At 64.6% G+C, this 55,409-nt stretch carries 54 protein-coding genes (1 of these 54 running past the window's edge); 40 read left to right on the top strand and 14 right to left on the bottom strand.

The window, feature by feature from the left end:
* A protein-coding gene (locus ACO2Q9_RS14660; protein ID WP_423312546.1) for a MarR family winged helix-turn-helix transcriptional regulator crosses the window boundary here: on the top strand, positions 1-157 show its final stretch. 368 nt of this gene lie to the left of the window's left edge; 157 of the gene's 525 nt are visible here — the last part of the coding sequence; its start codon lies beyond the left edge, outside the window; its stop codon occupies positions 155-157.
* Here the strand turns inward: ACO2Q9_RS14660 and cueR are convergent.
* Entirely contained in the window at positions 154-579 is a 426-nt protein-coding gene (gene cueR / locus ACO2Q9_RS14655; protein WP_423312545.1) for a Cu(I)-responsive transcriptional regulator, read from the bottom strand. The two genes, ACO2Q9_RS14660 and cueR, sit on opposite strands and share 4 nt — an antisense overlap.
* Positions 576-773 carry a heavy-metal-associated domain-containing protein gene (locus ACO2Q9_RS14650; protein WP_423312544.1) on the bottom strand — a complete coding sequence of 66 codons (198 nt, stop codon included), beginning with the start codon at positions 771-773 and terminating at the stop codon, positions 576-578. Before ACO2Q9_RS14650 ends, cueR begins: the two co-directional genes overlap by 4 nt.
* Before the next feature lie 145 nt (positions 774-918).
* Here ACO2Q9_RS14650 and ACO2Q9_RS14645 point away from each other — a divergent pair, with 145 nt between their 5' ends.
* Positions 919-3,159 (top strand): heavy metal translocating P-type ATPase, encoded by a 2,241-nt coding sequence (locus tag ACO2Q9_RS14645; RefSeq protein ID WP_423312543.1) that lies wholly within the window; start codon positions 919-921, stop codon positions 3,157-3,159.
* On the opposite strand, the gene ACO2Q9_RS14640 is transcribed toward ACO2Q9_RS14645, so the two are convergent.
* A complete protein-coding gene (locus tag ACO2Q9_RS14640; RefSeq protein WP_423312542.1) occupies positions 3,160-4,263 on the bottom strand; it encodes an alkene reductase in 1,104 nt (367 codons plus the stop codon). It abuts the gene before it with no gap.
* 116 nt (positions 4,264-4,379) lie between these two features.
* Here ACO2Q9_RS14640 and ACO2Q9_RS14635 point away from each other — a divergent pair, with 116 nt between their 5' ends.
* Complete coding sequence (locus ACO2Q9_RS14635) at positions 4,380-5,576, top strand: YbfB/YjiJ family MFS transporter (RefSeq protein ID WP_423312541.1); 1,197 nt, start codon at positions 4,380-4,382, stop codon at positions 5,574-5,576.
* Positions 5,577-5,592: 16 nt separating this feature from the next.
* Here ACO2Q9_RS14635 and gstA read toward each other — a convergent pair whose 3' ends face one another.
* Complete coding sequence (gene gstA / locus ACO2Q9_RS14630; protein WP_423312540.1) at positions 5,593-6,201, bottom strand: glutathione transferase GstA; 609 nt, start codon at positions 6,199-6,201, stop codon at positions 5,593-5,595.
* Positions 6,202-6,333: 132 nt separating this feature from the next.
* On the opposite strand from gstA, the gene ACO2Q9_RS14625 reads away from it, so the two are divergent.
* The 4 genes from ACO2Q9_RS14625 to ACO2Q9_RS14610 all read left to right on the top strand — a co-directional run bounded on the left by ACO2Q9_RS14625 (position 6,334) and on the right by ACO2Q9_RS14610 (position 9,236).
* Positions 6,334-7,662 carry a hypothetical protein gene (locus ACO2Q9_RS14625; protein ID WP_423312539.1) on the top strand — a complete coding sequence of 443 codons (1,329 nt, stop codon included), beginning with the start codon at positions 6,334-6,336 and terminating at the stop codon, positions 7,660-7,662.
* A gap of 111 nt (positions 7,663-7,773) precedes the next feature.
* Positions 7,774-7,959, top strand: coding sequence for a DUF1328 family protein (locus tag ACO2Q9_RS14620; protein WP_423312538.1), 186 nt, complete (start codon positions 7,774-7,776; stop codon positions 7,957-7,959).
* A 61-nt stretch (positions 7,960-8,020) separates the two neighbouring features.
* Complete coding sequence (locus ACO2Q9_RS14615; RefSeq protein WP_423312537.1) at positions 8,021-8,287, top strand: hypothetical protein; 267 nt, start codon at positions 8,021-8,023, stop codon at positions 8,285-8,287.
* 34 nt (positions 8,288-8,321) lie between these two features.
* Positions 8,322-9,236, top strand: coding sequence for a transglutaminase-like domain-containing protein (locus tag ACO2Q9_RS14610; RefSeq protein WP_423312536.1), 915 nt, complete (start codon positions 8,322-8,324; stop codon positions 9,234-9,236).
* Between the two features lie 12 nt (positions 9,237-9,248).
* On the opposite strand, the gene ACO2Q9_RS14605 is transcribed toward ACO2Q9_RS14610, so the two are convergent.
* Complete coding sequence (locus ACO2Q9_RS14605; RefSeq protein WP_423312535.1) at positions 9,249-9,827, bottom strand: NADPH-dependent FMN reductase; 579 nt, start codon at positions 9,825-9,827, stop codon at positions 9,249-9,251.
* A gap of 76 nt (positions 9,828-9,903) precedes the next feature.
* Between ACO2Q9_RS14605 and mnmG the strand changes: the two genes are divergently transcribed.
* The 11 genes from mnmG (at position 9,904) to ACO2Q9_RS14550 (ending at position 20,055) form a co-directional block, all read left to right on the top strand.
* Positions 9,904-11,892 (top strand): tRNA uridine-5-carboxymethylaminomethyl(34) synthesis enzyme MnmG, encoded by a 1,989-nt coding sequence (gene mnmG / locus ACO2Q9_RS14600; protein ID WP_423312534.1) that lies wholly within the window; start codon positions 9,904-9,906, stop codon positions 11,890-11,892.
* A 38-nt stretch (positions 11,893-11,930) separates the two neighbouring features.
* Complete coding sequence (locus ACO2Q9_RS14595; protein ID WP_423312533.1) at positions 11,931-12,500, top strand: hypothetical protein; 570 nt, start codon at positions 11,931-11,933, stop codon at positions 12,498-12,500.
* Positions 12,497-13,159: a 16S rRNA (guanine(527)-N(7))-methyltransferase RsmG gene (gene rsmG / locus ACO2Q9_RS14590; protein WP_423312532.1), complete on the top strand. Its 663-nt coding sequence runs from the start codon at positions 12,497-12,499 to the stop codon at positions 13,157-13,159. Before ACO2Q9_RS14595 ends, rsmG begins: the two co-directional genes overlap by 4 nt.
* Before the next feature lie 87 nt (positions 13,160-13,246).
* Positions 13,247-13,861 (top strand): LysE family translocator, encoded by a 615-nt coding sequence (locus ACO2Q9_RS14585; protein WP_423312531.1) that lies wholly within the window; start codon positions 13,247-13,249, stop codon positions 13,859-13,861.
* Between the two features lie 3 nt (positions 13,862-13,864).
* The gene (locus ACO2Q9_RS14580) at positions 13,865-14,635 is read left to right on the top strand and encodes a ParA family protein (protein WP_423312530.1); all 771 of its coding nucleotides are present in this window, start codon (positions 13,865-13,867) and stop codon (positions 14,633-14,635) included.
* A gap of 37 nt (positions 14,636-14,672) precedes the next feature.
* On the top strand, positions 14,673-15,212 hold the full coding sequence (locus ACO2Q9_RS14575; RefSeq protein ID WP_423312529.1) for an RBBP9/YdeN family alpha/beta hydrolase: 540 nt from the start codon (positions 14,673-14,675) through the stop codon (positions 15,210-15,212).
* A 28-nt stretch (positions 15,213-15,240) separates the two neighbouring features.
* Entirely contained in the window at positions 15,241-16,176 is a 936-nt protein-coding gene (locus ACO2Q9_RS14570) for a ParB/RepB/Spo0J family partition protein (RefSeq protein ID WP_423312528.1), read from the top strand.
* Between the two features lie 183 nt (positions 16,177-16,359).
* A complete protein-coding gene (locus tag ACO2Q9_RS14565) occupies positions 16,360-17,007 on the top strand; it encodes a penicillin-binding protein activator LpoB (protein ID WP_423312527.1) in 648 nt (215 codons plus the stop codon).
* 34 nt (positions 17,008-17,041) lie between these two features.
* On the top strand, positions 17,042-17,527 hold the full coding sequence (locus ACO2Q9_RS14560; protein WP_423312526.1) for a hypothetical protein: 486 nt from the start codon (positions 17,042-17,044) through the stop codon (positions 17,525-17,527).
* A 78-nt stretch (positions 17,528-17,605) separates the two neighbouring features.
* Positions 17,606-18,472, top strand: coding sequence for a hypothetical protein (locus ACO2Q9_RS14555; protein ID WP_423312525.1), 867 nt, complete (start codon positions 17,606-17,608; stop codon positions 18,470-18,472).
* A 77-nt stretch (positions 18,473-18,549) separates the two neighbouring features.
* The gene (locus tag ACO2Q9_RS14550; RefSeq protein WP_423312524.1) at positions 18,550-20,055 is read left to right on the top strand and encodes a hypothetical protein; all 1,506 of its coding nucleotides are present in this window, start codon (positions 18,550-18,552) and stop codon (positions 20,053-20,055) included.
* A 9-nt stretch (positions 20,056-20,064) separates the two neighbouring features.
* Here the strand turns inward: ACO2Q9_RS14550 and ACO2Q9_RS14545 are convergent, their stop codons facing one another.
* Positions 20,065-20,643 (bottom strand): glycine zipper 2TM domain-containing protein, encoded by a 579-nt coding sequence (locus tag ACO2Q9_RS14545; RefSeq protein WP_423312523.1) that lies wholly within the window; start codon positions 20,641-20,643, stop codon positions 20,065-20,067.
* Between the two features lie 59 nt (positions 20,644-20,702).
* On the bottom strand, positions 20,703-22,127 hold the full coding sequence (locus ACO2Q9_RS14540) for an FAD-binding oxidoreductase (protein WP_423312522.1): 1,425 nt from the start codon (positions 22,125-22,127) through the stop codon (positions 20,703-20,705).
* Between the two features lie 125 nt (positions 22,128-22,252).
* On the opposite strand from ACO2Q9_RS14540, the gene ACO2Q9_RS14535 reads away from it, so the two are divergent.
* The 3 genes from ACO2Q9_RS14535 (at position 22,253) to ACO2Q9_RS14525 (ending at position 27,362) form a co-directional block, all read left to right on the top strand.
* Complete coding sequence (locus ACO2Q9_RS14535) at positions 22,253-22,525, top strand: DUF2164 domain-containing protein (protein ID WP_423312521.1); 273 nt, start codon at positions 22,253-22,255, stop codon at positions 22,523-22,525.
* A gap of 118 nt (positions 22,526-22,643) precedes the next feature.
* Entirely contained in the window at positions 22,644-23,762 is a 1,119-nt protein-coding gene (locus tag ACO2Q9_RS14530) for a hypothetical protein (RefSeq protein ID WP_423312520.1), read from the top strand.
* Positions 23,763-23,789: 27 nt separating this feature from the next.
* The gene (locus ACO2Q9_RS14525) at positions 23,790-27,362 is read left to right on the top strand and encodes a calcium-binding protein (RefSeq protein ID WP_423312519.1); all 3,573 of its coding nucleotides are present in this window, start codon (positions 23,790-23,792) and stop codon (positions 27,360-27,362) included.
* 54 nt (positions 27,363-27,416) lie between these two features.
* Here the strand turns inward: ACO2Q9_RS14525 and ACO2Q9_RS14520 are convergent, their stop codons facing one another.
* Complete coding sequence (locus ACO2Q9_RS14520) at positions 27,417-29,159, bottom strand: N-acyl-D-amino-acid deacylase family protein (protein WP_423312518.1); 1,743 nt, start codon at positions 29,157-29,159, stop codon at positions 27,417-27,419.
* A 64-nt stretch (positions 29,160-29,223) separates the two neighbouring features.
* A complete protein-coding gene (locus ACO2Q9_RS14515) occupies positions 29,224-29,556 on the bottom strand; it encodes an EF-hand domain-containing protein (RefSeq protein WP_423312517.1) in 333 nt (110 codons plus the stop codon).
* A gap of 215 nt (positions 29,557-29,771) precedes the next feature.
* On the opposite strand from ACO2Q9_RS14515, the gene ACO2Q9_RS14510 reads away from it, so the two are divergent.
* Positions 29,772-30,347 carry a cob(I)yrinic acid a,c-diamide adenosyltransferase gene (locus tag ACO2Q9_RS14510; protein WP_423312516.1) on the top strand — a complete coding sequence of 192 codons (576 nt, stop codon included), beginning with the start codon at positions 29,772-29,774 and terminating at the stop codon, positions 30,345-30,347.
* Positions 30,348-30,369: 22 nt separating this feature from the next.
* On the opposite strand, the gene ACO2Q9_RS14505 is transcribed toward ACO2Q9_RS14510, so the two are convergent.
* Complete coding sequence (locus ACO2Q9_RS14505) at positions 30,370-30,804, bottom strand: hotdog fold thioesterase (protein WP_423312515.1); 435 nt, start codon at positions 30,802-30,804, stop codon at positions 30,370-30,372.
* A 107-nt stretch (positions 30,805-30,911) separates the two neighbouring features.
* On the opposite strand from ACO2Q9_RS14505, the gene ACO2Q9_RS14500 reads away from it, so the two are divergent.
* Complete coding sequence (locus ACO2Q9_RS14500) at positions 30,912-32,231, top strand: hypothetical protein (protein WP_423312514.1); 1,320 nt, start codon at positions 30,912-30,914, stop codon at positions 32,229-32,231.
* On the opposite strand, the gene ACO2Q9_RS14495 is transcribed toward ACO2Q9_RS14500, so the two are convergent.
* Positions 32,212-33,123, bottom strand: coding sequence for an alpha/beta fold hydrolase (locus ACO2Q9_RS14495; RefSeq protein ID WP_423312513.1), 912 nt, complete (start codon positions 33,121-33,123; stop codon positions 32,212-32,214). The genes ACO2Q9_RS14500 and ACO2Q9_RS14495 overlap by 20 nt on opposite strands.
* A gap of 220 nt (positions 33,124-33,343) precedes the next feature.
* Positions 33,344-33,949, bottom strand: a complete 606-nt coding sequence (locus tag ACO2Q9_RS14490; protein ID WP_423312512.1) for a TetR/AcrR family transcriptional regulator — start codon at positions 33,947-33,949, stop codon at positions 33,344-33,346.
* A gap of 77 nt (positions 33,950-34,026) precedes the next feature.
* On the opposite strand from ACO2Q9_RS14490, the gene ACO2Q9_RS14485 reads away from it, so the two are divergent.
* Positions 34,027-36,072 (top strand): acetoacetate--CoA ligase, encoded by a 2,046-nt coding sequence (locus ACO2Q9_RS14485; protein ID WP_423312511.1) that lies wholly within the window; start codon positions 34,027-34,029, stop codon positions 36,070-36,072.
* 110 nt (positions 36,073-36,182) lie between these two features.
* Here the strand turns inward: ACO2Q9_RS14485 and ACO2Q9_RS14480 are convergent, their stop codons facing one another.
* Together ACO2Q9_RS14480 and ACO2Q9_RS14475 are read right to left on the bottom strand one after the other, a co-directional pair.
* Positions 36,183-37,088, bottom strand: a complete 906-nt coding sequence (locus ACO2Q9_RS14480; RefSeq protein WP_423312510.1) for a nucleotidyltransferase domain-containing protein — start codon at positions 37,086-37,088, stop codon at positions 36,183-36,185.
* A complete protein-coding gene (locus tag ACO2Q9_RS14475; RefSeq protein ID WP_423312509.1) occupies positions 37,085-37,975 on the bottom strand; it encodes a hypothetical protein in 891 nt (296 codons plus the stop codon). Before ACO2Q9_RS14475 ends, ACO2Q9_RS14480 begins: the two co-directional genes overlap by 4 nt.
* A 366-nt stretch (positions 37,976-38,341) precedes the next feature.
* Here ACO2Q9_RS14475 and rutA point away from each other — a divergent pair, with 366 nt between their 5' ends.
* The 16 genes from rutA (at position 38,342) to ACO2Q9_RS14395 (ending at position 55,235) form a co-directional block, all read left to right on the top strand.
* Positions 38,342-39,448, top strand: coding sequence for a pyrimidine utilization protein A (rutA, locus tag ACO2Q9_RS14470; RefSeq protein WP_423312508.1), 1,107 nt, complete (start codon positions 38,342-38,344; stop codon positions 39,446-39,448).
* Between the two features lie 21 nt (positions 39,449-39,469).
* On the top strand, positions 39,470-40,267 hold the full coding sequence (gene rutB, locus ACO2Q9_RS14465; RefSeq protein ID WP_423312507.1) for a pyrimidine utilization protein B: 798 nt from the start codon (positions 39,470-39,472) through the stop codon (positions 40,265-40,267).
* The gene (rutC, locus tag ACO2Q9_RS14460; RefSeq protein WP_423312506.1) at positions 40,260-40,652 is read left to right on the top strand and encodes a pyrimidine utilization protein C; all 393 of its coding nucleotides are present in this window, start codon (positions 40,260-40,262) and stop codon (positions 40,650-40,652) included. The genes rutB and rutC overlap by 8 nt, the downstream gene beginning before the upstream one ends.
* 7 nt (positions 40,653-40,659) lie before the next feature.
* Positions 40,660-41,481 (top strand): pyrimidine utilization protein D, encoded by an 822-nt coding sequence (gene rutD / locus ACO2Q9_RS14455; protein ID WP_423312505.1) that lies wholly within the window; start codon positions 40,660-40,662, stop codon positions 41,479-41,481.
* A complete protein-coding gene (locus ACO2Q9_RS14450) occupies positions 41,478-42,011 on the top strand; it encodes a flavin reductase (RefSeq protein ID WP_423312504.1) in 534 nt (177 codons plus the stop codon). Before rutD ends, ACO2Q9_RS14450 begins: the two co-directional genes overlap by 4 nt.
* A gap of 105 nt (positions 42,012-42,116) precedes the next feature.
* A complete protein-coding gene (locus tag ACO2Q9_RS14445) occupies positions 42,117-43,313 on the top strand; it encodes an ABC transporter substrate-binding protein (protein WP_423312503.1) in 1,197 nt (398 codons plus the stop codon).
* A 1-nt stretch (position 43,314) separates the two neighbouring features.
* A complete protein-coding gene (locus ACO2Q9_RS14440; RefSeq protein ID WP_423312502.1) occupies positions 43,315-45,018 on the top strand; it encodes an amidohydrolase in 1,704 nt (567 codons plus the stop codon).
* Positions 45,015-45,971 carry an alpha/beta hydrolase gene (locus tag ACO2Q9_RS14435; protein ID WP_423312501.1) on the top strand — a complete coding sequence of 319 codons (957 nt, stop codon included), beginning with the start codon at positions 45,015-45,017 and terminating at the stop codon, positions 45,969-45,971. The genes ACO2Q9_RS14440 and ACO2Q9_RS14435 overlap by 4 nt, the downstream gene beginning before the upstream one ends.
* Positions 45,968-47,023 (top strand): TRAP transporter substrate-binding protein, encoded by a 1,056-nt coding sequence (locus ACO2Q9_RS14430; protein ID WP_423312500.1) that lies wholly within the window; start codon positions 45,968-45,970, stop codon positions 47,021-47,023. Before ACO2Q9_RS14435 ends, ACO2Q9_RS14430 begins: the two co-directional genes overlap by 4 nt.
* A gap of 21 nt (positions 47,024-47,044) precedes the next feature.
* The gene (locus tag ACO2Q9_RS14425; protein ID WP_423312499.1) at positions 47,045-47,566 is read left to right on the top strand and encodes a TRAP transporter small permease; all 522 of its coding nucleotides are present in this window, start codon (positions 47,045-47,047) and stop codon (positions 47,564-47,566) included.
* A gap of 15 nt (positions 47,567-47,581) precedes the next feature.
* Positions 47,582-48,877: a TRAP transporter large permease gene (locus ACO2Q9_RS14420; protein WP_423312498.1), complete on the top strand. Its 1,296-nt coding sequence runs from the start codon at positions 47,582-47,584 to the stop codon at positions 48,875-48,877.
* A 107-nt stretch (positions 48,878-48,984) separates the two neighbouring features.
* The gene (locus ACO2Q9_RS14415) at positions 48,985-50,169 is read left to right on the top strand and encodes an ABC transporter substrate-binding protein (RefSeq protein ID WP_423312497.1); all 1,185 of its coding nucleotides are present in this window, start codon (positions 48,985-48,987) and stop codon (positions 50,167-50,169) included.
* A gap of 9 nt (positions 50,170-50,178) precedes the next feature.
* Complete coding sequence (locus ACO2Q9_RS14410; RefSeq protein ID WP_423312496.1) at positions 50,179-51,207, top strand: branched-chain amino acid ABC transporter permease; 1,029 nt, start codon at positions 50,179-50,181, stop codon at positions 51,205-51,207.
* Complete coding sequence (locus ACO2Q9_RS14405) at positions 51,197-52,993, top strand: ABC transporter permease subunit (protein ID WP_423312495.1); 1,797 nt, start codon at positions 51,197-51,199, stop codon at positions 52,991-52,993. The genes ACO2Q9_RS14410 and ACO2Q9_RS14405 overlap by 11 nt, the downstream gene beginning before the upstream one ends.
* Complete coding sequence (locus ACO2Q9_RS14400; protein ID WP_423312494.1) at positions 52,990-53,709, top strand: ABC transporter ATP-binding protein; 720 nt, start codon at positions 52,990-52,992, stop codon at positions 53,707-53,709. Before ACO2Q9_RS14405 ends, ACO2Q9_RS14400 begins: the two co-directional genes overlap by 4 nt.
* Complete coding sequence (locus ACO2Q9_RS14395; protein ID WP_423312493.1) at positions 53,706-55,235, top strand: amidase; 1,530 nt, start codon at positions 53,706-53,708, stop codon at positions 55,233-55,235. The genes ACO2Q9_RS14400 and ACO2Q9_RS14395 overlap by 4 nt, the downstream gene beginning before the upstream one ends.
* The last annotated feature ends 174 nt before the right edge of the window (positions 55,236-55,409 follow it).

The following is a 55,409-nucleotide window of genomic DNA, read 5'->3' as shown; positions in this document are numbered from 1 at the left end:
GGAGATCAACCTCGACCTGCTGGCCGACCTGTCGCAGCAGGAGGTTGCGGCGCTCGACGGCATGCTGACGCGCCTGCAGCGGCGCGCCGATCTGCGTTCGGCCGCCACGCAGGGTGAATTGCCGAAGGCGGACAGAAGGCGGGGGCGGTCGGCTTAGCTGCCGGCCTGCGCGCCCGCCAGATCGTCCAGGATCGGGCAGTCCGGCCGTTCGTCGCCATGGCAGCAGTGGATCAGGTGCTTCAGGGTGCGCTGCATCGACTGCATGGCCTCGATACGCTGCGCGAGTTCAGCGCTGTGCTTCTCCGCGATGCGGCGCACGCTCGCGCTGGTGCGTCGGCGGTTGCGCCACAGGCTCACGAGTTCGCCGATCTCGGCCATCGAGAAACCGAGGTCGCGCGAGCGGCGGACGAACTGCAACGTGTGGATGTCGGCGCTGCTGTACTGGCGGTAGCCGCTGTCGGTGCGCGCCACTTCGCCCAGCAACCCGAGCGATTCGTAGTGGCGGACCATCTTGGCCGACACGCCGGACTGGCGCGCCGCCTCGCCGATGTTGAACGGGCCTGCGTTCGCGGTGTTCATGTGGCGACCGTGTAGCCTTCTCCGGCGATCGCCTTCGCGAGCGCATCGCGCGGCTGGCTGGTCTGCACCTCGACGCGGCCGGCGGGCCGGTCGATCTTCACTTCCGCCTGCGGGTCGACCTGCTTCACCGCGCGGGTGACGGCGCGTTCGCAGTGGCCGCAGGTCATGCCCTGCACCTGGAAGATTTCATTCATGTGGTTGCTCCTTGGTTGATGACGAGCTTATCCTGAACCTTGACATGGCGGGAAGGTCAATCGCAATGCCACGACCCCATTTGCGGTGGGGTTGCGCCAGATCAAGGTTTGACCTTGCCATCGTGGGAAGGATTACGCTTCAACCATGAACACTTCGTCCACCCCCGCTCTCCAGTCGTTCGACCTGTCCGTCGGCGGCATGACCTGCGCGTCCTGCGTGGGCCGCGTCGAGCGTGCGCTGAAGAAGGTGCCGGGCGTGCAGGACGCGACGGTGAACCTGGCGACCGAGTCGGCCCGCATTGCCTATGCCGATGACGTCGCCACCGCCGACATGCCGGCGCTGCTCAAGCGCGCGGTGCGCGACGCGGGCTACGAGCCGCGCACGCAGCAACAGGCCGAGAGCGAAGACGCATCGCCATGGTCCGGCTTCACGCCGGTAGCCATCGGCGCGGTGCTGTCGCTGCCGCTGATGCTGCCCATGATCGCGGAGTGGCTCGGCGTGCACTGGATGCTGCCGGCGTGGGTGCAGTTCGTGCTGGCGACGCCGGTGCAGTTCATCCTGGGTGCGCGCTTCTACCGCGCGGGCTGGCATGCGTTGCGCGCGGGCACCGGCAACATGGACCTGCTGGTGGCCGTGGGCACCAGCGCGGGTTGGGGCCTGTCGATGTGGCTGTGGCTCACATCGGGCGGCGGCATGGCGCACCTGTACTTCGAGGCCTCGGCGGTGGTGATCACGCTGGTGCTGCTGGGCAAGTGGCTGGAGGCGCGCGCCAAGCGTCAGGCGACGACGGCCATCCGCGCGCTGCATGCGCTGCGGCCTGACACGGCGCACCTCATCGGCGTCGATGGTGAAGTCGATGTGCCGCTCGACGAAGTGATGCCGGGTGACCGGCTCGTCGTGCGTCCGGGCGAGCGCATTCCCGCCGACGGCCGTCTGCTCGAAGGCCGCACGCAGGTCGACGAATCCATGCTCACCGGCGAGCCGCTGCCGGTGACCAAGGAAGCGGAAGCGATGCTCACCGGCGGCTCGGTCAACGGTGACGGTCGCATCGTGATGCAGGTGAGCGCGGTCGGCGCGGAATCGGTGCTCGCGCGCATCGTGCGCCTCGTCGAGGACGCGCAGGCCGCCAAGGCGCCGATCCAGCGGCTGGTGGACCGGGTGTCCGCCGTGTTCGTGCCGGTGGTGATGGTGATTGCGGTCATCACGCTGGCCGGCTGGCTGATGGCCGGGGCGAATGTGGAGACGGCGCTCATCCATGCCGTCGCGGTGCTGGTGATCGCCTGCCCTTGCGCGCTCGGTCTGGCGACGCCGGCGGCCATCATGGCAGGCACGGGCGTGGCGGCGAAGCAGGGCATCCTGATCAAGGACGCGCAGGCGCTGGAGCTTGCGCATCGCGTGGATACGGTGGCCTTCGACAAGACCGGCACGCTGACGGTGGGGCAACCGCGCCTGACGGCATTCGTCGTTGCGCCCGATGCGGATGAAGCGGCGCTGCTCGTGGTCGCCGCAAGCCTGCAGAGCGGCAGCGAACACCCGCTCGCGCGTGCGGTGGTGCAGGCGGCGAAGGAGCGCAGGGTGGCCGTGCCGTCGCCCGACGACGTGCGCGCCGTGCCGGGGCGCGGCACCGAAGGCGAGGTGAACGCGGTGAGCTACCTCATCGGCAGCCTGCGCTGGATGGAGGAGCTGAACGTGGGACTCGACGTAGGACCCAACGTGCAGTGGGGCGCGCTTGCGCGGAAGGCGCAGGCGCTGCAGGACGAAGGTGCGACGGTGTCCGCGCTGGTCGAGCGCACGTCGCAGGGACTGGCCTTGCGCGCGCTGATGGCCTTCGGCGACGAGCCCAAGCCCGGCGCGCACGACGCACTGGCCGCGTTGCGCGCGCGCGGCATCCGCACGGTGATGATCTCGGGCGACAACCGGGGCGCGGCATTCGCCATGGGCCGCCGGCTCGGCCTCGACCCCGACGCGGGCGAAGTCATGGCGGAAGTTCTGCCGGGCGACAAGGCGCTGAAGCTTGCCGCGCTCAAGGACGGCGGTCACATCGTCGCAATGGTCGGCGACGGCGTCAACGACGCGCCTGCGCTTGCCGCCGCCGATGTGGGCATGGCGATGGGCAACGGCACCGACGTGGCGATGCAGGCAGCCGGTGTGACGCTGATGCGCGGCGACCCGCAACTCGTGGCCGCCGCGCTCGACATCTCGCACCGCACGGTGATGAAGATCCGCCAGAACCTGTTCTGGGCCTTCGCATACAACGTGGCGGGCATCCCGCTCGCGGCGCTGGGCTACCTGAGTCCGGTGGTGGCGGGCGCGGCGATGGCGCTCTCTTCGGTGAGTGTCATGGCGAATGCGTTGCTGCTGCGCCGGTGGAAGCCGAAGGGCTGATCACCCGTTCAGGGTCGGATAGTCGGTGTAGCCCTTCGCGCCGCCGCCATAGAACGTCGTCTTGTCGGCCGCGTTGAGCTCCGCGTTCTCGCGCAGGCGGTGCACCAGATCGGGGTTGGAGATGAAGGGGCGACCGAAGGCGACGAGGTCGGCGCCGTTCGCCACGGCCTTCTCGGCCATGGCACGGTCATAGCCGTTGTTCACCATCCACGCGCCCTTGCCGCCGGCGGTCTGGTAGGCCGACTTGAACGCGCCGAAGTCGAACGGCCGATCGGCGATCTCGCGCGGGCCGCCGGTCGCGCCTTCGATCACGTGGATGTAGGCCAGGCGTAGCGGCGCGAGTTCGCGCGCCACATGCTCGAACAGCGGTTGCGGGTTCGAGTCGACGATGTCGTTGGCCGGCGTGATGGGCGAGAGGCGCAGACCGACGCGATCGCCGCCGATCTCTTCCGTCACGGCGCGCATCACTTCCAGCAGCAGGCGCGCGCGGTTCTCGATGGAGCCGCCGTAGTCGTCCTTGCGGTGGTTGGCGCCGTCCTTGAGGAACTGGTCGATCAGGTAGCCGTTGGCACCGTGCACCTCGACGCCGTCGAAGCCGGCCAGCACCGCGTTGCGCGCGGCATGCTGGAAGTCACGCACGATGCCGGGCAGTTCCTCGGCACGCAGCGCGCGCGGGTGCGAGGTCTCGGCGAAGGAGCCGACGCCGTCCTTGAGCAGGTAGGTCTTGGTCTTGGCCGTGATGGCCGAAGGCGCGACCGGCGGCTGGTTGTCGGGCTGCAGGTCCGTGTGCGAGACGCGGCCCACGTGCCAGATCTGGCAGAAGATCTTGCCGCCGGCTTCATGCACGGCGGCGGTGACGCGCTTCCAGGCGTCGATCTGTTCGGTGGAGTAGAGGCCCGGCACGTCGGCATAGCCCTGGCCCTGCGGGCTGATGACGGTGCCTTCGCTCACGATCAGGCCGGCGCTGGCGCGCTGGCGGTAGTAGGTGACCGCGAGGTCGGTGGGAATGGCGTTGGGCGAGCGGTTGCGGGTAAGCGGCGCCATCACGATGCGGTTGTGGAGCTTCAGCGCGCCGATCTGCACAGGTTCGAAAATGGAAGACATAAAACTCCGGTGGGCAGGTTGGAGGTTGTTGGAATTGCTGCAGGGCACAAAGACTAAACCGAAAAGCGAAGCCGTGCAGCCAGCGGGTTTGCGCGGGATGGTGTAGAAGCAGTCGCATGACAATTCCCGCACGCACCTTCTGGCTTGCGCTGGCGCTCTCGCTCGGTGCGGCGGTGTCGCTGGGCATCACGCGTTTTGCCTACGGCCTGCTGCTGCCGCCGATGCGCAGCGACCTGCAGTGGTCGTACACGCTGGCGGGGGCGATGAACACGCTCAATGCCTTGGGTTATCTGGTGGGTGCCCTGGTCACGCCGAAACTCATGTCACGCGCCGGGGCTGCGCGGCTGATGCTTGCGGGATCGGCATTGGCGAGCGTGTTCATGGCGGCGAGCGGCTTCTTCGTCGAGGCGGTGCCGTTGCTCGCGCAGCGTTTCCTCGCGGGCGTGGCGAGCGCCTGGATCTTCATCGCGGGCGGCCTGCTGGCGGCGCGGCTGGCGGCGCAGCATCCGCACCGCGGCGGCTTCCTGCTGGGCATGTACTACGGCGGCACGGGCTTCGGCATCGTGCTCTCGGCGCTGCTGGTGCCGGCGACGCTTTCCGCAGCGTCGGGCGTGCCGCATGGCTGGACTTGGGCGTGGTGGGCGCTGGCGGCTGCCTGCGTGGCGGCGACGCTGGCGCTCGCCTGGCCTGCGCGTGCGCTGGCATCGCTGGCACCGCCGGTGGCTGCCGCTGCATCCGCAGGCCCGCCGCCGCGCGTGGTGCCGCGCTTCGCGTTCGGCCTTGCCGGCTACGCGCTGTTCGGCGTGGGCTACATCGGCTACATGACTTTCGTGATCGCGCTGCTGCGTGAGCAGGGCGTGGCACCGGGCTCGATTACCCTGTTCTATGCGCTGCTCGGCGCGGCCGTGGTTGCTTCGTCGCGTATCTGGGCGGGTCTGCTGGACCGCTACAAGGGCGGGCAGGCGCTGGCCATCCTCAACGCCTTGCTCGGGTGCGCGACCGTGTTGCCGGCGCTCACGCAAAGCTGGCCGCTGGTGCTGCTGTCGGGCGTCGTGTTCGGCGGTGTGTTCCTGTCGGTGGTGGCGTCGACCACGGCCCTGGTGCGGCATAACCTGCCGGCCGCGCAATGGGCGTCGGGCATCAGCGCGTTCACCATCGTGTTCGCGGCTGGGCAGATCGTGGGGCCCACGGTGGTGGGCTGGATCGCGGACGGACCGGGCGGCCTCGCGCGCGGGCTGGTGTTCTCGGCCTGCGCGCTGTGGGTGGGTGCGGCGCTGGCGTGGCGCCAGCGGCCGCTTGCCGCCTCGCCCTGAAGACCGCTGGAAGTACTTACTTCGACAGGCCTTCGGCCTTCATGGCTTCCTGCACGGCAGGACGGACAGCAACGCGTTCACGCCAGGCCAGCAGGTTCGCGAAGCCGGACAGGTCCACGTTCATCGGCTTGGCCCAGTTGGTCACGGCGAAAAGGTAGGCGTCGGCCACCGAGAAGTGTTCGCCGGTCACGTAGTCCTTGCCGGCGAGTTCGCCATCCACCCACTTGAGGCGGCCGATGAGGCGTTCGCGTGCAATGGCCTTCGCGTCTTCGGGCATCTTGGGGTTGAACAGCGGCGTGAAATTGCGATGCAGCTCCATGCCGATGAAGGTCAGCCATTCCTGCAGGCGGTAGCGCTGCAGCGTGCCGTTGGCCGGCGCGAGGTTCTTCGTGGGCACCTGATCGGCGATGTACTGCACGATGGCCGGGCCTTCGCGCAGGCGTGTGCCGTCGTCGAGCTCGAGCATGGGCACGTAGCCCAGCGGGTTGATGCTGTGGTAGTCGGTGCCGTCGGCCAGCTGCTTGGTTTTCGTCGAGGCGAGCACGGCTTCGAACGCGAGACCGGATTCGCGCAGCACGATCTGCGGGGAAAGCGAACAGGCGCCGGGGGAGTAGTAGAGCTTCATGTCGTCCTTGAGGGTGGTTTTTGAGGCGGTCGGAAGATGCAGATGCTAGCGGCAGACGACGGTTTCCGCTGCCGTCCGCGTTTTGCGCCGGCTTTGTTACCTCGTTCCTTGCCGACGCGGCCACAATGCGGCATGGCATCCAGCTCGGTATCTTCCATCGGCAAGGGCACGGCACGGCGCGTCTTCAAATGGCTCGCCGTCCTCGCACTCCTGCTGCTCGTGCTGCTGGCTGCTGCAACTTATGCGTTGCACCGCTGGGTGGGCTCCGCCGATTTCCGCGCCCGTGTGGAGCGCGAAGCCAGCACGGCGCTGGGCGTGCCGCTCGCGCTCGGTCGCCTGCAGGTGGCGTTGTTTCCCGTGCCGGCCGTGGCGGTGGACGGCGTGAATGTGAAGACGCCCACGCCATTGACGCTCACCCGTGTGGAAGTGCGGCCCGACTGGCGCGCCGCGCTCGCGGGTGGCGCGGCCATCCAGACGCTGGTGGTGCGCGATGCGGTGCTGCCCGAGAAGGGCGTGGACGCGCTGATTGCGGGCCTGCACAAGCTCGCGCAGCGCGAGGACACCACGGGCACCCCGGGTCCGGGCCAGACGCGCTGGCTGCCCCGGCGCATCGTGCTGGACGGTGTGACCTGGGTTGCGGCCACCGGCGCACGCACGACGGTCAAGGCCGACGCGAAGGTCGGCGACGACGGCCTGCCCGAGAGCGCGACGCTGCGCATCGAGCAGGGTGCGCGGGCCGGCACACAGCTCGCGCTGTCGCCCGGCAAGGACGGCGCGCGCTGGCAGTTGGTGCTGGACATCGGCGGCGGCAAGGTCGAGGGGCCGCTGCATCTGGTCTGGCCGGTGGCAGGTGGTGCGAACCAGGTCATCGAACTCAAGGGCGAGCTGAAGACGCGCGGTGTGGATGTCCCCGCCATCACCGCACCGGGGCGTCCGCTGAGCGGCAAGCTCGAGGCGGACACGACGCTGAGCGCGCGGGGCACAGGTTTTCCGGCGCTCGCCGACAACCTTCAGAGCCACACGCGTTTCACCGTGCACGGCGCGCAGATCAACGGACTCGACCTGCTGAAAGCGGTGCAGACGGTCGGCCTGTCGCGCGGCGGCCTGACGCAGCTGGACACGCTGACCGGCGAAGTGCGCACGCAGGGGCGCAGCGCGCAGGTGAGCCAGCTCGTCGCGTCATCGGGCGTGCTCACGGCGCGCGGCAACGTGTCGATCTCGCCGTCGAAAGCGCTGGACGGCCGCATCACGGTCGACGTGGCGCGTGGCGTCACGGGCGGCATCGTCGGGGTGCCGCTGCAGGTGGGTGGCACGCTGGAAGCGCCCGAGGTCACGCTCTCGCGCACGGCAATGCTGGGTGCGGCCATCGGCACGGCGGTCATGCCCGGCGTGGGCACGGGCGCGGGCGCCAAGCTGGGCGACCGTCTCGGCCAGGGGCTCAAAGGCCTGTTCGGCAAGTAGCTGTTGTCCTACGCCGCGCCGCGCCGCGTGCCGATGGAGCGTGCGCGGCCGCCTCCATACAGTCTCTTCATCACCCAAACGCTGAGGGCGTCTGCCCCGAAGGAGATTGTGATGTTGAAGTACGCGATCATTTTTGCCCTGATTTCCCTGGTGGCCGGCGCGCTCGGCTTCGGCGGCATTGCGGCCGGCGCGGCAGGCATCGCCAAGATCCTGTTCGGCCTGTTCCTGATCCTTGCCGTGGTGTTCCTGGTGCTGGCGGCACTGGGCGTCGGCGCGGTGCGCAAGGCGCTGGACTGAACCGGCGCACGAAGCCGGCGCACAAGAGCCACATAAGCCAGAGAGACAGAAGATGTACGACATGAATGCCAGCGACCGGGTCCACGAGGTTTCCTTCGCGGACGATGTTTCACCGGTCGCCGATCAAGCAGGGGCCGACACCCTGCATGAACTGATGAACAGCCCGCTGTACCAGGTTCGACGTGTGTTGCGCGTGACGCAGATGGCCTGGGAACTGCCCGTGGCGCGTGGCAAGAAGGCTGCACGCCTGGCACGACGCACGGCGCACTCGGTGCCAGTGCTCAGCGCACCGCGACCTGGCGCGTTCGCCAGCCTGTGCGTCGCGTGACCGCAGACACGCAGACAGCGGCAAAGAGCCCATCATGCAACTCTCGCAAATCGATGTGCGACTGGCGTACGACGTGTGCGGCCCGGCGCATTTCTGCTTCAACCTCGAAGCGGCGCAAGTGCCTGGGCAACGCATCATCAGCGAACAGCTGGTGGTCGACCCGGACGTCGAACTGCGCCGCTTCACGGATCTCGTCACGGGCACGCGCTTCCTGCGGATCGATGCGCCCAAGGGTGAGTTGAACATCCGCTATCGCGCGCAGGTGGAGAGGCTGGCGTCACCGCTGCGGCCGGGCTTGCGGCCCACCTTGCGGTCGCGCAGGAGCGGGCGCGCGATCATCGAAAACCTGCCCGAGGTGCCGGTGAGCGCCGTGCCCGATGAAGTTCTGCCCTACATCATGCCCACGCGCTACTGCCAGTCGGATGTGATGGGCCGCGCCGCGCGGCAACTCTTCGGCGACCTGCCGCCGGGCCTGTCGCGCGTGCAGGCGATCAGCGACTGGATCCACGACAGCATCAGCTACGAGCCGGGCTCCACCGACTCCACCAGCACCGCGCAGGAAGTCTTCGTGCAGCGCGCCGGCGTGTGCCGCGACTTTGCGCATCTGGGCGTGACGTTCTGCCGCGCGCTCAACATCCCCGCGCGCTTCGTCGTCGGCTACGTGTGGTTCGACGAACCGCCGCAGGATTTCCATGCGGTGTTCGAAGCGTGGCTGGGCGACCGGTGGGTGCTGTTCGACCCGACACGCATGGCGCCGGTGGAGAACCTCGTGCGCGTCGGCGCAGGCCGTGATGCTAAAGATGTGGCTTTCTCCACCATCTTCGGCCCCGTGAGCATGAAGACCAAGGAGCTCAGCGTGCGCGAGTACGAGGCGGAGAAGCCGCGCACCTATGTGCGCCCGGGCGCGCGGGTGGGCGAGTCGGCCCGCCGAGTGATGCTGATTGCGTAAGCGGGCGCAAACTTACCTAGCCAGCCGCTCGGCGGCCCAAAGCACCTGGTCGACGACGCCGCGCACGCGTCCGCGGCTGGCTTCGCTGATCAGCTGGCCTTGTTCATCGAAGGCATCGCCGGCGTGGCCGAGCGCAAAGTTCTGCGGTGCCAGCCAGCACTGCAGGTTGATCAACAGCGGTGCCAGATGGCCTTGCGAACGCAGGCCACCGAGCGCGCCGGGCGAGGCGCTGAGCACGCCGACGACCTTGCCGCGCGACGACTTGAAGCCGTCGGTCCATTCCGGATTGCCCTTGACCGGGCTGGACACCCAGTCGAGCGTGTTCTTCACCAGCGCCGGATAGCTGGCGTTGTACTCGGGCGTGCAGATGATCCAGGCCGGGTGCTCGAACATGATCTGCTTGAGGCGGATCACATCGGGCGGCGTGCCTGCCGCTTCGAGGTCAGCGTTGTACATCGGGATGTCGAAGTCCGCGAGCTCGATGTGCGTCACGTCCGCGCCGGCCTCGCGGGCGATGGCGACCGTGGCGTGTGCGAGGCGGCGGTTGAAGGATTTCTGGCGGGTGCTGCCCGCGAAGACGAGGAGTTTCATGTCGCCATTGCAGCACAGCTTGCCTGCAGTATTCCTGCGCGCTGCCCATATTTTCAGCAGCGGCATAAAATCACGCATGGACTATCAACAGGAATTCGACGTCATCGTGGTCGGCGGCGGCCACGCGGGCACCGAGGCTGCACTGGCCGCGGCGCGCATGGGCGCGTCGACGCTGCTGCTCACCCACAACATCGAGACGCTGGGGCAGATGAGCTGCAACCCGTCCATCGGCGGCATCGGCAAGGGCCACCTCGTGAAAGAAGTGGACGCGCTCGGCGGTGCCATGGCCATCGCCACGGACGAGGGCGGCATCCAGTTCCGCATCCTCAACAGCTCCAAGGGCCCGGCCGTGCGGGCGACGCGCGCGCAGGCCGACCGCATCCTCTACAAGGCGGCGATCCGCCGTCGCATCGAGAACCAGTCCAACCTCACGCTGTTCCAGCAGGCGGTGGACGACCTGATGGTGGAGGGTGACAAGGTGGTCGGCGCGGTGACGCAGGTCGGCATCCGCTTCCGGGCGCGCACGGTGGTGCTGACGGCGGGTACGTTCCTCGACGGAAAGATCCACGTCGGCCTGAACAACTACGCGGCGGGGCGGGCGGGCGATCCGCCGGCGGTGTCGCTGTCGGCGCGCCTCAAGGAGCTGAAGCTGCCGCAGGGTCGGCTGAAGACCGGCACACCGCCGCGCATCGACGGCCGCAGCATCGATTTCTCGAAGTGCACCGAGCAGCCCGGCGACGGCATGCCGGGCGGCGACGTCGACCGGATGCCGGTGTTCAGCTTCATGGGCAACGCCGCCATGCACCCGCAGCAGATGCCGTGCTGGATCACCCACACCAACGAGCGCACGCACGAGATCATCCGCTCCGGCTTCGACCGCAGCCCCATGTTCACCGGGAAGATCGAGGGTGTGGGCCCGCGCTACTGCCCGAGCGTGGAAGACAAGATCAATCGCTTTGCCGACAAGGACAGCCACCAGATTTTCCTGGAGCCCGAAGGCCTGACGACGAACGAGTACTACCCCAACGGCATCTCGACCAGCCTACCGTTCGACATCCAGTACGCGCTGGTGCGCTCGATGGCCGGGCTGGAGAACGCGCACATCCTGCGCCCCGGTTACGCCATCGAGTACGACTACTTCGACCCGCGCTCGCTCAAGAGCAACTTCGAGACGCGACAGATCGAAAACCTGTTCTTCGCGGGCCAGATCAACGGCACCACCGGCTATGAGGAGGCGGCGGCCCAGGGGTTGTTCGCCGGCATCAATGCCGCGCTTCGCTGCCGGGGCGAGGAGGGCTGGCTGCCCGGGCGCGATCAGGCGTACCTCGGCGTGCTGGTGGACGACCTGATCACCAAGGGCGTCACCGAGCCCTACCGCATGTTCACGAGCCGCGCCGAGTTCCGCCTGCAGCTGCGCGAGGACAACGCCGACATGCGCCTGACCGAAGCCGGGCGTCAACTGGGTTTGGTGGACGACGCCCGCTGGGACGCGTTCAGCCGCAAGCGCGACGCTGTTTCACGTGAAACAGAACGGCTGCGCTCGACCTGGGTGAATCCGCGAAACCTCCCGGCGCCTGAGTCCGAGCGCGTGCTTGGCAAGGCCATCGAGCACGAATACAACCTGGCCGACCTGTTGCGTCGGCCGGAGGTGAGCTACAACTCGCTGATGTCGATGGATGGCGGAAAGTACGCCAGCCCCGATCTGACAGTGACTGTTCCACGTGGAACATCGACGGATGATTTCGCGGCAGGCGTGATCGAACAGGTCGAGATCGCTGCGAAGTACTCCGGCTACATCGACCGCCAGAAAGACGAAGTGGCCCGCGCGGCTCACTACGAAAACCTGCGCTTGCCAGCAGAGCTGGATTACATGCAGGTTGCCGCCCTCAGCATCGAAGTGCGGCAGAAGCTCAACAAGCACCGGCCGGAAACCTTGGGCCTGGCATCCCGGATTTCGGGCGTCACGCCAGCGGCCATCTCCTTGCTCATGATCCACCTGAAAAAGGGCGGCTTCCGGGGCTTCTCCGATGCGGCAGCGAACGAGGCTGCACGGCAACTCGCTTAGACTTGGTGGACGCAGGCACCAGGTCTGGGGAGTGGATTTTGAGCAAAACCAAGCGATTGGGCGGTTGGCGGCTGTGGGCCGGATTGGCGCTGTTGTGCGCGGGCACGGTCGCCTTGGCTGTCTGGTGGATGTTCTTCAGGCCGGTCGGTCACGGACTCACGTACGGATTGATGAACGAGCCGGACGCGTCGACCGGCATGCTTCATCTCGGGTGCAAAGCCAACCCGGTGCCCAACGGTCAGCCTCTTGACGGCGGCTGCAATCCAGTTGAAGGCGACACCGCCTGCCGGGCCAGTCGGCCTTTGCTGTGCGTGCTGCCCGCGACTCAGGCCGACCCGCTCATCAAGGAGGGGCCCCTCAAGAATTGGGCGAACACCAAGTGGGCGGCGACTCCGGCAGTGCGCGGTTCGGACTTGACTTCGCAGGAGGCGGCAGACAAATTGTGTGTCGCTGAGTTTGGCGAGCAGTGGCGCGCAGCGACATGGGCGCCCGCCCAGGTAAACCTGCTTCGGGGTGTGCGTGGGGATGGATTTTCCGAGCCGGGCGCGACGCGTTACTGGATTCAGGCGCCAGCGACAGCGGCCAACTGCTGGGCCAGGACCGAATGATCGAAGCGGCAGAGCGGCTCGTCCAGCACGCGGCACAGCTGTCAGTCTCTCTCGATGAGGGTCAAGCGCAGTTGCTGCTGGACTACCTCGCACTCATCCAGAAATGGAACAAGGTCTACAACCTGACGGCGGTCCGGGGCCCGGAAGAGATGCTGACGCACCATCTGCTGGACAGCCTGGCGGTGGTTGCCCCTTTGCGGCGACATCTGGCGCAGGCCGGTCTGTCGGCCGGTTCGCGCCTGATGGATGTCGGTTCCGGTGCCGGACTTCCGGGCGTCGTACTGGCGATCTGCTGCCCTGAGGTTTCCGTGACCTGTGTGGACACGGTGTCAAAAAAAGCCACCTTCATCCAGCAGGTGGCCATCAGCCTGAAGCTGCCGAATCTCAAGGGGCTGCACGCGCGTGTGGAATCGCTCGCCGACTCTTGCGACGTTGTCACGTCGAGGGCCTTTGCATCGCTGGTCGACTTCACGAACTGGTCGGCGGACGCGCTGGCCCCGGACGGGGTCTGGCTGGCCCTCAAGGGCAAGCTGCCGACAGACGAAATCGCCGCGTTGCCGCCATCAGTGAACGTGTTTCACGTGGAACAACTGAGTGTCCCGGGCCTCGATGCGGACCGTTGTCTGGTCTGGATGCGCCGCAGCGCCGCTGCAAGCTAAAAAAGCCGTGACTGCAATGGGCGCAGAGCGGGGCGCTTCACGTAAACTCGGCGCTCCCCCTTCCGTCCGTCTTCCAAGGAAATTCCCATGTTCGGCGTTGCAGATTACGGCGCGTTCGTCGCCGCGATCATCCTGTTTCTGGCGATTCCCGGCCCCGGCAATCTGGCGCTGATCACTTCCACCGGCAAGGGCGGACTCCGGGGCGGGTTCGCGGCCACCTTCGGCCTGATCGTGGGTGACCAGGTCCTGCTGTGGATGGCGGTGGCCGGCGTGGCCGCGCTGCTTGCAGCATACCCGACCGCCTTTCATGCCGTGCAATGGGCTGGTGCGGCGTATCTCGCATACCTGGGCTTCCGCATGGTGACGGCCAAACCCGGCGACGCGCCGATCCTGCAGATCAAGCCGAAGCAGTATTTCCGCCAGGCCTTCACCATCACGCTGCTGAATCCGAAGGCCATCGTTTTCTACATGGCGTTCTTCCCGCTGTTCGTCGATCCGGTCCGGCATCAGGGCCTCGTGACTTTCGGCGTCATGGCCGCCACGATTGCCGCGCTGACTTTCCTCTATGCACTCATCGTCGTGCTGCTGGTGTACTTCCTGGCCGAGCGGCTGCGCGCCAACCCGATGATCAAACAGGTACTGGAGAAGATCGCGGGCGTGTTCCTCATCGGCTTCGGCGTCAAGCTGGCGCTTGGCAAGTAAGCCATGGCACGGATTTTCTGCGTCGCCAACCAGAAGGGTGGGGTCGGCAAGACCACCACCACCGTCAACCTTGCCGCCGGTCTGGCGAAGATCGGCCAGCGTGTGCTGATGGTCGACCTCGACCCGCAGGGCAATGCGACCATGGGCTCGGGCGTGGACAAGCGCAGCCTCGAACTCACCGTGTACGACGTGCTGCTCGAGTCGGCGTCGATCGCCGAGGCGCGCGTGCGCAGCGAGAAGTGCGGCTACGACGTGCTCGGCGCCAATCGCGAGCTCGCGGGTGCCGAAGTCGAGCTGGTGGATCTGGACCACCGCGACCAGCGCCTCAAGCTCGCGCTCGCCGCTGTCGATGCCGAATACGACTTCGTGCTGATCGACTGCCCGCCGTCGCTCTCGATGCTCACGCTCAACGGCCTGTGCTCGGCGCACGGCGTCGTCGTGCCCATGCAGTGCGAGTACTTCGCGCTCGAAGGCCTGACCGATCTGGTCAACACCATCAAGCAGGTGCACGCCAACCTCAACAAGGACCTGCAGATCATCGGCCTGCTGCGCGTGATGTTCGATCCGCGTATCACGCTGCAGACGCAGGTGAGCGACCAGCTCAAGGCGCACTTCGGCGACAAGGTGTTCGACACCGTGATCCCGCGCAACGTGCGCCTGGCCGAAGCGCCGAGCTACGGTCTGCCCGGCGTCGTTTTCGACCCGGCGGCCAAGGGCAGCCAGGCCTTCGTCGAGTTCGCGCAGGAAATGGTCGATCGCATCAGGCGGATGTAGCCGCGCCAAGGCCGTAGTCCGCTACAGATTTCATAGCATGAAGCCCTCCAACGTCCTGATCCTCCCGGGCTGGCAGAACTCCGGCCCGACCCACTGGCAGAGCCTGTGGGAGGTGAAGCACGGCTTCCGTCGTGTGGAACAGCACGACTGGATGCGTCCGCTGCGCGGCGACTGGATCGCGCGGCTGGAAGAGGTCGTGCTCTCGTGCGACGAGCCTGCGGTGCTGGTCGCGCACAGCCTCGGCTGTATCCAGGCGGCCGCGTGGGCCGCGCATTCGAAGAACACCGCGCGTGTGAAGGCCGCGCTGCTCGTGGCCGTGCCCGACGTGGAGCGCGAAGACCTGCGTGAAGTGCTGCCCGGCTGGTCGCCGATCGCGCGCGGCAAGCTGCCGTTCCACGCCGAGATCGTCGCCAGCACCGACGACCCCTATGGCGGCCTCGACAAGGCCGGCCTGCTCGCCGCCGCATGGGGCGCGGACCTCGTCAGCATCGGCCCGCGCGGCCACATCAATTCCGGATCGGGCTTGGCCGACTGGCCCGAAGGTTTCGCGATGCTCGATGCGCTGATGCAGCGTTGATCCAGCCCAGAAGAAAGACTGAAAGAACATGGTCACCAAGAAACCCAAGGGCCTCGGCCGCGGACTCGAAGCCCTGCTCGGCCCGAAGGTCGAGGCTGCCGCAGAAGCGGCACCTTCCACCGGAGCCAACCCGGGCCAGCCGGCCTCGCTGCTGCTCACCGACCTCGTGCCCGGCATGTACCAGCCGCGCACCCGCATGGACGAAGGCGCGCTCTACGAACTGGCCGAGAGCATCAAGGCGCAGGGCATCATGCAGCCCATCCTGGTCCGTCGTCTGGCCGACGGACCGAACGCCGGCAAGTACGAAATCATCGCGGGCGAGCGCCGCTCGCGCGCCGCGAAGATCGCGGGGCTGGACAGCGTGCCGGTGCTGGTGCGCGACGTGCCCGACGAGGCCGCCGCCGCCATGGCGCTGATCGAGAACATCCAGCGCGAAGACCTCAACCCGCTGGAAGAAGCCCAGGGCCTGCAACGTCTCGTGAAGGAGTTCGGGCTCACTCACGAATCTGCGGCGCAGGCTGTGGGCCGTTCGCGCAGCGCCGCCAGCAACCTGCTGCGCCTGCTGCAACTGGCCGAGCCGGTGCAGACCATGCTGATGGCTGGTGACCTCGATATGGGTCATGCCCGTGCGCTGCTCAGCCTGGACAAGGCCACGCAGATCACGGCCGCCAACCAGATCTCGGCGAAGAAGCTGTCCGTGCGCGAAGCCGAAGCGCTGGCGAAGAAGCTCGGCGCCGAGTTCAACCTCGTCTCGCCCAAGCCGTCGTCGAAAAAGGAAAAGTCGCGCGACCTTCGACGCGTGGAAGAGGAACTCTCCGACCTGCTGACCGCCGAGGTCGAGGTGCGCGTGAAGAAGCGCACCAAGCGCGCGGGCCGCGTGGAAGAAATGGGCGAACTCGCCATCCAGTTCGGCTCGCTCGACGAACTCAACGGCCTGATCGAGCGCCTGCGCGGCACTGCGTAGATCTTTTCCGTAAGTCTTTTGATTTCTGCCAACTAGTGCACACACGGTGCACGTGCCTCCCGCATACACGGGATGCGGGTGCAAGGGAGCGCTGGCATACTCCGCGACGTTACAAAGGTGTCTCTTTGTAACCCGTGGCCGACGGGCCCCGCGTTTCCCCTTCCGGAAGGCAGAACAATGACTTTGAGCTTGACCTCTTACCGCGTGCAGATCGCGGCCCTGTGCATGCTGGCATCGGGCCTCGCCGGCTGCCAGACCAACCCTCCGCTGCAGAACGCCACCGGCGTCTCGTCGATGGATGTCGACTCCAGCCGCAAGGGCCCGGTGTCGGGCGTCGGCGTCGAAGGTCAGGACATCGTCGCCATGACCGACCAGATGATGCGCGACATCCTGGCCGAGCAGATCTTTGCAGACACGGGCAAGCGCCCGCGCGTGATCATCGACAGCGCGTACTTCGTCAACGAGAGCTCGCAGGCGATCAACAAGAACATCATCACGCAGCGCCTGATGGTCAACCTGAACCGTGCCGCGCGCACGCGCATGCAGTTCATCAACCGCCAGAACTCTGCGATGGTCGAGCAGGAGCGCCAGCTCAAGCGCAGCGGCACCGTCGACACCGGCACCACCGGCCTGACCAAGGCACAGGCCGGCGCGGACTACCGCCTCTCCGGCAAGATCAATTCGCTGGACAGCCGCAACGTCAAGACCGGGATGATCCAGCGCTACACGCAGATCTCGTTCGAGCTCACCGACCTCGAATCGGGCGAGATCGTCTGGGCCGGCATCTACGAGTTCTCGCGCGCCGCCGCCGACGACGTGATCTACCGCTGATCGCGACAACCAGACACCTGAGGGAGTTCCACACATGTACCGTCCGCTCCTGGCCCTGAGCCTCGTGGCCATCGTCTCCGGCTGCGCCACCACGCAGTCCACCCCGCCCACTTTCGCCGGTTGCCGCACGTGGGAACAACAACAGCAGGCCGGCGCGCCGAACCTCGGTGCCGTCTCCGTGCTGTCGCCCGAACTCGCCAAGGTGATCGGCGTGCAGGAAGTCTCCACCGCACGCACCGGCACCGGCATGGCGGCCGTGCAGACCACGGTCTACAACTGCTCCGACGTGGACGTCGCGCTGATCATGCGCACCCGCTTCACCGGCGCGCGCGGCCAGACCGAGCCGCCGAGCGCATGGAAGAGCGTGTTCCTGCCGCCGCGCGGCCAAGCCACGTACGGCGAGTCCGCCGTGTCGCAGGCCACCGACAAGGTGGCCGTGGACATCTACGACGCGAACCGCGGCCAGTCGCAGTTCGCCCCGGGCCAGACCTACACCGTTCCGGCGAATCCGCCGCGCTGATGAAAGCCTGCGCGCCAGGCTGGCGCGCAGCCATCGCCCCAACATCCGCCGTCGCTTCCAGCTTCCAAGGAGCCGTCCATGAAACGAGTCTTCGTCCTGCCTTCGATGGCGCTTGCAACGATCGCGGTTTCGCTCGCTGCGCACGCGCAGGCACCGAACATTCCCGCCAGCGCCTACCGCAGCGGCCAGCCCGATGTGCTGACGCCGCCGCCCGCCGCGCCGTCCGACCAGCCCACGCTCAACCGCGCGTCGTTCGCCGCCGCGTACGCGAAGGCCGGCCGTCCGACGATGGCCGTGCTGTGGAACCGCGAGTTCACCGACATGCTGCAGCAGCACAGCGCGTCGCAGGTGAGCGTGGACACCATGCGCGCCAGCGCCGGCACGGCCGAAGCCGTGCGCGTGCCGGGCTACGGCGCTGCCGAAGTGCGCGGCGCGGCCATCGGCAACACCACCATCACCATGCAGGACACCAAGACCCAGCAGGCGCAGCGCAGCGGCCCGGTGGAGCGCGTGGATCTGCAGATGCGCGCTTCGTTCATGCAGACCATCGCATCGGCCGGCGTGAAGCTGGTGGACCGCAACGTCGTCATGCGCACGACCGCTGCGGCGCAGAAGGGCGCGAGCCTCGACTCGCAGCAGATCGAAACCGAAGCGCTGTCGAAGCACGCGAAGCTGCTGATGGAAGTGCTCAACACGCGTGACGCCAGCTCGCCGACCGGCTGGGCCACCTACGTGTCGATCAAGCGCCTGGCCGACGGCGTGGTGCTCGCCGAAGGCTACATGGACGGCAAGCCGCCGGAAGATGCGCCCAAGGCCACGCCGAAATTCGAAGCCGACCCGCGTGGCGGCTTCCGTGAAGTACGCGCGCCGGTGAAGGTCGGCGACGTCGGCAAGCTCGTGGCCGAACAGACGCTCGCGCGCCTGGGCGACGCGCTCGTGCGCTGAGCACACGAACAGAACACCCTCCTGAATTTCCTGGACGAGACACGACGATGAACTTCTTCAAGCAAGAGCGCAGCTCCTTGAGCACCTCCCTCCGCACGTCCCCCGGTCGCAATAGCGGTGCCCGCTCCAGGCCGCTCGCATCAGCAGTGTCAGCAGCCGTGGCAGTGGCCGTGGCAGTGGCCGCCGTCGCGATGAGCCTGCCGGCGCACGCACAATTCGGCGCGCTGTTCCAGACCATGATCCAGCAGGGCGCGCAGCAGGCCACACAGCAGAACCTGCAGGCCCAGCAGCAGCAACAGGCCGCGCAAGCGGCGCAGAAGCCGGTGAAGAAGTGGGGCCAGGCCAAGCCCGTGGCCGCCGACGTGCAGCAAGCCGCTGCGGCGTTCGCCGCGAAGACGCCGACGCCAGAACTGCGCGTGCTCTACGAGCGCCTCTACATCGAGGGTGAGCGCAATGCGACGCTGAACTTCCAGCGCATCGGCCTGGCTGCGCTCTCGCTCGGCAAGCTCGAGATCGCCGAGAAATCGTTCGACGCCGCCGCGTTCCGCATCGACCAGATCTACGCCGACAACGCCGAAGCGCAGAAGGCCAAGTCGCTCTGGACGGCCGAGAAGATCAAGGACTACAAGGGAGAGCCGTACGAGCGCGCGATGGCGTTCTTCTACCGCGGCCTCGTCTATGCGGCGCAGAACGATTTCCAGAACGCGCGCGCGATGTTCAAGCAGGCCGACTACCAGGACACGGTGGCCGAAGCCGAGCAGTACGCCGGCGACTTCGGCCTCATGCCCTACATGGCGGGCTGGGCCAGCTACTGTGACGGCAATGCGAGCCTCGCGAAAGACTACCTGCAGATGGCCGTGAAGGGCGACAGGAACTACGCGAGCGTTTCCGTGGAACAGCCCGTGCTCGTGCTGTTCGAGACTGGCCGCGCGCCGTTCAAGTACGGTGGCGGCAAGTTCGGCGAAGCGCTCAAGTGGCAGCCGCACGAGTTGCCTGCGCAGACCGCCAAGGCCGCATGCACCGGTGGTACCAACTGCTTCGCGAACCAGTTCGTTGTCGGCGCGGATGTAGGCTATCAGGCCACCACGCGCGGTGGCCGCCAGATCGACTCCGTGCTCGGCGGCAAGGCCTCGTTCAAGGAAGGCGCGCAGAACGTCGCCGACGTGGCCGGCACCGTGGGCAACGTCGGCATGCAGGTCGCCATGCAGACAGGCAGCCGCGACGCGGCAAGCCTGGGCATGGTCGGCATGTTCGCCGGCCTCGTCGCGCAGGGTGTGTCCGCATCGACGCAGGCGCAAGCCGACATTCGTGAATGGGAACAACTGCCCGGCACCATCTGGCTGGCCACGGCGCCCTCGAAGCACCCGGGCGACGCGCCCGTGGCCGTGACGGTGGAAACCGCCGGCAGCTCGGTCGCGCCGGTACCGGTGACGCGTCTGGTGAACACGCCGTCGTGCCAGCTCTACTGGGGCCGCTCGGTGTCGCCGCTCAACCTGTACCGCGACGCCGGCCCGATCGAGCCGGGCGAGCACAAGCGCGACCCGGCGTTCCGCCAGGAGCTGGACGCGTCGGTCGCGGGCTGATTCGCCCCGTCAGTCCTTCACCGCCATCCACGCACCCAGACCCGCGCCGATGGCTGCGGCCGCATTGCGGCCTTCGCCCTTGCCGAAGCGCGAGCCGATGATGCCGCCGAGCACCGCGCCGCCGACGGCTTCGTTGCTGTAGCCGCCTTGCGCAACCATCGCGCCGGCACCTGCGCCGACCACCGTGGCGGCCGTGCGTGCGTTTCTGCTGCCGCCGAACTGACTGCCGATGACACCACCGGCGAGCGCGCCGACTGCGGTGCGGCCGACGTCATTGCGTGCAGGGGCGGGTGCGTAGCCGGGCGCGTAGGCGTAGCTTTGCGGTTGCGGATAGGTCGTGTAGCTCTGGGTGTACACGGGAGATGGGGCATAGACCGGCGCCGCCGCGTAATAGCCGCCGTGCCGATACTGCGGCTGGGCATAGACCACCTGTGCAGGCTGCTGCACGACCACGACGGGTTGCGCGGCATAGAGCGCCGGGTGGCCGTAGTTGGCCACGGGTTGCTGCGTTGCGCAGCCGGTCAGCATGGCGAGCGCCGATGCGGCGCCGAGTGCAAGAGCCAGTCGCGTCGTGACTTGTTTCATCATTGGTTTTCCCCCTGAGGTCTGTATAACGAGGCTACCCCGTCATGGGGATGACGCCAAGCTCACAGCGAGAAAATCTTCCCCGGATTCATGATGTTTTTGGGGTCCAGCGCGCGTTTGATGGTGCGCATCATGTCGACCGCGCCCGCGCCGGCCTCGTCGACCAGGAAGCCCATCTTGTGCAGGCCCACGCCGTGCTCGCCGGTGCAGGTGCCCTCGAGTGCCAGCGCGCGCGCCACCAGCTTGTGGTTGAGCTCTTCGGCAATCTCGCGCTCCTTCGGCTCATTCGGGTCGAGCAGGTAGCCGAAGTGGAAGTTGCCGTCGCCCACATGGCCGACGAGGAAGTAGGGAATGCCGCTTGCGTCGGCTTCAGCCACCGATTCGAGCAGGCAGTCCGCCAGGCGCGAGATCGGCACGCAGGTGTCGGTGGAAATCGCGCGGCAGCCAGGGCGCGACTGGATCGCTGCGAAATACGCGTTGTGACGTGCAGTCCACAGGCGCGTGCGCTCTTCGGGGGTCGATGCCCACTCGAACGCATTGCCGCCGAACTCAGCCGCAATCTCCTGCACCGTCTCGGCCTGCTCCTTCACGCCGGCGGGCGAGCCGTGGAATTCCATCAGCAGCAGCGGTTCCTCGCGCAGGCCCAGTTTGGAGTGCGCGTTCACCATGCGCACCGTGTTGTTGTCGATCAGTTCCACGCGCGCGATCGGCACGCCGAGCTGGATGGTCTGGATGACGGTGCGAACCGCAGCCTCAATGCTGGGGAACGAGCAGATCGCAGCAGACACGGCTTCGGGCAGCGGGTAGATGCGCAGTGTGACCTCGGTGATCACGCCCAGCGTGCCTTCGCTGCCGACCAGCAGGCGCGTGAGGTCGTAGCCCGCGGACGATTTCTTCGCGCGCGTGCCGGTGCGGATGACTTCGCCGCTCGCCGTCACCACTTCGAGGCCCAGCACGTTCTCGCGCATGGTGCCGTAGCGCACGGCGTTCGTGCCGGACGCACGCGTGGCCGCCATGCCGCCGATGGACGCGTCCGCACCCGGATCGATCGGGAAGAACAAGCCGGTGCTCTTGATGTCTTCATTGAGCTGCTTGCGCGTCACGCCCGGCTGCACGGTCACCGTCAGGTCGTCGGCGTTGATGTGCAGCACCTTGTTCATGCGACTCACGTCGATGCTGATGCCGCCCTGCACTGCGAGCAGATGGCCTTCGAGCGACGAACCCACGCCGAAGGGGATGACCGGCACGCTGTGGTCGCTCGCCAGCTTCACCGCGTCGGCCACGTCCTTCGTGCTTTCGGCGAACACCACGGCAGCAGGCGGCGGCGCCTGGAACGACGATTCGTCGCGGCCATGCTGCTCGCGCACGGCCAGCGCCGTGGAGCAGTTGGCACCGAAGCGCGCCTTCAATGCTTCGATCAATGCGTCGGGAACCTCGCGCTGGTTGATTTCGGGAACGAGGTGGGCGACTTGTGTGGGGGCGTTCATGGTGTCTCCGTGCCAATGTGCGGCAAGACCACGATTTTAGGCAGGGCGGGCGTTTGTCGCTGGGGAAGTGGTCAAAATCACGTACGCGGAAACCCGCACACCCGACCACCACCGGACGCCTGCCCATGACCATCGAAATCAGCCGCGAAGCCCGCCAGGAAGCCATCGCCTCCATCGAGCGCTACTTCCAGGAGAACATGGAAGAAAAGATCGGCAACATCGCGGCAGGTGCCTTGCTGGGTTACTTCCTCGAAGAGATCGGCCCGCTCATCTACAACAAGGCCGTGGCCGACGTGCAGGAGCGGCTACAGGCGCGTGTGGCGGAGCTCGACTACGAGGTGCACGAAGACGAGTTCCAGTACTGGCGCAAGTTCGACGGACTGCAACGTAACCGCTGAAGCGGTCGGGCCTTATGCGGGCCCGGGCTTTTGATTAAGTTCCGAAATTTAACGATCCTTTGCATTTCCAGCGGGAACGGCATTGAACTTGGCAGAGGGCATGTGACGTAATGCCTCGATGAAATTTTTTCTGGGATTGAGTTTTCTGGTTGCTGCGTTATTCGCTCGCGCAGAACTATCGCTTCCGAGATTGGAGAGGAGCGGTCGATTGGTGCTGCCTTACGCCGTCCAGTCAATGGCGTGGCAGCCGAATGGACACCTTTTCGCAATTGGCTTCTTCATGAAGGATGAAGTGTCCGTCTGGAACATTAAAGAGAAGAAGCATGTTTTCTCTGTTCGCAGTAACCGGCTCTCCGCAAATCTTTCGGGTCAGGAGATCCTGTTCTCTCTAGATGGTCGGTACCTGATCACCCAAGACTTTTCTGATTCCAAGGCAGGCTCTCCGCCGTTTCCTAAGGTTCTCAACTCACCGCAAGAATTGAACGCCCGGAAAGACATGCAGCGCTATGTCCTTGCAAAAGTATGGGACCTTGAAACGAGAAAGGAGGTCGCCACTATCAAGGGCCCGGGCTCTATTAAGCATGGCGGACGACATATCGGCATGTGCTTGTTCGACAACGGTCGATTGCTCGTTCTGTTGCGAAAGGGTGGATTCACCACTTATGAACTTCCATCCGGAGAAATGATCCGCGACGTCGATCTTTCGCATCCGTTCTCTGATCACCCAAAAGTGGGGCGAAGCTATGAAAAGATGGCGTGTAACCCGTCCGGCAACGAAATTGCGTTGGCCGGGTTGCAATTCTTTCGGGATGCTGAGAAGTTTGGTTACGTCAACTGGTCAGGTGCAACGGCGATTGTCGTTGCAGACGTGCGTAAGGGATCGGTCAAGAAAGTTCTCTTGAGCGAGACACCGCTTAACGGAGTTGTCTATACCAAGAGTGGAAACTATCTGGCGTCATTTGGGAAGCCTCCAATCCGCGTATGGAATGCCGCTGCAGATTTCCAATTGACGGGTGTTGTCAACGATCCTTCATTGAACTCAGGCAACTTGGTGGCGGCGGGGGATAGCGAGCGCGCGTTCGGAATCGCTGACCAAGCATACATCTGGGATCTCGCGCAACTCAGAAAGGTTGCTCGATTTGACATTCCGAGAGATGTCATTCGAGTAGCAGAAAAAGATAACAACTATGCGATTGCTGAGGGCAACACCGTGCACTTTTTCAAATTGGCTCCCTGAGCCATCCATTTTTCAGGAGACTTTTAAGTGTCAAGCCTCAGCATATCAACCATTCTTTCTGTTCTTGAAACAGGTTCTGGCATCCCGCTCGGCTTTGTGCCAGTTCCAAATGAGAGTCTGAATATTCCCTTGAGTAACCAATCTAGTCGGATCGACTATCTTGCATGGTTCAATCCTCAGACGGGCGAACTCATCATCAGCGGTACACCAGCGCCGGTTCAATTTTTGAATCTGCCTGCTCAGACGCAAGCCGAGAATCCGGGAATATTTTATGACTCCCCAGCAACTCTTGTAGACGGTCAATATGTCGTTGCACCGCGGTCGGTTCCTGTTATGCAGACGCGGGAATTGATAGAACGACTTACGGCCTCGGACGAGAGTCCCTATTTTGGAGCATCTGTCACCTTCGTAGGGTCTGGTGCGGTTGGTCTCGCCCTCGCCGCGGCGTCCTACCAGCTACGCAACGACACTGAATCGCCTGTAAACGTCGCAGGCACAGTAACCGTCAACGCATGGCAGGCCAATTGGACACCCAATGGTCAGGTCGATCCGGATGTTCTCAGTATTCGTACACCTGCCCCTGTGAATGGCGATCCGATGTGGTTGTCGGGGGGGTCTGGTGGCGGCATCGACTTGCCGGTGAGCACGGGTAATGCACAAGGCGCAGGCGCTGTCGTTGGAGCCGCAACCCAGGCTTTCGTTCAGAGCGTCGAGGCGGTCTTTTCAGGCGCCGCCAGTGCATTCAGCGGCTTTCGCGCCTGGGCTGTTGAAAAAGTTGTCGAATGGATCGGTGGAGAAGTGAAAGGCCCACTATCCGACGCGGCTGGGCAGGCTGCCGCACAGCACGTGGACAGTCCTGCGAACATCATCCATGAGCTTGGCTGGCGTGCGGATCTGAGTCCCGAGCAACTTCTGTTCGTTGAGCGGAATGACATTTCGCGCGGACACTGGAACGTGCTGGATGGCAAGGGGCCGAGTGGATACGGCATCGACAGCGTCAACTACGAAACGAGTGGGGTGGTTCGCACGACGGGGACGGGTGCCAATGCGAGTCAATCACAGGATGCTGTACAGGTGACGACGCATCTTGATGAGGCGACAGGCGCGATCATGGAGGTTCGCCTGGTGGGTGAGCTAGTTGACGGGCAGTTTGTCGCAAGTGGTGCAGCCCCTTATGTTATGGGCATGGATAAGGCGGGGCGCATTGTATTGCCGGGCCTCGTGCTGATCGGCCAAGGATTGGACGCGGTGATCGATGCGATGCAGAAGACGTTTGCCATGGCGCTGGACACGATGAGCCCGATCGTTCTTGACCTGGATGGCGATGGTGTGGAGACGGTGGCGCGCTCAGTCGGCACTCATTTCGATCACAACGGCGACGGCTTGTCCGAACTGACGGGGTGGGTCGGCGCCGATGACGGTTTACTGGTGCGCGACATCAACGGCAATGGCCTTATTGACAATGGACTGGAACTCTTCGGCAACAACACGCGCCTGAACAACGGTGCGAAAGCCCAGAACGGCTTCAAGGCATTGGCCGAGTTGGACCAGAACCGTGATGGCAAGGTTGATGCCGGCGATGCGGCTTTCGCTGAGCTCAAGGTATGGAAAGACGCTGACGGCGACGCCCATGTAGATTCGGGCGAGTTGCTTTTACTTGCGTACGCGGGTGTATCGGCGATCAAGCTGGCGTATGCCGAGGTCAATGTGAAGGATGCGGCGGGCAACAATCTCGGGCAGTGGGGCTCATATGTTCGTTCGGACGGAACAACGGCCAAGGCAATCGATGTCTGGTTCAGCCAGGACTCGGCACGTACTGTTGATCTAAACACCGTCGTGGTCAGTGATCGCATTGCTGCGTTGCCCGAACTGGCGGGTATGGGTATCGTTCGGAGCTTGCATCAGACCTTGGCGCGCAGTCCTAACTCCTCGCTTGAGCAGATGCTTAAGGATTTTGCGCGAGCCGAGGATCAGGCGGAGCGCAAACGGTTGATCGTGTCAATTGTGTACGAGTGGACTGGCGTCAGTGGCGCGTCTCCTTCAAGCCGAGGCAATTATCTTTCTGATGCGCGGAAACTGCTGGCGGTCGAGGCGCTGCTTGGCGTCGGATTTGTTCAGAAATCCGGCACGAATGGGGGTACTTTGGACCCAGGACCAAATGCCGCAGCACAGATTGAGACAGCCTTCGGTGAAGCGCTGACTTACTTCTATGGGCAACTCATGCTTCAGACGCATTTCCGCCCCCTGCTTGATGCCGCAAAGTTCTCCATTGATGCGAAGGGGGCGGCTATCAACGAAGCGATTGCTTTCAATATGCTCAAGCAAGGCTTCGATCAGCGTTTCGAAAGCCACGATGGTGGTCAGGCGGCGCGCCAGTGGGCGACAGATTTTGACCTTGCATTGCGCTCCTTGGGTGCGAGGGGGGAGTCCTTGGCAAAAGCGCTGCGCGCGCATTCTGACAATACGCTTGATGCTTTTGATCGTGTTCTTGGCGCATTCGGCCTCGAATATCTCGATGGAACAGAGGGTGCCGACATTCTCTATGGAACCGCTACCGCCGATATCATTTATGGGCAGGCAGGCGCTGATACGCTCCGTGGAGACCTTGGTGATGACCGTCTTGAAGGTGAAGATGGCGATGACAATCTGTACGGTGGCGGCGGCAACGATGTACTAGTAGGAGGCGTGGGCGATGATGTGTTGGATGGTGGCGCTGGCAGAGACACTTTTATCTACGCAAAAGGCTTCGGACAGGACGTCCTTGTGCAAAGCGAGGCTTACTACAGTACGCGAAATGACACCGCTGTATTTGAGGACTTGACGCTTATTGATTTGCTCAACGTGACTCGGCAGGGCGTGCACCTCACGTTTAACTTTGCGAGCGGAGATAGTTTGAAGTTGCAGGATTTCTTCGTCGGGGGCGACAGCTATCGCACAAACAAGATCGACCGAATGGAATTTGCTGATGGCACGGTACTTACCCCCAATGAAATTGTTTCGTTGGCGGTCCAGTTAACGAACGGCGATGATGTTTCGACATCCTCTAGCCTTGGCAATAGCGAGGTCTACGGTCTTGACGGGAACGACAGACTGACAGGAGGAGGGAAGTCGGATCGCTTGGATGGAGGTGTGGGCAACGACTCATTACTCGGAGGTGCCGGCAATGACGTTCTGATTGGTGGCGGGGGTAATGATGTGCTCGATGGGGGAGGCAACAGCGATATTTATTTGTTTGATGAGGGTTTTGGGCAAGACACAATCCGGAACAACGAATCCTATTTCGCGGTGTCAAGTTTCGACATCGCCGTCTTTGGATGCGGTATCGATGCAAATGAGCTCTGGTTTCGAAGAGTAGGCAATAACCTCGAAGCCAGTGTGATTGGCACTACAGACATGGTCACGATCGAGGGTTGGTACCTCAGCAGTTCGTATCACCTCGATCAATTTCAGACGCACGATGGTCAAGTGCTCGCCGAGAGTCGTGTTCAGAATCTCGTGCAGGCCATGGCAGCTTTCGCGCCCCCTGCCCCGGGGCAAACTACTTTGCCGCCTGCTTATCAATCAAGTCTCAATGCTGTGATCGCCGCCAACTGGCAGTAAATCCGGACAGGAGGCAGCAGGGCGTCGTCGGGAATGACGATTTCCTTCATTACTTTATCTCTGCGGCCCCCGAATGATCGACCCCGGCATCGCACCCGTCGGCTGGCCGCACTCCATGATGGCTTCGCCGTTCACCATCGTCGCCACATAACCTTCGGCGCTTTGCGTGAGCCGCCTTCCGCCAGCGGGCAGGTCGAACACGAAGTGCGGCAGGTCGAGCTTCAGCTTGTCGAAGTCGATGATGTTCACGTCGGCCTTGTAGCCGGGCGCGAGCACGCCGCGGTCCTGCAGGCCGTAGACCTGCGCGGTGTCGCGCGTCTGCTTCTTCACCAGCATTTCCAGCGGCAGCTTCGGGCCGCGTGAGCGGTCGCGCGCCCAGTGCGTGAGCATGAAAGTAGGCATGGACACGTCGCACACATAGCCCACGTGCGCGCCGCCGTCGGCCAGGCTCATCATCGTGCGCGGGTGCTGCAACTGCGTGTGCAGCAGAGACAGGTCGCCGTACGAATAGTTGAACACGGGGAAGTACAGCAGGCCCTTGCCATCGTTACGGCCTTCGTTGGTGAGCATCGCGTCGTAGGCCACTTCGAGCGGGTTGGCACCGGTGCCCTTCGACTTGGCGAGCAGGCTGTCGCTCATCAGCGGTTCGTAGTTGACGCTCCCGCTTGCGTCGGGCCGCAGCACGAAGAGGCGCGCAAGGCCGCGCAAAAAGAACGCCGCTTCCTGGTTGACCTGCGCTGCGGCTTCCACCACTTCCATGCGCGTGAGCGCGGCACGCACTTCGGGCTGGCGCAGGCGCGCGAGTTTTTCTTCCCACGGCAAAGGCGCGATCTGCTGCCAGATCGGATGCAGCACGAACGGGTGCAGCGAGCCCTCGAAGCCCATCACCATGCTGGTGGCGCGCCCGCTGATGCTGCCGTACAGCGGCACGCCTTCAGCATTCGTCGTGTCCAGGTGCGCGAGCAGGCGCTTCCACGTGTCGGGTGTCTGGTCGGTCTGCACGAGCGCGAAGGCGACGGGCAGTTTGTTGTCGCGCGCGATCTGCGTGAGCCACCACAACTCGCCTTCCATGCTCACGTGGTTCGCTGTCATCTGGAACACGCCGTGGCCCACGCCCTTCATCGCACGCGCGATGCCCAGGATCTCTTCCGGCGACGCGAAGGTGCCTGGCGGGTATTTGTGCTGCTGGTACTTGTGGATGAGTGTGCGGCTCGTCGAGAAGCCGAGCGCGCCGGCCTTCAGGCCTTCCGCGACGATCTGCGTCATCGCGCGGATGTCGTCGGCCGACGCTTCGTCGTGTGTCACGCCGCGTTCGCCCATCACATAGGTGCGCACGGCGCTGTGCGGAATCTGCGCGCCGACATCGAGCGCGCGCGGCTTGGACGCGAGTGCGTCGAGATACTCCGGGAACGTCTCCCATTCCCAGCGGATGCCTTCGCTCAGCACGGTGCCGGGGATGTCTTCGACGCCTTCCATCACGCTGATCAGCCACTCACGGCGGTCCGGCTTCACCGGTGCGAAGCCCACGCCGCAGTTGCCCATGACCGCGGTGGTCACGCCGTGGTGCGTCGATGGCGAAAGATAGGGGTCCCAGGTGACCTGGCCGTCGTAGTGCGTGTGCACGTCCACCCAGCCGGGCGTGACGATCGCGCCGCTCGCGTCGACTTCGCGCTTCCCCGCGCCGAGCTTGCCGCCGACTGCGGCGATCTTTCCGTCCTTGATGCCGACGTCACCGGTGAACGGCGCCGCGCCGGACCCATCCACAACCGTACCGCCGCGAATCACCGTGTCGAACATGGATTGTTGCCTCCTGTCCGGGCAACCATACCGCATGAAGCGGCGCGCCGCCAATCCGGGTGAATCAGGGGGCGGCGACGATGCGGTTGAACTCGTCCATCGAGATGAACTGGTCGCGGTTGGCGTCCACCTGTTCGAAGCGCGCCGCGATAGCGGGCAGGTGGTCGGCTTCCGTACGGCTCAGCTTGCCGTCGCGATTCGTGTCGGCGCGCTTGAAGGCAGCTTCGGCCTGCTGGTTGGCGGCCATGGCCTGCGTCGTGGGCTTGCTGCCGTCGGGCTTCGTGGCCTGGGCCGCAGTCTGTGCCCACGCATTGGCGCCGAGTACGCCGAGGGCCAGCCACGCCGCCATGGCCAGCGTCGTGGGGCGCGGGACGTCGGGTCGCACGTTGTTCTGCATGGCTGGCTCCTCGGAAGGTTTTGCATGGCTCCATTGCCACATGACCCCATTGCACGACGCGAAGAGGGCCGTCGCCAGCGCTTTTGCGGCATGTTGCCGCCGTCACAATCACATGGCCACGCGAAACATTTCAGAGCGCGGTGTAACGGGGACTGCGCCGCGCCGGGCACAATCCACCCAGCTTCAGCACGCACCTCAGACCTCAGGAGAGACACATGGGCAACCGCCTCACCCAGATCGCCACGCGCACCGGCGACAACGGCACCACCGGCCTCGGCGACAACACCCGCGTCTCCAAGGACAGCCTGCGGGTGCACGCCATGGGCGATGTCGACGAACTCAACTCCAGCATCGGCGTGCTGCTGTGCGAGGAACTGCCGGCCGACGTGCGCGAACTGCTCGGCGACATCCAGCATCAGCTCTTCAACCTGGGCGGCGAACTTTCCATTCCGGGCTTCGAACTGCTCAAGCCCGAAGCCGTGCTGCAGCTCGACGAAGCGCTCGCGCATCACAACGAACAGCTGCCACGTTTGCAGGAGTTCATCCTGCCGGCGGGCTCGCGCGCGGCCTCGCTCGCGCATGTGTGCCGCACCATCGCGCGGCGCGCCGAACGCGCAGTCGTCGCGCTGGGCAGCGCCGAGACGCTCAAGGACACGCCGCGCCAGTACCTCAACCGCCTTTCGGACCTGATGTTCGTGCTCGCGCGCGTGCTCAACCGCATGAACGGCGGCGACGACGTGTACTGGAAGAGCGAGCGGATGGCCGGCAGGACGGACGAGGCAGCCGACTGACCTGCCACCGGCGGCGCAGGGTTCAGCGCGGCGCCAGCACCGCCATCGTGATGCGCGACACGCAGGTCATCTCGCCGGCGTCGTTGGTCATGTCGATCTGCCAGACCTGCGTGGTGCGGCCGATGTGCACCGGCCGCGTGATGCCGGTCACCCAGCCGCTGGTTGCGCCCTTGAGGTGGTTGGCGTTGATGTCCAGCCCCACCGCGCGATGGCCTTCGGGGCAGCTGTAGGCCGCGCCGCAGGAGCCCAGCGTCTCGGCCAGCACCACACTCACGCCGCCGTGCAGCAGGCCGTAGGGCTGTCGGGTGTGCTCGTTCACCGGTACGCGCGCGGTGATGAAGTCGTCGCCCACCTCGAGGAATTCGATGCCCAGCCGGGCGACGGCGGTGTCCTTGTGGATGGCGCCGAGGATCTCGACGGAGATGGGTTTCTTCCAGACGGCGCGTGTCTCGGGCATGGTGCTTTCCTTCGGATGCTTCAGGCTTCAACTATATCGACAACCCTGCAATGCGTCGCGGTGGCGACCTACAGGGCAGGGCGGGCCGTGCCGGTATGTTGGCACGCATGAAACACAAATGGCTCCGGCGGCTCGGTCTCGCGGCATGCGCGCTTGCCGCGCTGATTGTCATGGCGGCTGGCGCGTTGTGGTTGTGGCTTCCTTCGAGCGAAGAGATCGCGCGGCGTGTCGAAGCCGAGGTGCAGGCGCGCCTGGGCGTGCCCGTGCAGATCGGCGCCGTGCACTGGGGCGTCTGGCCCACGCCGTATGCCGAGGTCCTCGATGCACGTACCGTGCAGCATCCCGAGGCGATCACGTTCCGCCGGCTCGCGCTCTTCCCCGACCTCGGTGCCGCCCTGCATCGCCAGATCGTCATGCGGCGGGTGGAGCTCGAAGGCGCAGTGATTCCCCGCGAGGCGATGCGCGCGTTCCGCGGCCGCGAGTCGGGCGTCACCGAACCGGGCGGCGAAAAGGCAGACATCCCGCTCAGGCAATTCGTGTTCCACGACGTGACATGGATTTCCTGGTCGGGTGTACCGGTTGCGTATGACGGCGAGATCCTTTTCGACCCGCTGTGGCTGCCGCGCGCGGCCACCCTGGTGCGTCCCGGTGTCTCGCCGCCGGCCCGGCTCGACCTCACCCGCGTCGGCACCGAAGACCGCTGGCAGACGCGCATCGTCATCGCAGGCGGAACAGCCGATGGCGAGGTGCGCCTGCAGACCACACCCGATGGCCTGATGCAGCTCGCCGGCGATCTGGCGCCGCGCGGCATCGAGGTGGAGCAGGCCGTGGCGACATTCCACCGGCGCTCGCCCCTGGCCGGCTTCGCGTCCGGCCGCACGCGGATCGAAGCGAGTGGACAGACAGCAGGCGAGCTCGCCCGCTCGTTGCACACCGTCAGCGAACTCAGCGTCGCCAGCGGCCGCGTGCTCCGGCTCGACGTCGACAAGGCCGTGCGCACGCTCGGCAAGGAGCGCGCCGGCCAGACGCCGCTCGACAGCCTGACCGGCCGCGTGGAAACACAGAACACCGAGCAAGGCATGCGCGTCGTGTATTCGGATCTCGAAGCGCATGCGGGCGACTACGCCGCGCGCGGCGAGGCCACCGTCTACCAACGCCATGTGAAGGCGCGGGGCACGCTCGACACGGCCGGGGGCGCGGTGGCCGTGCCGTTCACCGTCGAAGGCCCCACGCGCAAGCCGGACTTCGAGATCGCGCCCGGCTTCTATGCGGGTGCGGCCATCGGCACTGCCATCCTCCCGGGCATCGGCACGGTGATCGGCGCGCGCATCGGCGGGGCGCTCGGCGGCGCACCGGCCAAATCTGGCAAGCCGGACAAGCCTGCTACGCCCATCAAAAAGGGGCCGGTCAGTCCGCGCCTGCAATGAACGCCGCCACGGCGGACGTCACCTGTTCATCCCTGAGCATGCGGCTGTGGCCGAGTCCTTGCGTCGCGGTGAGCCGCGCGCCCTTGATTTCGCGCGCAAAGGCTTCGCCGTCGGCGAAGTGGTTCACGCGATCCTCGCGGTCATGCACCACGAGCGTGGGTGCTGCCACGTTCGGGCCCGTGCACTGCGGCTCGAACTGCGACATCAGCACGCCTTCGCGCGATTCGACGCGCCGTTGAAGCCCCGCACGCGTTGCCTCGCTCAGCCCGAAGGCATGCGCGAACAGACGCGTGTATTCATACGGCGACGCGGGCGGCGCCAGCAGAACCAGCCGCTCGATGCGGAGCCCCCGGCTTGCCGCGAACGCGAGCGCATTGGCGGCCAGTGAATGCGCCGCCGCACCGCGCAACACGTGACCCTGTTGCGCCAGTCGCGCTGCGGTGTATTCGATGGCCCGCGCAAACTGCGGCAGGTTGCTCACGCGCCCACGGCTCACGCCATGCGCAGGCAGGTCGATCAGCACAGGCTGCATGCCCTGTGCGGCCAGCGCCTGCGCGAGCGGCAGCATCTGCTGCGCATGCCCGCCCCAGCCGTGCACCAGCAAGACCACGGGTCCTTGCGGCGTCGACGGCACCAACGGCGCCGACGGCAGCGAATGCACCGTGATGCTCGCGTCCTCGAACGCCCAACGCTCGCTTCGCCAGCCTTCCGGCCAGGGGCGCTGCTTGCGCAGCCATCGCGGCGGCAGCGGCGTGCCGAAGAGGCGGTAGGCCGCGCGCACCGTCAGCGAAGGCCACACGCGCTCCAGGGCGCCCAGCCCCGTGCGCATGACGCGGGTGAACGGGTTGGTGCTGTAGAAATCGGACGTGGCCTGCAAGGCAGCGGGTGTCATGTGCGTGCCCCCGGCTTCAGTACCAGCACCAGTCTTCATTGCTGCGCGGCAACTGGCGCAAGGAATCGACAGCCGCCAGAAGAAGCCGCGCGGCCACGAAGACGCCGGCGATGAGTGCAACGATCAGCATGATTTGCCTTTCTTCGCACAGTCGTGCGAAATATGGAGATGGGCGATGACGGGGGAAGTCATGGTCATTCGAAGGTGAGAGGGAAGGGGGTTACTGCGGGCGATAGCTCGCCAGCAGGCGTTGCCAGGTGGCGAGCGTGCGTGCGGCGGCAGAACTGTCGCGCAAGAAGCGCACGTCGTGGAGCAGGCCCATGAACATGGCGCTGAGCTCGGCGACGAGCTGCGCCGGATCGGTGTCGGCCTTCAGATGGCCTTCGTCGATGGCCTGTTGCACCGTGCGGCGCAGCGTGGCGCGCCAGCGCGTCACTTCGGACAGCAGCAGGTCGCGCAACTCGCCTTCACGGTCGTCGAGCTCGAACGCGCCGGCGGTATACAGGCAACCCGTGTGCGCCTCAACGTCGCGCATGCGCGTCACCCAGCGCTGCACGATGTTGTCCAGCCGCGGCAGGCCCTTGGGCGCCTGCATGGCGGGCACGAACACGTCGGTGACGAAGCGGCGGCCGTACTCTTCGATGACGGCCTTCTGCAGCGCTTCACGCGAGCCCGCACGCGAGAACACGCCGCTCTTGGACAGGCCCACCCGGTCCGCCACCGCCTGCAGCGTGATGGCTTCGAGTCCTTCGGCCAGGGCAAGGTCGAGCGCGCCGCCCACGATGGCGGCACGGGTCATCTCGCTTTTCTGCGTCTTGGCGTCCATGCGGCGAATATTAGCACGGTTGTGCGAAAAGACAAATCCGCTACGCTAGCGGCATAAAAAGACAGTGAGACAAGCGCATGACCCATCAGTCCACACATCCGGCATTCCGCCCGCAGATCAGCCTCTACCAGGACTGGCTGAAATCAAACCGCGGCCTCGCCTTCGATACCTACGAGGCGCTCTGGACCTGGTCCACCACCGACCTCGAGGCCTTCTGGCAAAGCATCTGGGACTACTTCGACCTGCAGTCGCCCACGCCGCACACCGCCGTGCTCGCGAAGGACGTGATGCCCGGCGCCGTGTGGTTCCCCGGTGCGCAGGTCAATTACGCGCAGCAGGTCTTCCGCCACGTGCAGCCCGCGCATGAAGCCGGCTTCGCGGCCATCATCAGCCGCAACGAGAAGGGCGCGCATCGCGAACTCAGCTGGCCTGAACTGAAGCGCCAGGTCGCGTCGCTCGCGCTGCACCTCAAGGCGCAAGGCCTGCAGCCCGGTGACCGCGTCGCCGCCTACCTGCCCAACATTCCCGAGGCCATGGTCGCCTTCCTCGCCACCGTGAGTGTGGGCGGCGTGTGGAGCATCTGCGCGCCCGACATGGGCACCGCCGCCGTGCTGGACCGCTTCAAACAGATCGAACCGAAAATCCTCATCGCCTGCGACGGCGTCACCTACGGCGGCAGAGACTTCGACCGCACCGCCGTCGTCGCGGAGATGCGCGCCGCGTTGCCCACGGTGCAGCACGTCATCGTCCATGAGAACCTCGGCGGCCTGGCCACCTTGCCCGACACCACGCGCCTGGCCGACACCACGCAGCGCGACGACGAAGCCACGCGCAGCTTCGAGCCCATGTGGCTGCCCTTCGACCATCCGCTGTGGATCGTCTATTCCAGCGGCACCACCGGCCTGCCCAAGCCCATCGTGCACGGCCACGGCGGCACGCTGCTCGTCGCGCTCGCGCTCAAGATCATCCACAACGACGTCGGCTGCAGCTACCACCCCAACAACTGGGGCGAGCGCTACCACTGGTACAGCTCCACCGGCTGGGTCATGTGGAACGCGCAGATGAGCGGCCTGCTCAACGGCACCACCTGCTGCATCTACGACGGCAACCCCGGCGGCAGCAAGGACAGGCCCGACTGGTCCACCCTCTGGCGCTTCGGCGCGGAACTCGGCGTCACCTTTTTCGGCGCGGGCGCAGCTTTCTTCGCCAACTGCATGAAAGCCGGCGTGGACCTCACCGCACTGCCCGGCCTGCGCAGCGTGCGCGCGCTGGGCACCACCGGCTCGCCACTGAGTGAAGACGCGCAACGCTGGGGCACGCAACAGTTCAAGGCGCTCAGGCCCGAAGCCGAAGACATCTGGTGGTGCAACATCTCCGGCGGTACCGACTTCGCCGGCGCCTTCATCGGCGGCAACCGCGAACTGCCGCTCGTCCCCGGCGAAATGCAATGCCGCCTGCTCGGCTGCGCCGTTCAAGCGTGGAACGAACAGGGCCAGCCCGTCATCGGCGAAGTGGGCGAACTCGTCTGCACCCGCCCCATTCCGTCCATGCCGCTCTACTTCTGGGGCGACGAAGGCAACAAGCGCTATTTGTCGAGCTACTTCGACATGTACCCGGGTGTGTGGAGACACGGCGACTGGCTCAAGATCGGCGACAACGGCGGCTGCGTCATCTACGGCCGCAGCGACGCCACCATCAATCGCCACGGCCTGCGCATGGGCACCAGCGAGCTCTACAGCGCAGTGGAGGCATTGCCCGAAGTGCTCGACAGCATGGTCGTCGACCTGGAATACCTCGGCCGCGAAAGCTACATGCCGCTCTTCGTTTCGCTGCGCGAAGGCATCACGCTGGACGACGCACTGCGTGCACGCATCAACGGCGCGATACGCACGGCGCTGTCACCGCGCTTCCTGCCGAACGACATCTTTCATGTGGCCGAGATACCGCGCACGCTGTCGGGCAAGAAGCAGGAATTGCCGATCAAGAAGCTGCTGCTGGGGCAGCCGATCGAGAAAGTCGTCAATCGCGATGCCATGGCCAACCCTGCATGCTTAGAGTGGTATCAAAGATTTGCGCTAGAGCGTAATGGCCGTTCGCCTAACTCACTCAACCGACTTGTTTGACGGAGCAACAAGTTGGCGCGCGTAAAGCGGTCGATACCCCTCGAGCGTCGGTGCTTACGTCTATATGGTCAAACATGTACGCGCAAGAAACAGTCGATCGCACTTCAGAACTAAGTACGGCTACACCAAAGACTGAAAGCCGTTTCAACATGAGTGCGCACCCATTCGATTGACGCCAAGCCTGTCCCGCGATATGGGGATGGCTTCGCAAAGATCGCTTCAATTTCTTTTGAAGCCGGTGAATCGACAGTCGCAAGCGTGTAGCCCATCGCGCGGTAGGCACCCTCCAAACGACGTAGCCGCGTATACCAGTGGTGGCTTTTTGAGGCCAATCGGATTTGATCGCGGGCGAAACTTTCTGCGGAGCCAGTGTTGGCAAGACACTGTGTCCCCGCAATGCGATCAACGACGGCCTGAGTCTGCCGCAATTGATCGTGAACTTCGGGTTGACTAGTGCCGCCAGAGCGATAGTTGTATTTATGGCTTCTCAGGTGCCCCAAAAGTTGGATCTCGTGGGGCCTCAGCTTGTGCGCGCTAGATACTTCTGCTACGAGGTCGGGAAAGGAGAACACGTACTTTCCATTGCCTGCCAGCCACAGTATTGCGTGATTACGAAAACCGACAGCGAGCACATCAAATGCCCACCCAATCGCGCTACCGGACACCGGGGTTCCAGCCGTTGATTCCAAGAGTTCCATATTCTCAATGAGCTGATCACTGTAGTTGCTTCGAGGGCGATAGCTTCGAAGAAGCGAACCCAATTTTCCTTCTCGATCAATAAAAATGCGACCTTCTTGCTTCAGGTGCTGTAGGAACAAGGACCCATCTCTCGAAAATGCAAATAGTTGCTGCCAGCTATAGGTGCTGGTTGAATAACCTGCTTTGCACAGCTCATTCTCTACACGAGGGTCATGATTTCCGGCGAGAAGAATGTCTTTGTCGCTGAACTCATCAAAATCACCTCTCGAAACAGAGCCAAATACTGCGAGACTCTCAATGGAACGGGCGAGATTCATCGTACAAACCTTTTAACGACCATTGCGGTCGACAACGCGATCCATGCAATCCCCAGTACCACTTGACACAAAACGGCGATCAAGCCAAATGAGGTAGACGGTGTAAGTTCTAGGGTGCCAAACGTTGACATATTCCCAATCGTGAAAAAAGCTGTCTTGAGTGGAAGAGGAACATCACTGAGCTTGGAGCCATCGATCCCATATTCTTTCCAGTAAGCGTGATTGAACCCCCAGACCACCGAACAAAGAAAAGGCGTGACAAATAAGATGTGACGAGCCCGTACTCCATAGCCAAAAAGAAGCTGGAAAAGTACGTTCCAGAACCAAAACGCATAGAAACGAAAATCCAACCATTTAGTGCGCCCACTCGCGCTCAACCAATAGAAGCAACGGTTGTAACGCTGCCAAAGCCGAAAGTGGTATTCCGCAGTATCTCGAAACTCTGGTTGGCTTTCATCGATGGAATTTTTTAGGAGGGTGTGAAAAAGATCGACGCCCACATTGGCGTATCGTTCTCTATCGAAAAGGTTGCGTAAAAAAGAACGAGGATCGATATAAGTTCGAGTGAGCTTGAACTTGTGCGTGTTGCACTTAATAAAGATGCACTCGTGAAAGGCGCAATCTTCGAAATGAGCGCTGAGAAAGAGGCATTCATCGAACGTGCATTTAGTAAAAACCACTCGAACAAAGTGAGTTTCATAGAAGCGCATCCGTTTGAAGGTCTTATTTTTGAAGAAGAGCGTGTCCCCAGGAACGGCGGCTTCTAGTACAGAGCTAGGTTCAAAAGCCTTCTCAAAAATCTCAGATGCATTCTGGAGGTGTGCTTCCAACGCAATCTTGTTGATCTTGGGCAAATTTTTCCCAAGATCGAAAAATGAATCCGTCATGAGTGCCTAGCCTTTGTCCGTATAGAACGGCCTGTTGTGCTTCGTATAGTTTATCCACGACTGTGTACTTATTGCTCACGGCTCATCCGTACACATCAACTACGCTGACTCACTCGGTCCGACAACGAAAATTCAGTCTCTTCTCCAGGCTTGCTGGATCGGGCGGCGACTGGTGTAGGGCCGCAGCTAAAGTTGATATGCCGCACCACCTTCGTGAACCAAGCTTTCGAGCACGCCCCATTTCGGACCATTTGGTCAAAATCTTTTGATCTACAATTCATAACCTATTGATTCATAACAACTTTTGTCTTGGCACGGCGCATGCATGGGCTGCTTCCGGTTCATCTTCCGGAGGCTTGGCTCATCATGAAAGTTGGCGTGTTCATTCCCATCGGCAACAACGGGTGGCTGCTGTCCGAGGCGGCGCCGCAGTACAAGCCGAGTTTCGAGCTCAACAAGGAGATCACGCTCCTGGCGGAGCATTACGGCATGGATTTCGCGCTGTCGATGATCAAGTTACGCGGCTTCGGCGGCAAGACGGAGTTCTGGGACTACAACCTCGAGACGTTCACGTTGATGGCGGGTCTGGCGGCGGTGACGAAGAAGATCCAGCTGTTCGCCACGGCCGCGTCGCTGGTGATGCCGCCGGCCATCGTGGCGCGCATGGCGTCGACGATCGATTCGATCTCGGGCGGGCGCTTCGGGCTGAACCTGATCACCGGCTGGCAGCGGCCGGAGTATTCGCAGATGGGCCTATGGCCGGGCGACGAGTTCTTTGCCACGCGCTATGAATACCTGTCCGAGTACATGCAGGTCATCCAGGACCTGTGGACGACGGGGCAGTCGGACTTCAAGGGTGACTATTTCAAGATGGACGATTGCCGCGTGCTGCCCAAGCCGCAGGCGGAGATGAAGGTCATCTGCGCGGGGCAGAGCGATGCGGGCATGGCGTTCTCGTCGAAGTACGCCAACTACAACTTCTGCCTCGGCAAGGGCGTGAACACGCCGAAGGCGTTCGCACCCGCCGCCGAGAAGCTGATCGAGGCGAACAAGGTCACGGGCCGCAACGTCACCACCTATGTGCTGATGATGGTGATTGCCGGCGAGACGGATGAAGCCGCGCGCGCCAAGTGGGAGGCCTACAAGGCCGGCGCCGACCAGGGCGCGATTTCGTGGCTGGGCGAGCAGGGCGCGGCCGACAAGAAGGCCGACAGCAACGTGCGCCAGCTGGCGGACCCGACGTCGGCGGTCAACCTCAACATGGGCACGCTGGTAGGCTCGTACGAAACCATCGCGCGCATGCTGGACGAAGTGGCCGAGGTGCCGGGCACCGAAGGCGTGCTGCTCACGTTCGACGATTTCGTGGGTGGCGTGAAGGCGTTCGGCGAACGCATCCAGCCGCTGATGAAGAGCCGAATCGGTGTCGAGACGCCGGTGCCGTCGCAGGTGCAGCCTGAGCCGCTCGCCGCTTGAAGCCAGTCGAAGGAACACACCATGAGTGACGCCAAATCCAACAAGACACTGACCTCCACCACGCCGGTCGGCGTGCCCGAGGCGCTCGCCGCCATCGACGCACCCGAAGGCACGCCGCGCGCGATGGTGCTGCCCTCGCGGCCCGAGCCGCTGGCCATGCATGCGTCGCAGACGGCGCTGATCATCGTGGACATGCAGAACGCCTATGCGTCCATCGGCGGGTACGTCGACTCGGCGGGCTTCGACATCTCGGGCGCGCAGGGCACCATCGAGAAGATCGCCAAGGCTGCGGCCGCTGCGCGCGCGGCGGGCATTCTCGTCGTGTACCTGCAGAACGGCTGGGACGCGAAGTACGTCGAGGCCGGCGGCCCGGGCTCGCCCAACTGGCACAAGTCCAACGCGCTCAAGACCATGCGCAAGAAGCCGGAGCTGGCGGGCAAGTTCCTCGCCAAGGGCGGGTGGGACTACGAACTCATCGAGCCTTTGACGCCGCAGCCGGGCGACATCGTGTTGCCCAAGCCGCGCTACAGCGGCTTCTTCAACAGCGCGCTCGACTCGACGCTGCGCGCGCGCGGCATCCGCAACCTGGCGTTCACCGGCATCGCCACCAACGTGTGCGTGGAGTGCACGCTGCGCGATGCGTTCCACCTCGAATACTTCTCGGTGCTGCTGGAAGACGCGACGCACGAACTCGGCGGCGCGGCCATCCAGCAGGCCACGGTCTACAACGTGGAGACCTTCTTCGGCTGGGTCGCCACGGTGGACGCGTTCTGCAAGACATTCCAACCCCAACAAGTGAAGGAACTGAGCTATGCCTAAGGAAGCCATCATCCCGCCCGGCACCGGCGTGCCGCTTGCGCCCTATGTGCCCGGCACCATCGCCGACGGCGTGATCTACGTGTCGGGCACGCTCGCGTTCGACAAGGACAACAACGTCGTGCACGTGGGCGACGCCGCCGCGCAGACGCGCCATGTGCTCACCACGATCAAGGGCGTCATCGAAGCCGGCGGCGGCACGATGGACGACGTGACCTTCAACCAGATCTTCGTGAAGGACTGGGCCGACTACAAGGCGATCAACGCGGTGTACGCCGAGTTCTTCCCCGGCGTGAAGCCGGCGCGCTACTGCATCCAGTGCGGCCTGGTGAAGCCCGACGCGCTGGTGGAGATCGCCAGCACGGCGCACGTCGGCAAGAAGGGCTGACGCGGCGATGACCAGCGGCAGTCACGAAGGCCTCGTCATCCACGACATCCACGGTTCGCCCGATGCCGAGACGGTGCTGCTGTCTTCCGGCCTCGGCGGCGCGGCAGCATTCTGGAAGCCGCAGATCGATGCGCTGTTGCATGCGGGCTTCCGCGTCATCGCGTACGACCAGCGCGGCACCGGCCGCACGGGTGGAACGCTGCCTTCCCCCTACAGCATCGCGCACATGGCGCAGGACGTACTCGAACTGCTCGACGCGACGGCCACGTCGCACTGCCACTTCGTCGGCCACGCGCTCGGCGGGCTGGTGGGCCTGCAGCTCGCGCTCGACCAACCCACGCGCGTCGCGAGCCTCGCGCTCGTCAACGCGTGGTCGAAGCCGAATCCGCATTCGGCGCGCTGCTTCGACGCGCGGCTCGCGCTGCTCGACCACGTCGGCCCGCGTGCGTATGTCGAAGCGCAGCCGATCTTCCTCTACCCCGCCGCATGGGCCGCCGAACATGCGGCGCAGGTGGCCGCCGAGGTGGACCATGCATTCGCGCACTTCCCCGGCGCAGACATCATGAAGGCGCGCATTGCCGCGCTGCGTGCGTTCGATGTCGATGCGCGGCTCGGCGAGATCCAGTTGCCGGTGCTCGTCTCCGCCGCGCAGGACGACGTGCTCGTGCCCTGGACCTGCTCGCAGCACATGGCGCGCGGCTTCCCGCATGCGCGCATCGACACGCTGCCGCACGGCGGCCACGCGCACAGCGTCACGGAAGCCGACGCGTTCAACAAGCATTTGCTCGCTTTCCTGCTGCACGCCACGCGCCGGCAGGTGATGGTATGAAAGCCACCTCCAATGTTCTCGACTTTGCTGTCTCACCGGCGGCGCCGGTGGTTTCGGGCGCTTCGTACCGAGACGCGATGTCGCGTCTGCCGACTGCAGTCAGCATCGTCACCACGCGCACGCCGGCCGGCATGGCAGGCTTCACCGCCTCGGCGGTGTGCAGCGTGACTGATGTCCCGCCGACGCTGCTGGTCTGCCTCAACCATGCCGCTTCGGTCTACACCGCATTCGCGTCCAGTGACGTGCTGTGCGTCAATGTGGCCTCCGCCGGGCAGCAATCGGTGGTCGCGGCCTTTGGAGGGCGCACTGCCATGGACGATCGGTTTGCAGCCGCGCAGTGGCATGCGCTCTGCACGGGCTCGCCGGTGCTGCTGGGCGCTGCCGCCGCGTTCGATTGCCGCATTGTCAAGCGCTTGCCGGTGGGAACGCACGATGTGTTGTTCTGCGAAGTGCTGGCCCTGTCCTTCGATGCCGAGCCTCAAGCGCTCGCGTACTTCGGGCGCAAGTTCCACCGGCTGGTTGCTGCCTGATCCCGCGCCTGTCGGCGCGGCATTTCCACGATTTGTATCGTCAGATACATCGTTGTGACCGCCGGATTACTACGCTGCGCATGTTTTCCAACAAAGGAACATGCCATGAATATCCGGAAATTCATTTCAGTGCTGAGTGCTGGAGCAACGAGTTGGGTCGCGTCGCTGGCGGTGGCGGGTGCCGCCTGCGCGCAGCAGCTGCCAGAGCTGCGGATAGGCGCCGTGGTGTCCATCACGGGTCCGGCAGCATCGCTGGGTGTGAGCGAAGGCAATGCCATCAAGCTGCTCGAAGAGCGCTACGGTGCAGTGAATGATCTGCCTTTCAAGCCGAAGTTCGTCACCTACGACGACGCGTCCGATCCGGCCAAGGCGGTCAATGCGGTGCGCAAGCTGATCCAGGAAGACAAGGTGCATGTGGTGCTGTGCTGCACGACCACGCCCAACTCCATGGCAATCCTCAACACCATCGCCGAAGCGCGCACGCCCAACATCTCCATGGCACTGGCCTCGGCCATCGTGGAACCAGTGGCCGAACGCCGCTTCGTCTTCAAGACAGCCGTGACCGACGGACTCATGCTCACGCGCGTGACCGAACACATGGTGAAGCAGAAGTACAAGCGCGTGGCCTTCATGGGCCTGGAAGATGCGTATGGTGAAGGCGGTCTGAACGAATTCCGCAAGTCTGCGCAGGCGCGCGGGCTGGAGATCGTCGCGGTGGAGCGCTTCTCCAAGAGCGACACCAACTTCACGCCCCAAGCCCTGCGCGTGCGCCAGAGCGGCGCGGACGCGGTGTATTTCCACGCCATTCCGCCGTCGTCGGCGCTCTCGCACGAAGCACTGGTGCGCGCAGGCTTCAAGGGCGCCATCTATCAGTCCGGCGGTTCGGCCAACCAGGCCTTCGTGACCATCGGCCGCCAGAGCGTCGAAGGCGCGATCGTCGCCGTCGGTCCCATGCAGGTGGCCAGCCAGCTCCCGGCATCGAGCCCGGTGGTGCCGGTGCTGCAGGACTACTCCAGGGCCTTCAACGAGCGCTTCGGCGCCGGCAAGGCCGATCAGTTCGGCGGCTACGGCTGGGACGCGGTCAACATCACCATCGCATCGGCGCGCAAGCTCACGCCGACGGTCATCTCGGGCGACCTCAACGCGAGCCGCGCGGCACTGCGCGATGCCATCGAAACCACCAAGGACTTCAAGGCTGTGAGCGGTGTGTTCACCTTCTCCCCGGAAAACCATCTCGGTCTGGAGCGCGGCATCTACCTGGCCGTGGTGAAGGACGGCGCGTTCAAGCTGCTGGAAGACTGATATGGGCGCCGTGGCGCCGGAGACCCGGCGCATCGACGCCGTCGTGCTCGGCAACATCCGCGCGCTCGATGCAAAAGGCACGCGTGCGCAGGCGCTTGCCATCCGCGATGGGCGCATCGTATCCACCGGCGACGCGGACGACGTGCTCGCGCTGGCGGATACGTCAACACGGGTGCACGATCACACGGGGCGCACAGTGGTGCCTGGCTTCAACGACACGCATGCGCATATGGATTCAGTGGGCCTGCTCACACAGCGCCCGTCGCTGCAGTCAGCAGACAGCGTGGAGGCCATCCTCCAGCGCGTGCGCACGCTGGCGGCCAGCACGCCGGTTGGCGAATGGATCGTTACCATGCCGGTGGGCCGCGGGCCGTTCTACTTCGAGCAGACGGCGCACCTGCGCGAACGCCGCATGCCCACGCGGCAAGAGCTCGACGCCGCCGCGCCCAACCACCCGGTCTACATCACCGCGCCATCGGGTTACTGGGGGAAGCCGCCATGCCATGCGGCCCTCAATTCGCGCGGTCTCGCGCTCAATGGCATCGACCGCCACACGCAACCGCGCGTACCCGGCGTGCGCATCGAGAAAGACGATAGCGGTGAGCCCACTGGCGTCATCGCCGACGACAACTATCCCGAGTCCGCGCAGCTCGATGTTTTGCCGGCCGTGCCGCGCTTCTCGCACGACGAACGCAAGCTCGCTATCCGGCTGGCGCAGGCCGAGTTTCATTCGGTCGGCACTACCAGCATCTATGAAGGCCACGGCCTCGGCCCGCGCATGATCGGCCACTACCGGCAGTTGCACCATGAAGGCCTGCTGACCATGCGCGCCGGCCTGGTGGTCAATCCGTTGATCGACAGCGTGGCGCAGGCGCGTGACCTGTTCGGCGACTGGTTGTCCTACGCCGCAAATGCAGGGCTGGGCGACGACACCCTTCGCATCTCGGGCGTGTACATCGGCTTCGGCGGCGACAAGGTGTCGGCCGTGCTCGCGCAGCGCGCGCCTGACGACATCGGCTGGTCCAGCCACATCAAGCAGGCCTGGAGCGAGGAAGAGTTCGAGCAGATCGCACGCATCGCGCAGCAATGCGGCCTGCGTGTGCACACCGTGGCGGCCGACAACATCGAGAAGCTGCTGCCCGTGCTGGAGCGGCTGGACGAAGCGCAACCCATCGGCCCGCTGCGCTGGGTGGTGGAACACCTCGGCGCCTGCTCGCCGTCGGCCGTGCAGCGCCTGCGCAGGCTCGGCGTGGCAGTCACGCTGATTCCGGCCTTCCACATCTGGAAAGCCAGCAGCCGCTACCTCCATCTCGACGATGCGGCGCAGGCCTGCGTGGTGCCCGCGCTGCAACTGATCGATGCCGGCGTGCCGGTCTCGATGGGCAGCGACGCGGTGCCGCACAACCCGCTGTTCAACGTCTGGGCACTTGCCACGCGCCACATGCGTGAAAGCGAAGGTGTGCTGGGCCCGCAAGGCCGGCTCGATGTGGAGAAGGCCCTGCGCCTCGCCACCACGGCCGGTGCATGGCTCACCTTCGACGAAGACCGCAAGGGCGCACTGGTGCCCGGCCACTTTGCCGACATGGCGGTGCTCTCGCACGATCCGTGCGAAGTGGCGCCCGAAGACATCCCCCACATCCGCTGCGAAGCCACCCTGGTGGGCGGGCGCGTGGTGTACCGGCGCGGCGCGCCGGACGCAGCATGACCATCGACCCCGAACTCCTGCCGTTCATCGACGCCCTCAACCAGGTCTGGCCCGAGTACCCGCTGTCGCTCGACGTGCAGACCTGGCGCGACCGCGCCGAACGTCTGTCGTCTGCCGCTGTCAAGCCCACGCACGAAGGGCTCGACTCGCAAGACATCGAAGTGGCCAGCCCGCACGGCCCGGTCACGGTGAGGCTTTACCGACCGAAGTCCAAGGGTCCGTTGCCCGCGCTCATCTACATGCACGGCGGCGGCTGGGTCATCGGCAGCCATCGCACGCACGACGCCATCACAGCCGACATAGCGCTGCAGACGCTGGCAGTGGTCATCAGCGTCCACTACTCGCGTGCGCCGGAAGCCCAATATCCGGTCGCCACCGAAGAATGCCGGACCGTTGTCGAATGGGTGTTCGCGAATGCCGATGAACTCGGCATCGATGCGGCAAACATCTTTGTAGGCGGCGACAGCGCGGGTGGCAACCTCGCCACCGTGATGGCGCTGATGTTCCGCCAGGACCCGGCGCGCAGGCTGCGCGGCCAGGTGCTTGTCTATCCGGTGGTCGATACCGACTTCTCGCGCCACTCCTTCATCCGCGAAGCGCAGGCCCCGTTCCTGAAGGCGGCGGAGATGGTGTGGTTCTGGGGGCAGTACTGCCCTGATCCGGTGCGGCGGCTCGAACCCTTTGCCACACCGATCCGTGCGCCCGACTTTTCGGGCATGCCACCGGCACTGGTCATGGTGGCCGAACACGACCCGCTGTGCGACGAAGGCGCCGACTATGCCGCGCGGCTGCGCAAGGCCGGCATTGCCGTGGACTTCCGGCCCGGTACCGGTCTCATCCATGGTTACTTGCGCGCGCGCGGCATCTCGCGTGCGGCGCGTGCCGAGTTCGATGCCATCTGCACATGGATCCGTCAACAGAGTCTGCCGATTCACCACAGGAGTCCTCCATGAAATCCCAAGTCCTCCAGCCCTTCAAACAACTTCGCCGCCTTCTCGTCGCAGGCGGCCTTTCGCTCTCGGTCCTTGCCGCTGCACCGGTCACGGCGCAGACGGTGACGCTCAGCGCGTCGAGCAACATTCCGGTTCACCTGTTCCACAAGGTGCTCATGGTCGACTGGGCCGCCGACGTGGAGAAGGTGACAGAAGGCCGCGTGAAGATCAATGTGCTGCCCAAGCCGGTTTCCACCTACCCGCGTGCCTACGACGCGGTGCGTGACGGCCTGGCCGACGTCGCCTACTACGTGCACGGCGCACAGGCCGGCCGCTTCGGCCTCACGCAGATGGCCGAACTCGCGTTGCTGGGCGACACGTCGGAAGACATCTCGGTGGCCTACCAGCGCATTTATGAGCGGCACCTGGCCAAGGCCAACGAGCATCAGGGCGTGAAGGTGCTTGCGGTGAACGTGCATGGCCCCGGCGCCATCTTCAACACCAAGCGCCCCATCAATTCGGCCAGGGACCTCTCGGGTCTGAAGCTGCGCGTCGGCAGTGCGTCGGTGACGCAGCTCGCGCAGAAGCTCGGCGCTGTGCCGCTTCACAAGTCGTCCAGCGAATCGTACGAACTCATCTCCACCGGCGTGGCCGATGGTGCGTTCTTCCCTGCCGAGGCGATCGCCACCTTCAAGCTGGAGCGCTTCATCAAATACGGCACTCTGATTCCGGGTGGCGCGTACAACACCAGCTTCGTCTTCATCATGAACGAAGACGCTTTCAAGAAAATCCAGAAGCGCGACCAGGACGCGATCATGGCGATCTCGGGCGAGAAGCTCTCGCGTGCGGCTGGCCGTGCGTGGGACGCGGAAGACCGCCGATCCAAGGCGGTGATGCAGGCGGCCGGCGTGCAAACCACGCAGGCCAGCCCCTCGCTCATCGCCGAAATCAAGGCCGCATCGGCCGAGACCGAGAAGGCCTGGATCGCGCATGCCAACTCGCGCGGCCTCGACGGCGCCAAGGTGCTGGCCGAGTTCCGCGAAGAAATCCGCAAGGTTGCGGCAGGCAAATAAGCGCAGCACGGACGATCCGCCATGCAGACGGTCACCCCCCGCATCGACCGCTGGTGCGAAATCTCGCTCGGCGTCGTCTCGGGCTCGGCCTTGTTTGCCATGATGTGCCTGACCTTCGTCGATGTGGTGGGACGGTACTTCTTTTCCATGCCGCTCATGGGCGGCGTGGAGGTCATCGAAGTGCTGCTCGTCATCACCATCTTCGCGGGTCTGCCGCTTGCAGCGCTGCACCAGGAGCACATCGAGATCGACGTGCTGGGCACCTTCATCCCGCCGGCCGTCTGGGGTGCTCTCGGCCGCATCGGCAATGCGGTGTTCGCCGTGGCGCTGGTGCTCGTCGCCTGGCTGCTGCTGCGGCGCGCCCGGCAGTTGCACGCGGACGGCGAGGCCACCGCCATGCTGCACATCCCGCTCGACGCCGTGGCCTGGAGCATGGTGGTCTTCACAGTCATCTCCGCACTGCTGCACCTGCTGCGCGTGGTGTTGCCGCGGGACGCGGCCGATCCGGCGCAAGCCGCTGTCGCAGCAGTGGACGAATCCTGAACCGGAAACTGGCCGATGTTTGAATCCCTCCTCGGCCTGGCCGTCATCATGGCGTTGTCCATGCTGCGCATTCCCATCGCGTTGGCGATGGGCCTCGTCGGCTTTGTAGGCCTGGGCCTCATGCGCAACTGGCAATCGGCTGGCGCGTCGGTCAGCACGGTGTTCTTCGAAAGCGGCTTCCAGTACACGCTGAGTGTCATGCCGCTCTTCGTTCTGATGGGCAACTTCGTCACCAATGCCGGCATGTCGCGCGAGCTGTATCGCGCAGCGCATGCGCTGGTGGGCCACCTGCGCGGTGGCCTGGCCATGGCCACGGTACTGGCCTGCGCGGGCTTCGGCGCCATCTGCGGCTCCAGCATCGCCACCTCGGCCACCATGACCCGTGTGGCCTACCAGCCGATGAAACAGTACGGTTATTCGGACGCAACCGCCTCGGCCTCCATCGCGGCGGGCGGCACGCTGGGCATCCTCATCCCGCCCTCGGTCATCATGATCCTCTACGGCATCATGACCGACACGAGCATCGGCGCCCTATTCGCGGCCGGCGTGCTGCCCGGCCTGCTGGCCACGGGCTTGTTCCTTCTCTCCGTGCAGTGGCTCCGATGGCGCCGGCCAGACGAGATGCAGGCCGGCGAGCCGATGGACTGGAAGGCACGCGCCGGCGCACTGGTCGACGTGTGGCTGGTGCTGCTGCTGTTCATCGTCGTCATGGGTGGCATCTACGGTGGCCTGTTCACCGCCACCGAAGGCGCGGGCATCGGTGCCTTCGGCGGCTTCGTCTGCGCGCTGCAGCGCCGGCGGCTCACCTGGAAGATGCTCTTCCATATCCTCAAGGAAAGCGCGCGTACCACGGCGATGATGTTCGCCGTCATGATCGGCGCGATGATCTTCGCCAACTTCGTCACCTACACGACGCTGGGCAGCGACCTCATCAACTTCGTGAAGCAGTTCTCCATCCATCCGCTGCTGGTGGTCGTTGCCATCTGTGCGATCTACATCCTGCTGGGCACGGTGATGGAGGAGCTGTCGATGATCCTGCTTACCGTGCCGGTGTTCTTCCCGTTGGTCACCAGCTTGGGCTTCGACGGCGTATGGTTCGGCGTGCTTGTGGTCGTGGTGATGATGGTGGGACTCATCAGCCCGCCGGTGGGCATGAACCTGTTCGTCGTTCGTAACCTCGTGCCTTCGGTGCAACTGCGTGATCTCTTTGCCGGCGTCATGCCCTATCTCGTCGCGCAAATCGTGCTGCTCGCACTGCTGATCACCTTCCCGCAGATCGCGCTGGTGCTGCCCCGCTGGCTGGGGCTCTGAGCGACCGTGCCTCGCCGTGGCCGGTTGTATCCGCAGATACAGCCAGCCAGCGCGTTCGCTGAAATCATCCGTACACCTCAACTTCTTCCAACACACGGGAGGCTCTCATGGGACGTACGAATCGCTGGCTTGCTGCCGCTCTTCTGGCTGCGGGCTTCACACACTCCGCCTTTGCCGACGACCGGCCGGAGTTCCGCATCGGCATGGTCAACGCCGTCACCGGTGGCGCATCCGCCATTGCGGCCGGTGCCGTGGCCACGTTCAACCTGCTGGAGCAGCAGTTGGCCGCCGACAAGTCGCTGCCGTTCCAGGTGAAGTTCATCAAGTACGACGACGGGTCCGATCCGGCCAAGTCGATCAACGCGGTGCGCCGCCTTGCGCAGGAAGACAAGGTGCACGTCATCATCTGCTGCACCACCACGCCGTCGTCGCTCGCCGTCAACAAGGCCATCGACGAGGAGAAGGTGCCCAACGTCTCGCTGGCCGCCGCCGCATCGGTGATCGAGCCGGCGTCGGAGCGCAAGTACACCTTCAAGACGCCGATCACCGATCGGTTGATGATCAACTACACGCTCGATTACATGCTCAAGAAGGGCTACCGCAAGGTGGCCTTCCTCGGCCTCGACGATTCGTATGGCGAAGGCGGCTGGGTCGAGTTCAACAAGCTCGCTGCCGCCAAGGGCATGGAGATCGTCGCCACCGAACGTTTCTCGCGCGGTGACACCAACTTCACGCCGCAGGCGCTGCGCGTCTCGCAGAAGAAGCCCGACGCCGTGTATTTCCACGCCATCCCGCCGTCGGCCGCGCTTGCGCACGAAACACTCAAGCGCGTCGGCTATGCCGGCCCGATCTTCCACGGCGGCGGCGCGCCCACGCCCGCGTTCCTGAGCGTCGGCAAGACGGCGGTCGAAGGCGCTATCGTCGGCACCGCGTCGCTCACCATCCACGACCAATTGCCCGCGAACCATCCGCTCAAGAAGGTGCAGGGTGATTTCGCAAAGAGCTACGACGCGAAATACGGCGCTGGCAAGGCCGACCTGTTTGCCGCGCAGGCCTACGACGCCATCCAGATCCCGCTGCAGGCATGGAGCCGCGTGCCGGCCAACGTGCGCGCCGGTGATCTCGCGCAGGCCCGCAACGCGCTGCGCGACAACATCGAAAACACGAAGAACTACCTCGGTGCTGTGGGCATCTTCAGCTTCAGTCCGACCGACCACCTCGGCCTCGATTCGCGCAGCACCTTCCTGGTAACCGTGAAAGACGGCAAGTTCACCCTGCTCGCAGACCAGTAAGCCGCTTCCATGGATTCATTGACCGCGCTGTTCCTTCTGACCGATGGCCTGACCAATGGCGCGGTCTATGCACTTGTGGGGCTGAGCCTGGTCCTGATCTACACGACCACCCGTGTCGTGAACATCGCGCAGGGCGAGTACGTCACGTTCGGCGCGCTCACGCTTGCCAGTTTCATCGAAGGCAAGCTCGCGCCCATCGTCTGGGTCGTGGCGGCCGGCGGTGTCGTGTGCCTGGCACTCGACATGCGCCAGGCCGTGCTCAACCGGCGCAGCGTGTTGCGCCCGCTGCTGCAGTATCTGGCAATTGCTGCTGCGCTGGCCGCGCTTACGTGGGTGGCCTGGCAGGTGCAGTCGCTGCCGCTACGCATGCTGGCGGCACTGGCACTGGTGTCGGCGCTCGGTCCCATCGTCTACCGAGTGACTGTGGAGCCCAAGCCGGGTAACACCACCGTGGTGCTGGTGATCATCGGGGTCGGTGTGTCCATGGTCATGCATCCGCTGGCGCTGCTCCTGTGGGGACCGGACCCGCGCCCGGTGCCCGCCATCAGCGACGGGCGCCTGTCGCTTGGACCCATGGACGTGGCCTACCAGTCACTGTTCATCATGGCGGTGTCGATCGCTTCGGCGCTCGCGCTCTTCGCATTCTTCCGATTCACGCTCACTGGCAAGGCATTGCGTGCCGCATCGGTCAACCGTGAAGGCGCGCAGTATTGCGGCATCCCGGTGGTGCTGGCCGGGCGCCTGAGCTTCTTCCTGGCGGCGGCGCTGTCGGGCGTGAGTGGCATGCTGCTCGCACCGCTGGTCACCGCCCACTACGAGATGGGATTCGTCGTCGGACTCAAGGGTTTCGTCGGCGCGGCCATGGGCGGGCTGGTGAACTACCCGCTGTCGGTGGCCGGCGTATTCATTGTCGGCATGCTCGAATCCTTCGCCTCGTTCTTCAGCAGTTCCTACCGCGACGCGCTCGTGTTCGCGCTGGTCATCCCCATCATGCTTTGGCGCAACCGCTACGCCGGCGAGGATCTCGATGAGCACTGAAATCCGCGCGGTGCGTCCGCCTTCCTCCCTCAGGCGACGTCAGGTGGTCGTGATCGGCAGCCTGTGCGTGATGATGGCCCTTCTGATCACCACCGCCCCGACTTACTACGTCGGCCTGATGGCCATGGCCGGCATCCATGCGCTGGTATGCATCGGCTTGTCGCTCGTACTGGGCACGGGGCAGGTGTCGCTCGGCCACGCGGCGTTTGTGGGGCTGGGTGCTTATGCTTCGGCCATCATGGCGCGCAGGGGTGTGCCCACGGCGCTTACCATTCCTCTTGCCATGATCCTGTGCATGGCGGTGGCCTATGTTCTGGGGCGCATCACACTTCGGCTGAAAGGGCATTCGCTGCCTTTGGCCACGCTGGCCTGGGGCGTCGCCATCTATGTGTGCTTCGTCGCGTCCATTGGCATCACCGGTGGTGCGTCGGGCATGTCCGACATTCCACCGCTGAGTGTGGCCGGCTTCGTCTTCGATACGCGTGCCGTGACCGCGCTGGCTTGGATATGTGTGCTGCTTGTGTTCATCGGCTACAGCCGGATCCACCGTGGTCGGGTGGGCCGCATCGCCAAGGCCATCCGTGTGCATGGCGTCATGGTCACGGCGTTCGGTGCCGACGTGCCCGGTGTGAAGATGCGTGTGTTCGTCGCCTCTGCTGCGCTGGCCGCGCTCGCGGGCGGATTGTTTGCCTACTACATGCGGTTCCTCAGCCCCTCGTCGTTCGCCATAGGCGCGTCGTTCAACTACCTCATCATGGTGGTGCTCGGGGGCGTAGCCAGTCCGGTGGGCGCCATCCTCGGGGCCGTGCTGTTTGTAGTGATGGAAGTGGGGGCGCAATACCTTTTCGCCACGATGCTGGGTGTGCCCGGCCAGATGGAAGCCATGTTGTTCGGCGCGCTGCTTATCGTGCTGCTGCTGCGATGGCCCGGGGGCATTCTGAGCTGGCTGAAGCTGCGCGAGACGGTGTACGGCACACCTCGGGTGGATGCTGCAGCCAGCGCGAAGCAGGTAGCCGATATGCGGCCGCAGATCGCGAAGATCGAGGTCGACAAGGTCACCAAGCGTTTTGGCGGACTGCAGGCGCTCAAGGGCGTGACCATCGACGTACCGCGCGCGCGCATCACCGGGCTGATCGGGCCCAACGGTGCGGGCAAGTCGACATTGTTCAACGCGGTGACCGCGGTGTCGCCAGCCACCACGGGCGAGGTGCGCATCAACGGTACGCCGCTACCCGCGCGTTCGCGCGAGGTCATCCGGACCGGCATGGCGCGCACCTTTCAGCACGTGCAGCTGGTTGGTGAACTCACGGTTCTGCAGAACGTGATGATTGGCGGCTACATCGATGGCCATGCGGGTCTCGTTGCTGCAGCACTGGGCCGGGATCGCGTGGAGGAAGCCATCACGGCGGAGCGCGCACGCGAAGCATTGCAGCAAGTGGGCCTCACCGCCGACGCGGACCGTACCGTGGGCAGCCTGCCGTTGGGTAGCCAGCGACTGGTCGAGGTGGCCCGCGCACTGATGACACGCCCTGACGTGTTGCTGCTCGACGAACCAGCAGCCGGCCTGCGTGCAGCAGAGAAAGAACGCCTGGTCCGCTTGCTCAAGTCCCTGCGCGATGAACGGCAGATGGCGATCCTGCTGGTGGAGCACGACATGGAGCTCGTCATGAGCTGCGTCGATCACATCTTCGTGTTGAACTACGGCGAGCTGCTTGCCGAAGGCGGTCGCCGCGACATCCAGAACAACCCTGCCGTGATCGCGGCATACCTGGGGAGCGAGGCATGAACGTCCTGCAGGTGAAAGACCTGACTGTCGCTTACGGACAGGTGACGGCGGTCGACCGCATCAGCTTCCACGTGCCGGCGGGATCGGTGGTCACGCTTATCGGCGCCAACGGTGCGGGCAAGACGACGCTGCTCAAGGCACTGATGGGAGCGCTACCGGCCAAGGAAGGAACGGTCGAGCTTGACGGCATCGTGCTCGGACAGATTCCGGTGGAAGAGCGGGTACGCCGCGGCATGTACCTTGTGCCTGAAAAACGTTCGCTTTTTGCGTCGATGAAGGTCGAAGATAACTTGCGGCTGGGTGCTTACGCGCGACGCAAGGACCTGAAGCTTGACAGGGAGCTCGAACGCATCTTCCAGTTGTTTCCGGTACTCAAGGAGCGGCGCGAACAGCTCGCAGGTACGCTGTCGGGCGGCGAGCAGCAGATGGTGGCGATAGGCCGCGCGCTCATTGCCCATCCACGTGTGCTGCTGCTGGATGAGCCTTCCATCGGTCTTGCGCCTCGGATCGTGCAGCAGATCATGGAAGTCATCGTCGAGCTCAAGCGCAGCGAGGGGCTCACCGTGATTCTCGTCGAACAGAACGTGCGCATGGCGCTTCGTGCCGCAGACGAGGCCTACCTCGTCGAGCTGGGCCGCGTGGTCAAGCGTGGTCCTGCGGCCGAACTGGCGGCAGACCCCGGGCTGGTCAGCAGCTATCTCGGCAAGGCGGCTTGAAGGCGGAGCCGGGCTCGATGATCCATCAGCTTCCTTTTGATGAGCTTCGGGCGCGCTACCGTGCCGGCGAGTTGTCACCAGTTGACGTAACCCTGAGTGCACTGGCGCATGCCGAGCGCGCGAACGAGAGCCTCAACGCCTTTGCGTTGCTGGACCGCAAGCGCGCGCTGGAATCTGCCGCGCGATCCGCCATGCGCTGGAAATCGCGAACGCCGGCGGGTTCACTGGACGGCATGCCTCTGACGGTGAAAGAGTTCGCAGCAGTCGAAGGCTGGACCACGCGACGCGGCTCGGCGGTGACGGGCGGTGAGCCGGCGCCGCGAAACACGGTGTTCGTCGAACGGCTCATGGCCGGCGGTGCTGTGCTGATTGGCAAGACTCGCGCGCCCGAGTTCAACTGGAAAGGTGTGACTGACAGCCCGGCTTTCGGCATCACGCGCAATCCGTGGGACCTGTCGCTGACCCCCGGGGGCAGTAGTGGCGGTTGCGCTGCTGCAGTAGCTGCCGGCATCGTGCGTGTGTCGCTGGCGAGCGATGCCGGTGGTTCCATCCGCATACCGTCCGCTTTTACGGGGCTCGTGGGCCTCAAACCGACTTTCGGCCGTGTGCCGGCCAATCCACAGCCCAGTGCGTTCTCGAACATCGTGCACACCGGGCCGATCGCCGCCTCGGTGAGCGAGTTGGCTGAAACGCTTCAGATCGTGGGTGGTGCGTCCGCACGCGACTGGCATTCGTTCATCGGCGGCGAGATGGACTATGTGCATGCCGTGTCGCGAGCCGATGATGCGCCGATGTTGCGCATCGGCATCCTGGCACCGGCGCATTGGCGAAGCGCGCAGGATCCAGTCCGCGAGGGGGTCGAAACCGTGCTGAAGCAACTGCGTGATACAGGCTTCGCCGTGAAAACGGTGGATTTCGATGTCACGGCAGCTTCTGCGGTTTCGGCCGCGTTCTACCGGATCGGCTGTGCGGCGACTATCCGCGCCGTGCCCGAAGCCAGCCGCCATCGTCTCGACCCGGAGCTGCTGCGATTCGCTGAAGGCGCCGACGCCGGACCGATGACTGAATACCTCGCGCTCTGCGGCCAGCGTGACGCCTGGTGCAACCGGCTGGGATCGTTGTTCGATGAGGTGGACGTACTGATGTTGCCAACGATGCCCATCCTGCCTTTCACTGCTGGCCGTCTGGTACCCGAAGGCTGGCCGTGCGACGACTGGCTGTCATGGAACCCGTACACCCCGGCGTTCAACATGGCGCAAGTGCCGGCAATGTCTTTTCCTATCTGGCCCGACTCTGGCGCGCTACCGGTCGGCGTGCAGTTCGTTGCGCCCCGCTACCGGGACGACAGTCTGCTGATGCTGGGTGCATGGCTTGAGAAGCGCTATCCCTTGAAGCTTGCCCCAGCACCGGCCCCGCACGAAGAAGTGGCGGCTGTATCGGCCGATACAGCCGCCACTCCAGACGTGCCAGACAATGTCCACAGGCAGGCGCGCCTCATGGCGGCTCGGCTCTATTTCGCGTCATAGCGCCCGGCGCGTACGCCTTACAGAAGATTCAAAGAACCATGACCACTCCCAATCAGCCCGGCTTCAACATCCTGCGGCTCGGCTACATCGAGTATCAGGTCGTGGATCTGGAGCGTTCGCGTGATTTCTACGTTGACGTCATCGGCCTCTTCGAGACATCCAGGGACGCCGATG

Source organism: Variovorax sp. VNK109, assembly GCF_049445855.1.
Classification (GTDB): Bacteria; Pseudomonadota; Gammaproteobacteria; order Burkholderiales; family Burkholderiaceae_C; genus JAGOCV01.
Note: the sequence above shows the minus strand (reverse complement) of the source record. Positions and strands in the feature narration are given on the sequence as shown.

What these genes read in the sequence shown, in the direction of transcription:
- cueR (WP_423312545.1), bottom strand. Translation starts at nt 579, where the DNA reads ATGAACACCGCGAACGCAGGCCCGTTCAACATCGGCGAGGCGGCGCGC.
- ACO2Q9_RS14650 (WP_423312544.1), bottom strand. Translation starts at nt 773, where the DNA reads ATGAATGAAATCTTCCAGGTGCAGGGCATGACCTGCGGCCACTGCGAA.
- ACO2Q9_RS14645 (WP_423312543.1), top strand. Translation starts at nt 919, where the DNA reads ATGAACACTTCGTCCACCCCCGCTCTCCAGTCGTTCGACCTGTCCGTC.
- ACO2Q9_RS14640 (WP_423312542.1), bottom strand. Translation starts at nt 4,263, where the DNA reads ATGTCTTCCATTTTCGAACCTGTGCAGATCGGCGCGCTGAAGCTCCAC.
- ACO2Q9_RS14635 (WP_423312541.1), top strand. Translation starts at nt 4,380, where the DNA reads ATGACAATTCCCGCACGCACCTTCTGGCTTGCGCTGGCGCTCTCGCTC.
- gstA (WP_423312540.1), bottom strand. Translation starts at nt 6,201, where the DNA reads ATGAAGCTCTACTACTCCCCCGGCGCCTGTTCGCTTTCCCCGCAGATC.
- ACO2Q9_RS14625 (WP_423312539.1), top strand. Translation starts at nt 6,334, where the DNA reads ATGGCATCCAGCTCGGTATCTTCCATCGGCAAGGGCACGGCACGGCGC.
- ACO2Q9_RS14620 (WP_423312538.1), top strand. Translation starts at nt 7,774, where the DNA reads ATGTTGAAGTACGCGATCATTTTTGCCCTGATTTCCCTGGTGGCCGGC.
- ACO2Q9_RS14615 (WP_423312537.1), top strand. Translation starts at nt 8,021, where the DNA reads ATGAATGCCAGCGACCGGGTCCACGAGGTTTCCTTCGCGGACGATGTT.
- ACO2Q9_RS14610 (WP_423312536.1), top strand. Translation starts at nt 8,322, where the DNA reads ATGCAACTCTCGCAAATCGATGTGCGACTGGCGTACGACGTGTGCGGC.
- ACO2Q9_RS14605 (WP_423312535.1), bottom strand. Translation starts at nt 9,827, where the DNA reads ATGAAACTCCTCGTCTTCGCGGGCAGCACCCGCCAGAAATCCTTCAAC.
- mnmG (WP_423312534.1), top strand. Translation starts at nt 9,904, where the DNA reads ATGGACTATCAACAGGAATTCGACGTCATCGTGGTCGGCGGCGGCCAC.
- rsmG (WP_423312532.1), top strand. Translation starts at nt 12,497, where the DNA reads ATGATCGAAGCGGCAGAGCGGCTCGTCCAGCACGCGGCACAGCTGTCA.
- ACO2Q9_RS14585 (WP_423312531.1), top strand. Translation starts at nt 13,247, where the DNA reads ATGTTCGGCGTTGCAGATTACGGCGCGTTCGTCGCCGCGATCATCCTG.
- ACO2Q9_RS14580 (WP_423312530.1), top strand. Translation starts at nt 13,865, where the DNA reads ATGGCACGGATTTTCTGCGTCGCCAACCAGAAGGGTGGGGTCGGCAAG.
- ACO2Q9_RS14575 (WP_423312529.1), top strand. Translation starts at nt 14,673, where the DNA reads ATGAAGCCCTCCAACGTCCTGATCCTCCCGGGCTGGCAGAACTCCGGC.
- ACO2Q9_RS14570 (WP_423312528.1), top strand. Translation starts at nt 15,241, where the DNA reads ATGGTCACCAAGAAACCCAAGGGCCTCGGCCGCGGACTCGAAGCCCTG.
- ACO2Q9_RS14560 (WP_423312526.1), top strand. Translation starts at nt 17,042, where the DNA reads ATGTACCGTCCGCTCCTGGCCCTGAGCCTCGTGGCCATCGTCTCCGGC.
- ACO2Q9_RS14555 (WP_423312525.1), top strand. Translation starts at nt 17,606, where the DNA reads ATGAAACGAGTCTTCGTCCTGCCTTCGATGGCGCTTGCAACGATCGCG.
- ACO2Q9_RS14545 (WP_423312523.1), bottom strand. Translation starts at nt 20,643, where the DNA reads ATGATGAAACAAGTCACGACGCGACTGGCTCTTGCACTCGGCGCCGCA.
- ACO2Q9_RS14540 (WP_423312522.1), bottom strand. Translation starts at nt 22,127, where the DNA reads ATGAACGCCCCCACACAAGTCGCCCACCTCGTTCCCGAAATCAACCAG.
- ACO2Q9_RS14535 (WP_423312521.1), top strand. Translation starts at nt 22,253, where the DNA reads ATGACCATCGAAATCAGCCGCGAAGCCCGCCAGGAAGCCATCGCCTCC.
- ACO2Q9_RS14530 (WP_423312520.1), top strand. Translation starts at nt 22,644, where the DNA reads ATGAAATTTTTTCTGGGATTGAGTTTTCTGGTTGCTGCGTTATTCGCT.
- ACO2Q9_RS14520 (WP_423312518.1), bottom strand. Translation starts at nt 29,159, where the DNA reads ATGTTCGACACGGTGATTCGCGGCGGTACGGTTGTGGATGGGTCCGGC.
- ACO2Q9_RS14515 (WP_423312517.1), bottom strand. Translation starts at nt 29,556, where the DNA reads ATGCAGAACAACGTGCGACCCGACGTCCCGCGCCCCACGACGCTGGCC.
- ACO2Q9_RS14510 (WP_423312516.1), top strand. Translation starts at nt 29,772, where the DNA reads ATGGGCAACCGCCTCACCCAGATCGCCACGCGCACCGGCGACAACGGC.
- ACO2Q9_RS14505 (WP_423312515.1), bottom strand. Translation starts at nt 30,804, where the DNA reads ATGCCCGAGACACGCGCCGTCTGGAAGAAACCCATCTCCGTCGAGATC.
- ACO2Q9_RS14500 (WP_423312514.1), top strand. Translation starts at nt 30,912, where the DNA reads ATGAAACACAAATGGCTCCGGCGGCTCGGTCTCGCGGCATGCGCGCTT.
- ACO2Q9_RS14495 (WP_423312513.1), bottom strand. Translation starts at nt 33,123, where the DNA reads ATGACACCCGCTGCCTTGCAGGCCACGTCCGATTTCTACAGCACCAAC.
- ACO2Q9_RS14490 (WP_423312512.1), bottom strand. Translation starts at nt 33,949, where the DNA reads ATGGACGCCAAGACGCAGAAAAGCGAGATGACCCGTGCCGCCATCGTG.
- ACO2Q9_RS14485 (WP_423312511.1), top strand. Translation starts at nt 34,027, where the DNA reads ATGACCCATCAGTCCACACATCCGGCATTCCGCCCGCAGATCAGCCTC.
- ACO2Q9_RS14480 (WP_423312510.1), bottom strand. Translation starts at nt 37,088, where the DNA reads ATGAATCTCGCCCGTTCCATTGAGAGTCTCGCAGTATTTGGCTCTGTT.
- ACO2Q9_RS14475 (WP_423312509.1), bottom strand. Translation starts at nt 37,975, where the DNA reads ATGACGGATTCATTTTTCGATCTTGGGAAAAATTTGCCCAAGATCAAC.
- rutA (WP_423312508.1), top strand. Translation starts at nt 38,342, where the DNA reads ATGAAAGTTGGCGTGTTCATTCCCATCGGCAACAACGGGTGGCTGCTG.
- rutB (WP_423312507.1), top strand. Translation starts at nt 39,470, where the DNA reads ATGAGTGACGCCAAATCCAACAAGACACTGACCTCCACCACGCCGGTC.
- rutC (WP_423312506.1), top strand. Translation starts at nt 40,260, where the DNA reads ATGCCTAAGGAAGCCATCATCCCGCCCGGCACCGGCGTGCCGCTTGCG.
- rutD (WP_423312505.1), top strand. Translation starts at nt 40,660, where the DNA reads ATGACCAGCGGCAGTCACGAAGGCCTCGTCATCCACGACATCCACGGT.
- ACO2Q9_RS14450 (WP_423312504.1), top strand. Translation starts at nt 41,478, where the DNA reads ATGAAAGCCACCTCCAATGTTCTCGACTTTGCTGTCTCACCGGCGGCG.
- ACO2Q9_RS14445 (WP_423312503.1), top strand. Translation starts at nt 42,117, where the DNA reads ATGAATATCCGGAAATTCATTTCAGTGCTGAGTGCTGGAGCAACGAGT.
- ACO2Q9_RS14440 (WP_423312502.1), top strand. Translation starts at nt 43,315, where the DNA reads ATGGGCGCCGTGGCGCCGGAGACCCGGCGCATCGACGCCGTCGTGCTC.
- ACO2Q9_RS14435 (WP_423312501.1), top strand. Translation starts at nt 45,015, where the DNA reads ATGACCATCGACCCCGAACTCCTGCCGTTCATCGACGCCCTCAACCAG.
- ACO2Q9_RS14430 (WP_423312500.1), top strand. Translation starts at nt 45,968, where the DNA reads ATGAAATCCCAAGTCCTCCAGCCCTTCAAACAACTTCGCCGCCTTCTC.
- ACO2Q9_RS14425 (WP_423312499.1), top strand. Translation starts at nt 47,045, where the DNA reads ATGCAGACGGTCACCCCCCGCATCGACCGCTGGTGCGAAATCTCGCTC.
- ACO2Q9_RS14420 (WP_423312498.1), top strand. Translation starts at nt 47,582, where the DNA reads ATGTTTGAATCCCTCCTCGGCCTGGCCGTCATCATGGCGTTGTCCATG.
- ACO2Q9_RS14415 (WP_423312497.1), top strand. Translation starts at nt 48,985, where the DNA reads ATGGGACGTACGAATCGCTGGCTTGCTGCCGCTCTTCTGGCTGCGGGC.
- ACO2Q9_RS14410 (WP_423312496.1), top strand. Translation starts at nt 50,179, where the DNA reads ATGGATTCATTGACCGCGCTGTTCCTTCTGACCGATGGCCTGACCAAT.
- ACO2Q9_RS14405 (WP_423312495.1), top strand. Translation starts at nt 51,197, where the DNA reads ATGAGCACTGAAATCCGCGCGGTGCGTCCGCCTTCCTCCCTCAGGCGA.
- ACO2Q9_RS14400 (WP_423312494.1), top strand. Translation starts at nt 52,990, where the DNA reads ATGAACGTCCTGCAGGTGAAAGACCTGACTGTCGCTTACGGACAGGTG.